Origin of the sequence: Caldicoprobacter faecalis (assembly GCF_900115765.1) — a bacterium.
GTDB classification, from domain to species: domain Bacteria; phylum Bacillota; class Clostridia; order Caldicoprobacterales; family Caldicoprobacteraceae; genus Caldicoprobacter; species Caldicoprobacter oshimai.
Map to the genome: position 1 here is coordinate 1 of NZ_FOXR01000005.1, position 57,671 is coordinate 57,671.

Here is a 57,671-nt window from a genome sequence, read left to right on the forward strand (position 1 = left end):
TGCTTAAGCCGCTGGACTTATATGCCTCAATCCTAGCTTCCCACTGTTGCTTACGCTCTTTGTGCGTCATAGATAATCCCTCCTCATCATTTCTATGGAGGAATTATCTCACATCTGATTACAAATTTTTAGGTGTGCTCTATTTGACGCTTACGGCTTAACAGCCAACTACGTTGCGCGAAACAGCATGTTTGCCAAGCAAACCGCACAATTGTGTGGTCATAGAAGTACAAAAAAGTCTCGTTTAGAGACTTTTTTGTACTCATGCATCTTATTTTAATACTCCACCTTCTATAACCACATCATGTTCCAGGTTCTATAACTATATCATCAGGATTTATTGAATCGCCATAAAACGGACGTAATGTCTCTTCAAAATTTTTGTGCATGAAGTTTTCCTCGCCGAGTTTTTCAAGTTCTTCGTTCAGCCAGTTTAAAAGCTCTGTATTACCTTTTTTAACCGCCGGAGCAATTGTATCTTGACCTCCTAAGGAAGTGATTCCAACGGTATATCCTTCATGTTCCCTGACCCAGGCAAAGAGCATTGTGTTATCATGGGCTAAGGCATGGCCACGCCCATCTAGCAATGCCTGGAAAGCCTCGGTGTTTTGGTCGTACTTCAGAAGTTCAATATCGGGATAATTTTTTGTGAAGAAAATATCGGCTGTCGTTCCTTTGTTTACAATGAGCTTCTTCCCTTTTAGCTGAGAAACATCAGTGATAACGTTGTCTTTGGGCGATACAACCCCAAGAGAAACCTTCATATATGGATGTGCAAAATCAACAAGTTTTTTCCTATCATCCGTTACTGTAAAGTTTGCAAGGATGATGTCCACTTTATCAGATTGCAAGTATTCAACCCTGTTGGCGGCCTCTACAAAGACAAATTCAACCTTTGATTCATCGCCCAGCAAATCTTTTGCAATTCGCCTTGCTAGATAAACGTCATACCCTTGAACTTCTCCATTTGAATCCACATAACCAAAAGGAGGCTTATCGCTGAAAACGCCAATCCTTACTTTGCCATATTCCTTTATTCTGTCAATGGATGATTTAGTATTGGATGATTGTGAAGCGCAGGCTGTTAAAGCCCCTATTATGAGTACTAGAGCAATAGCCAATGGGACAAACTTGTTAAATTTTTTCATTATTATCTACTCCTTTCTTATACTCTTTGAAATTAAATATATTTAAAAAATTTTTTGCCCTTTCTGTTTTGGGTTGTGTGAAAAACTCCTGTGCCTCCGCCACTTCGGTTATTTCTCCTCCATCAATGAATATGATTCTGTCCGCTACTGCCTTTGCAAACTCCATTTCATGAGTAACAATAATCATCGTCATACCTTCTTTAGCAAGTTCCAGCATAACATCCAAAACCTCTCTTACCATTTCAGGATCCAGCGAAGCTGTCACCTCGTCAAATAACATGATCTCGGGATTCATACATAAAGCCCTGACTATTGCAACTCTTTGCCTTTGACCCCCTGACAGCTGCCTGGGATAAAAATTTTTTCGATCCAATAGACCGACTCGGTCAAGCAACTCTTCAGCTTGCCTGGCCACTTCTTTTTTATCTCTTTTTTGTGCCTTCAGCGGCCCAAGCAGTATATTTTCGTAAACAGTCATATGCGGAAACAGGTCATAGCTTTGAAATACCATTCCGATTTTTTGCCTTATCAAGTGCCATTTCGTGCTGTCTTCATTGATCACCTCCCCGTTTAACTTTATTTGTCCGGACTGTATTTCCTCCAGCCCATTAATACACCTGAGCAAAGTGCTTTTGCCGCTTCCCGACGGGCCCAGTATGACGACTACTTCTCCTTTTTTAACAGAAAAACTTATATCTTTAAGGACATGAAAGCCATCAAAATATTTATTTAGGCCAATAACCTCCAACAAAGCCATATTAATTCGTCACTCCTTCCAGCGTAATTCCAGTTTTTTTGAAAAAATCGATATGGGATAGCATATGATGAAATATAGAAAGAAAATAAAGCCATACACCCAGAAACTTGCTGAAGGACTTTGCAATACAAAGGACTCTATAACCTGCTGTCCCACCTTTAACACCTCAACTACTCCAATCAATACAACCAGCGAGGTCGTCTTTATCATCCGAGTCACCAGATTAATAGTAGCCGGAAGCAATCTTCTAACGGACTGAGGTATTATTATATAGCGATAGATTTGTACATTGGTCAATCCAATTGCCTTTCCGCTTTCTTTTTGATGTTTAGGCAGCGATGTTACTGCCCCCCGTACCAAATCCCCCATTTCAGCTGTCCCCCATATGGAAAATACAATGACTGAAACAACATCCCCCGCTAAATGAATCCCAGTAAGCTTTGGTACACCGAAATAAAATATGAAAAGCCAAACCATCACCGGAATAATTCTGACAGCTTCCAAGTATGCCCGGCACACGAGCCTTAATAACTTGTTTTTTGATGTCATAACTATTCCAAAGGGTATTCCGAATATGATGGATATGATGACTGAAATAAGGGCTATCTTTACGGTTACCAGCAGTCCACCCATTAATCTATACAGGTTGTTGCCCTCTATAAGCACCCTAATTCCCAAATCCTGCATATCTCAGCCTTCTTTCTACGTAAGTTAGCAATAATGACAACGGCAGTAGAATAATCAAATACGCCACAACCAGCATAAGCAACGCCTCATTGGTCTTATAGTAAATGCCTATGATATCCTTTGTGACAAACATTAAATCCTTTAGCGATATGGCACTAACAATGGAGGTCTCCTTGATAATAAATATTGCATTTGCCCCTATGCTGGGAATTGAAACAGCCAATGCCTGAGGGAAGATTATATATCTGGTCACCTGTGCTTTAGTTAGCCCAAGGCTCAATCCCGCCTCTATTTGAGCCTTACTGACAGCCTCTAACCCCCCTCTAAACGCTTCTGCCATATAACTGCCTCCGAGGAATGCTAAACCTATAACAGCACAGGTGAATGCTCCTAGCTTAATGCCTACTTTCGGCAAGCCGTAATACAAAAAGAATAGCTGTATAAGCAATGGTGTATTCCTTGAAAGCTCTATATACCAATTGACAATTTTTTTCAAAAATTTTACCTTATAGTAATTTACCAGGCTGCAGAAAATTCCAATAAGTAACGATAGTATAATACCTATAAAAGCTAGTTTTAAGGTAAACTTCCCTGCTTCAAGATATAAAGATGATATTTCCAATATAAAATCAATATCCAAGGAATAATTTTCCCCCCCCTTAATCCTATTTCCTATAATTCCTATATGTTTACTATGTTTTATCGTGTTTTTTATTATTATATGCTCAGTTTTTAAAAGTGTCAATATATCCCTCTAGAAAATTTTGAAATAGTTCCCACTACCAAGCCCCCAACCAATTTCCACCTCCTAGTTATCGCCCATGCCGGACACGCAATAAATAGGTAGTCGGTTTTGGAACTACCGACTACCTATTTGTAAATACACCAATCACTATATGATTTATTTACCTAAATTTTGTACAAACAGAACCTTGGCAAATGGTTAAATAAGGAAACTTAACTGGACATGCTTTGTCTTTGAAATGCTTCTATGAGCATCCTGGCTAGTTTAGTAAGTTGAGGAAATTCATATACCCAGACACCATCATTAAATTGTGTATAAGCACTAGACAGCTCACTCTTTGCAATGTTAGCAGCAGTTTTTGTGGAATAACCTTTGACTATAAATTTATCTAATTCACAAAATATTCACATTCACCTGATATAATAAACAATGTGGATAATATCGCTGTATTATTGTCTTCGGTATGAGCTGTGTATATAGTACAATAGTTATGGAAGGGTGGTGCATAACATGCTTAAATGGATTAGAAAATTTCTTGAAAAACTAGCCAAAGAAAACAATGAGGCATTCCATGGTCAAAGGCTGGACTGCTGTGATTTAAACCGGCAAAACAACGAACGAAAGAGCATAAGAAATAACAAAAATCATGTCAGATGATAAAGCAGACTGGTCAGCTCTACTGTAAACTCAAAACAAGCCCTGCCCACAGCGAACCTTCGCCGTCAGGCAAACCTATAATACATCGCTAAGTTATCGTCCATGCACTGCATATAAAAAACGGCCCTTTGGACCGCTTCTCATCTAATTCAGCACTCTTCGTGCACCAACATATCGCCTGGTATATGTCGAAGAACTCAAGTTGTCTATACATATGGCTTTCCTAGAACCTGAGGAAGCATGTATGAATTGCCCCCCGCCTATATAAATCCCCACATGATTGGGTCTGGAAAACAGCACCAGATCCCCAGGAGCCAAATCCTGCCTGGATACCGGCACGCCCACGCTGCGCTGCCCGTAAGCCGTTCTGGGAAGGTAGATTCCAAAATGCCGGTAGACATAATGGGTGAATCCCGAACAATCAAAGGCATTGGGCCCTTCGGCGCCGTACACATATGGCCTGCCCAGATACTGCATGGCAAATGCCACCACATCGCCGCCCCGCGCCGACCCCCGGCCTGACTCCGACGAGGGCACAGCAGGCTGAGGATAAACCGGCGTGACAACCCTTGGACGTACCTTGGTGCCCTTTGCCACTATCCTCTTGACAGGCTCTTTTATGACCTTTTCCTCAAGCACCTCACGCTTGACCTCTTCACCGTTTTCCTTGGTAATCAGTACATAAACCTCTTTTTGGCCCTTTTCTCCCTCTTTGATAACCTTTGTTTTACCCTTTTCCAGGGTATTATCCATCTGTATCTCGGTTTCAAAAGGAATCTCCTCGACATTCTTCTGCCTTTCCTTCGTTACCACCGTGACCAGTTGCCTTTCAAGCGTAAGCTTGATCTTATCCCCTGGACGCAGATTATCTATATCCATACCGGCATTTGCCTGCTCTAAAACCGAAAACGGTATGCCGTGTGCCCTGGCAATTGACCAAAGCGTATCCCCTTCTTTTACCTCATACTCCTTAATCTCTTCGGTCCCCTGCTTGAGGATAGAGATAGCCTTATCCTTATCCACAATCTGATTAAATGGTACTATCTCTTCATGGTAGGATATGTCTTCTTTAAAGAAAGCTTCCTGCAGCTGGCTATTCCCGCTCTGCTGTATGGCCTGCACATAAGAACTCTTAATCTCTTCAAGGACATCTTGCGCAACCTTCGAATCCCTGACATAGCATACTTTTTGACCATTGATAACCACTGCATAGGCATTGGACTTGACGACTATGGCCTGCTCTATGGCCTGGGCCAATTCGTTTTCTGAACTAATTCTCACATTGCCCGTTACAGCTTCTTTAAAACGCACGCTGGCATCTACGAATACTCCATCGCCATAGCCTTGAAGAAGCTTTTCTACCACATCGTCGTATATTGCCAATCCCTTGGCTGCAGATTTTACGGTCCCCACTTCTTTCCCGTCCACCATCATTATAAATGAAGGCGTTGGAGTATAGCCTGCTACCGCAACCTCATCCTGTCCTATCCATACAAAACCCGTCAAGCAGACCACAACCCAAATGCCCAGCAGCATCACCGATGTAACTTTAAAATTTTTCATAAAAAATCCCTCATCTTTCAATAATACTCGTCCATTAAAAGTTTATCACAAATATTACAAAAATATTACAGAAATTTATATTCTATAAAAAATAAAAAATTCCTGCTTCCAAATGAAAATTTTTAAAAAAATTAAGCCCTTCACCTATCTTCCCTGCACAAAGCAAAAGAAGAAGGTGAAGGGCTTTTAAATTCTGATTGCAATAGCCTGAATAAGCCTTTACTTAATCATCTTAAATACCCTGTTTACTCCCGGAGAGAGACGCAGGGTTACCACCAATTTATCGCCCTGTCTTTGCCCCTCAATGACGCGGCCGGTTACCAGGTCTTCAAGAGCGAAATAGCCATTCCTCAGTTCTATGCGTACCTCATCATACCATGGTTGGAACGAATGCAGTATGAAGCAGTCATTATCGTACATGAAAAGCCCAACCTTTGAAAAAGCATCCAGCAACACAGGGCTTTGCTTGCTGAAGGCCTGACGTATGGGCAGAAGTATTTTCCGTGGATAATTGTATAGATCCCCGTAGTCCTCGGGTATTGTGAGCACATAAAGCCTACCTTTGCCGTACAGCGTCTTGGTCAATACGGGAAAGTTGTTGTCCTCGCCCAATCCTGCAATCAGCTCCCAGGTATCGTTGGTCTGAAACTCCAGCTGAGGAATCAATACCGGTTTTGCAGCCTCTTCACAGCCGCCAAAGGTTATTCCCCCATCGTTGGAATAGGCATATCGGTTCACCATGGCCTTGCGGTCAGTCACCCTTATGTTGGCAAACACTCTCTGGAAGCCCATATGCGTAGCAGCCTTCAGAAAACCTGAGGTGATGATCACATCGGCTCCATTCATCAGGCTATCCTTGACCTTCAAAAGAATACCGGGATCCTTTGCCGCACTCTCGGTGAGGAACACCGTCAACGCACCCTCGGGATAATACGGATAAGGTTCAAGCGCTATCCCCAGCATTCCGATGTAGTTGTGCAGGTAGTCCTCCCCGTGGCTGTGATACGGCAGGTAGCAAGCAACACCTGTGGGATTACCCAATTCGCCCAAATACTTATCCACGTCCTCAAACAGCTGCCCATTTATGGGTATACACAGGGAATACTCGGGATTTAGGAGGGACCCCAGCGAAAACATCATCACTTCCCTGGCCTTTGCAAACAAGGTCAAATATGCCTGCTGGGCATAGGAAGTCAGATTATATGTGCACTCATACGGGTCATACCATCCCCCCAGGTTTCGTCCTGGAGCCACATTCTCCAGATAGCGCATGTTGAAGTAGCTCAGATACTTAGGCAGATGCTGCTGGGTATAAGTGGGGTTGCGCGTCTCAGTCCCCGTATAGACAGCATCGAATATTCGCGGCTCGTCCTCCAGGTTATACCCCGTATCCTGATAGTGCTCATACCAGTTGGGATACTTTATTATGACCCTCACATTGGGATTTACCTTTTTGGCAGGGCCGACTATTATCTTTTCTGAAACCTCCCGCATCAGATCTAGACGGAATTCGGCCCAAGTCCTGTCCTTTTTAGCCTCTATACAGGAGGGGCACCTGCAGTTGGTAAAATAGAAATCGTCCAGTATGAATTCATCAAATAGCGACGCCGTCATTTCGGCCACCTCTTTTAACAGCTTAAGGGTGGCAGGATTGGTATAGCACAGAGGGTCAAAGCCGCCTTCACCGTCAGGCGGTCCATCGGTGGTGATGCCCCCCGAAGTCTCGATGCCTCTACTTCTGAAGAAATCCCTGATCCTCTCGATTTGCTGGCGTTCAATCACCACGCCGTGCCTGTGGGTCTCCAGATATACCTTCCCCACCTTGACGTGCTTTTCGATCCACTCAAAGCGCTTTGCAAACTCATCCAAATCGGTAATGCGAATCAAATCGCCCACCGGACAATAAATGGCTGCTATAAAATTTTTGTATCTCTGCATAAATATACCTCCTAATTGCTATTGTGAGTGTTATGCTCAAGATCAGCAAAGCTATATTCTAAAATCGACCTGACCACCCTGCCTTAAGAACAGGGGTATTACATCCAATGGCGCATCACAATCCACAGTGCACCCACCCTCATATATCTCACCGGTATGGGCATTTTTCCAGGTGCTGCCTTTGGGCAGATACACCGGTCGCCTGCGCATGTTCTCATACATCACGGGTGCTACCAGTACGTCAGGTCCAAACATCTGCTGGTCCTCCACTTCCCATGCCTGTGGATCGCCGGGATAATCATAGAACAGCGGCCTTATAACCGGCGTTCCCTTCTCGTGTGCTTCCTTCATAAGCGCCTTTATATACGGCCTGAGCTGCTCCCGCAGGAACATATACTTCTTGAGTATTTCATAGGCCTCTTCTCCAAAGCTCCAGACCTCGTTATCAGCGCCAGAGAAGAACGCCCCGCCACCGCTGGTCCCAATAGGTTTCCTGTGCGGCAATCGCTCTCCGTGAAGCCTAAACACCGGGCAGAACACGCCATACTGGAACCAGCGAATCAAGCACTCGCGAAAATGCGGGTCATCAGGATTGCCCCTCAAAAATCCTCCAATGTCAGTGGTCCACCACGAAATCCCTACCAATCCCATATTGAGACCGGCTGTAAACTGCTCGCGCAATCCTCTAAAGCTGGAATCGACATCGCCTGACCAGACCAATACTCCATACTTCTGGCTTCCCGCCCACGCACAGCGCACCAAATTAATTATGTCTTTCTCACCTTGCTCCTTCAACCCATCATAAAACGCCTTGGCAAAATAGCGCGGGTAGATGTTGCTGGTCTGGATGGCAGGGCCTATGTAATATCTATAAAGCGGAAAATCATATAGTCCGTATTCAGGCTCAGCCTCGTCCAGCCAGAACAGCTTAATACCCTTGTCATAATAGTTTTGCTTTACTTTTTCCCATATGAATTTCCTGGCTCCGGGATTTGTAGCATCAAAAAACACGGTATTGCCCATAAACTCCATATGAGTCGTGATGCCCATATCGTTCTTTACCAGATAATCCTTTTTTGCCATCTCCTCATAGTTCTCGCTGTTTTTCGCAACGGTAGGCCATATCGAGACCATAACCTCAACGCCCATGCTTTTAAGTTCACGAACCATGCCTTCAGGGTCCGGCCAGTACTGAGGGTCAAACTTCCAATCGCCTTGGTTGGTCCAATGGAAGAAATCAATCACTATTACGGATAGGGGAAGCCCTCTGCGCTTATACTCTCTGGCCACATTCAGCAGCTCCTCCTGCGTCTGATAGCGCAGCTTGGACTGCCAGAAACCCATCGCGAAATCCGGCATCATGGGCGGCCTGCCAACCACTTCAGTGAACTGCTCTACTATCTCAGCAGGTGTGTCGCCGGCGGTTATCCAGTAGTCCATTTGTTTTGTAGACACCGCATGCCATTCCGTCAGGTTTTTGCCAAATGAAACCCAGCCGATGGCAGGATTGTTCCAGAAAAACCCATACCCAAGGCTGGACAGCACAAAAGGGATCGAGACCTGAGTATTCCTCTGTTCCAGCGTCAAGCGGCAGTACTTTTGATTTAAAAACCCATGCTGATACTGGCCCATCCCATACAGTTTTTCGTTAGGGTCGGATTCAAACCTCACGGTGAGAGAATAATCATCTCCGCCTGGACGGGGCTTCCATTCCCTGGCAGGTATGTTGAGAGGGCTGCAATATCTGCTGAAGTCATTTCGATTTCTTATGTATTCCTGCAGGAGGACCTTGCCGTGCTGATTGTAAAACGTTATCATGCCGTCATCTCGAACAACCGCCCGTATCTTGCCGTTTTGGATGGTAGCTTGCTTGTCATCAATTTCGATTGCGCATTCGCCGGCATCAGCTGGCCTGGTGTCAAGTGCCCAATCCTCTTCAATGAAAGTATCCCCTTTTATACTTCTGACGCGCAAGCTATTCTTGCCCCACGGCTCAATGCACAGCTTTTCGCCATACATATAGCGGATCAAGCAATTCCCCTCTTTAATAAATGGCAAGCCCATATCTTTGACCTCCTTTTTCCATAATATTAATTTATATTCAATTAATATATGCTTATTGTAAACCACCTCACAACCTCGCACTTACCTGAAATTACAATAAATCGAGGGCTTTGTAAAACCCAAAGCCCTCAGCACAATAACAATCATTCGCCTGTAAAGGTTATTTTATTCTTCTATCAATTTCTTTACTTCATTTTCCAGAGAAGCCCTTTTCTCTGCCTGCTCTTTCTGGAACTCGACACACTGCTGATATCCGTACTCGTTGGCCTTCTGTATCATCTCTTCTACGATAGCATCGAACTCGGCATCGCTTTTTGCATAGATAGCTTTCCATGAGTAAGTCTTGATGGTCTCGGCCACCTGATTCCATACAACCAGCAGCTCATCGCTCTTGGGCGGTTCAGAGTAGGTTGTACCCAGTGCAACTGAAACATGCCCCTTCTTTTCCAGGTACTCGTTGAGGTCCAAAGCCCCTACCCTGTCTCTCCAATCCTGTTCAATTTCGCTTACCGGGCGGGAAAGCCTGGTCTCCCAGCGCAGATAGTTATAGGTGTCGCCGTTGGAAGCCTCGGGATTGACAGCGTCCTTCGACCATGTGGTATTGTTTATCTGGTTGGCTCCATCAGCAAAGGTTCCGCTGTAGCCGCCAGTCATCTGCGTGTTGCCGTCAGCCATGCAGGCCTCGCCGAGTTCGGTCAGATACGGCCTACCCTGGTCATCATAATCCCAGGTTACACCCTTGGGCCCGTAGAAGCTGGTCATGGTTCCCTCAGGGGTTGCCAGCCAGTTGATTATGGCCATGCACAGCTCAGGATAGTTGGTCTTGGCTCCAATGGTCCAGACGCGATTGCCGCCATAGACATTGAGCCCGTAAGCCAGGTTTTTCTGATCTTTTGCGGCCAAAGGCAGCATCGCTTTGCCCTGCTCCAAATGCTTGGGCGTATTATACGCACCCATTGACATCCAGTCAAATATATTGAAGAATGCAGCACCGGTCTGATACTTCTCTATCATAGCATCATAGGGCTGTGTCATGGAGTCAGGGTCAAGCAGGCCTTTCTGATATAGCTGGTTATAGAACTTCAATGCTCTCAGATACATACCATCTTTCTTAAGAGCATCTTCATATTCTTGTGTGTTTACATTGTAAAGCCCAAATCCAAATTCATCATAACCATAAAGTGCACCGGTGGCTTTCACCATCATGACCATATTTCCATCCCAATCCGGGAACATGGATACGCCATATGTCTTGGCACCTGTATCAGAAGTTGGCTCCAGGCGCACCATTTCCTCCAAAAGTCCCACAAAGTCTTCCAAGGTATTTACCTCAGGGTAACCGAGCTTCTTGTAGAGGTCCCATCTGATAAACGGCCCATAGAAAAACGCCTCGTGCTCTTCTGGGCTGGTCCCTACGTTGTGCCCAAACCCGTAAAGCTTTCCATCTGGAGAAATCTTCTTATTCTTCTCCAGAGCCGGCTGCATGTGTTCCCAGATATAGGGACCGTATTCCTGAACCAGGTTGTCCTCTTCCCAGTCAAGCAACAGCCCTGCCTTGATTGCCTGGATATACTCGTCGCTGTCGTTTCCAAACACAACTATATCTCCAAGGTTCCCTGCGGCCATACGGGTTGCAAAAGTGCCGTCACCTTCGTTTATGATGTTCAGTTTAACATTGAATTTTTCCTTCATGACCTGAGCAAACCAACCAATCTGTTCACCCGAGTAGTTTGCCAGCTGAGTGTAAACATCCAAGGTGACCGTCTCTTCAGGTATTATATCAGCCAGATCACCAGCTGTCCCCTCACCGGCACCTTCATCTGTCCCGGAAGGCTGCTCCTCTCCTTTTTCTTTTTGTGCGGTGTTGCTGCAAGCAGCCATTGCAAACACCATGCCTAAAACCAGCAAAATAGCCATCAGCTTGGTCAGTTTTTTCATTGAAAATATACCTCCTTTAAATTTCTGTATTTTGTTGTATATTTTGCATTTTCACCTTGTGTAATGGAATGGAGCGCCTAAAGAATCTTCAGAAAGCCCAATCCCACCTCCAAGGTGAAAAATTGTAAGCATTGTTCATCAACCTTTGACCGCTCCAAGCATGATACCCTTTACAAAGTACCTCTGCATAAATGGATAAACCAGAAGTATAGGAATGATTGTAACCATGGCAACCGTCAGCTTTACCGTTCTAATGTTGAGCAGCGAATTTAAAACCTGCGGGTTTATAGAACCACCTGAATTCATAAGGGCTGACAGGTTGGACGTACTGGTCAAGTATATATACAGCCTGTACTGAAGGGTATAAAGCTGCGGTTTACCCGACATCAGTATCATGGAATCCACAAAGCTATTCCAATGTCCTACGGCGCCAAATATGGCAATGGTGGCTAAAATGGGTTTGCTGAGCGGCCAGATAAGCCGGGTAAATATCGTGAAATACCCTGCTCCATCGATAAAAGCGCTCTCTTCCAGCTCTGCTGGAATCGACTCTATATAAGTCTTTACCAGTATTATATTAAAGGGCGAAACAATTCCCGGAATTATATACCCCCAAAAGTTATTTGTAAGCCCCAGCATTGACATATTCAAATACCAGGGTATAAGGCCGGCATTGAAATACATGGTGACAATCAAAAATCGGTAGATAAACCTGCGTCCCCACATCTCCTTCTTTGTAACCAGATATCCAACAAATGCCGAAGCCACCACCATAAAAGCCGTGCCTATAACCGTCCTTGCTACAGTTACCAGGGCAGATGTCCCCAGGTTGTTCACGTTAGCCAATGCCAGATAGTTGTTGAAATGGATTCCCACGGGATACCACTTTATCTGACCGGTTCGTACCAGTTCGTTATCGCTTATGGTATTAATAAACAGGTAGTAAAAAGGGAATACACAAGCAAAGGTAAACAATATATAGAATGTATAGTTGAGTATATTAAATACCACATCGCCCGCCGATATTTTGTGCCTGCGCTTCGTATAGCTCCCAAGTGCCGTTTGCTTCTTGACTACAGCATCCATGCTTTGACCTCCTTTATATTATGCTCTCACCGCGGATTAGTTTGGAAACCTTGTTGGCGCCAAACAGCAACGTAATGCTTATAAGCGATTTAAGCATCCCAACAACGGTGGCAAGCGGAATGTTGCCAGAACCGCCACTGCCAAGGCCCAAGGTATATACATACAAATCCAGAACTTCTATGGTTTCCTTGTTGGCTGCATTCTTAAACACGAAGTACTGATCCATACCGTTGGACAGTATATTGGCTATCGACAAAAGTAGCAATACGAAGAAAGTGGGCATCAATCCAGGCACTGTTATATACCACATTCTCTTGAAACGACCAGCACCGTCAATAGTAGCGGCCTCATACAACTGCTGATCTATACTCGAGATTCCAGCTATATATATGATTGCGCTCCAGCCAAGGCCTTTCCATGTCCCCCAGGCCCACATCTTCAGCCATATATGCTCGCCACTCATCAGATAGTTGGTTCCGTTTTCAATAATCCCCAAATCGATCAATATAGCATTTACAAACCCTTCGGTAGAAAACATTGCAAACGCAACGCTGTAAACCAAAACCCAGCTTATAAAATTGGGAATCGTAGTGCATGTCTGCACTATTTTACGGAATTTGCTTGCCCTTATCTCGGCAAGAAAGATGGCAAAAGCCATGGGCAGCCATGAAGTTGCAATGCCCAATCCACTCATGACCAGCGTATTCCTGAGTACCCTTGCTATATCAGCCCGGGTGGCCGGATTCTCAAACAAGTAAGTAAACCATTTAAAGCCAACAAAACTCTCACGTGTCAGGCTAGCCCCAGGCCTGTAATCATAAAATGCATAACGCCATCCCCAAAGCGGCAGATATGAGAACACAAAGCACAGTATCACAAAAGGCAATATCATCAAAAACAGCTTATATTTGTTTTCCATTTCATATCCGTCTTCGGCAGTAGGTTTTGGAATTCTCATTATGTTAATAAGGCCAAGGACAAACGTAACTATAAACAGGCTCAGAAAAATCCAAAACCCTCCTGCAAACATCGGTTCAACTCGATCCGGATTGCTTGTCTGAGAGATCTGGGAATAAGCTGGTAGCAACAGCAAAAGCGCAAGAGTGCCAAGCAGTGAAGCTATGGCAATAAGCTTGGCTCCCAGCCGCTGCAAGCGCTTTTTACCCAGCGTAATACAACACCCTACAGCCACAACGGCAATGCTAATGCACACAAACAAGGATGAGATGTAAAGCATTTGAAGAGCGCTTTCTGCCACCCATCCCCTATTCAATGCCCTCGTAAATCCTGACACAATGGATGAGTAGGAAAGTGCCATGGTAATCAAGGCGGAACTTTTATTGATCAAACCACTCATCCGAGCAGGGTTTATCGACGGAATAACAGCAGAAATTAAGAGCACAATGACCACTGCTCTTAAGAGAATCATAAATATATCGCTGTGCAGTGACTGATTCTTCGCCATTTTAATCCTCCTTTGTCAATAAAAGCTTGTTACACCAATCCTACAGACTGATTGGTGAGTAGCTCCCCCTTGACTATAATCGGTTCCAATTTGGGATTTTGCGGATGCTCTATGTTGTAAATAAGCAATTTTGCTGCTTCCCTTCCTATTTTATCGGTATCCTGGCGAACGGTAGTCAATCTCGGAGAAATAAGGCGGGAATATATGACGCCATCATATCCGGCTATAGAGATATCGTCAGGGATTTTCAAGCCCGCCTCTTGAATGGCTTCTATAGCACCAAAGGCCGATACGTCGTCAGGAAGCAAAATACATGTAGGTCTGTCCTCCAGCTGTAACAGTTTTTCGGTAGCTTTTTTAGTGGTGTAGGGATTTGTATATAAGCTCTCCAGCATGTATTCCTGTCTCACTTCCAACCCCAGTTCCCTTAAAGTGCTTACATATCCTTCTATGCGCTGCTGCGTGACATAAGAATCTGTGCCATGAATAAAAGCAATCTTTCTGTGTCCCATAGAGTACACGTAGCGAACTAGTTCGGCCATATCATTCCTGTTGTCGGACAACACGCACCCGCATCCAGGAAATATATAATCTATGCTAACAACGGGCACATCGCTCTTGGCAAGCTCCTGCACTTCGGGGTCATTGGGCTCCACACAGGCAATACAGACACCCTCAATGCCTCTAAACTTACAGTTCTGCAACAGGGTTATAATCTGCTTACCCCATCGCTTGTGGATAAACGTAATGTTATAACCATTTTCCTCCGCTTCACTTTTAAAACTGTTGAGCACATGAGAAAAGTACAAATGAGTAAGCCCATTATTCTGGTCGTCCACAAACAAGATACCCAGAGTAAAAGTACGATTGGTTTTGAGGGCACGGGCATGGGCATTGGGAACATATCCCAGTTCCTTTGCAGTTTTTAACACTAAACGGCGAGTTTCTTCACTAACGTCTTTGTATCCATTCAACGCTTTGCTCACAGTGGATACAGACACGCCGCATTTTATAGATATATCGCGAATACTCACCATACTTAACCCATCCCCATCCCAGCATTATAAAACCATACAACAATTTTTACTGATACACTGCATTCTGCCAGTTTGCTACATATCTGTAGTTTTATCCCATAAAATAAACATAAAAATAAATTGTTCGAAAACGTTTTATCATTTTTATTAACTATTTAAAGAATAACATATAATTATTGTATTTGTCAATATATTTTTGAGAACGTTCCTCGAATAGGTGTATCTCAGATACTATGCATTGTCTTACTTTGGTTTTTGTCAAAGTTAAATTGTAAACTCTTGTTATTTTTATACGGGCATGTTAAAATTTAAGCAAATCGTAAGGAGTATTAAATGCAGGCAGTAATTATTAAATTAAAATTTACACGAAGTAAAGGCTGACGTGTTTGTTGGAATCCACCGGGTAAAGTATGTAAATGTGTTAGCTTACTATTAAACAAATTCCAAAGAAGGGATTAGTTATGGCACTCAGACTGCCTCGATTGATAAGCGACGGCATGGTATTGCAGAGGGACAAAAAGATAAAGATTTGGGGCTGGGCTTTGCCGGATGAAACTGTAACGGTGAACTTTATGGGCAAATCGTATAGTACCGCGGCTGACGCCGAAGGAAAATGGGAGGTACTGCTGCCCAAATTACCAGCAGGTGGGCCCTATTCAATGGAAATAACAGCCTCCCAGCAACGTATTATCATAAAAAACGTATTGATTGGGGATGTTTGGATCTGTTCAGGGCAGTCAAACATGGTTATACCCATGGAGAGGGTAAAAGATGTTTATGAGGATGAGATAGCCAATTGCGATAATCCTTTTATAAGGCAGTTTACAGTTCCAGACAGATACGATTTTAAGGGCCCCAGAGAAGATCTGGATGATGGCAGCTGGGAGCCGTTAAATGCAGATACCGTCCTGAGATTTTCGGCAGTGGGGTATTTCTTTGCAAAAGCGTTGTTTGCAAAGTACGGCGTTCCTATAGGTTTGATAAAAGCCTGCGTTGGCGGAACGCCAATAGAAGCGTGGATGAGCGAGGAAGCTGTAAGACAGTTTCCCGGGAATATGGAAGTGGTTGAACAGCTAAGGGTTGACGGTTATATAGACAGCATAAAGAAAATGGAGGAAGCCAAAGTAAGTGCCTGGTTTGAAAACGTAAACAAAAACGATAGAGGTATCCAAAAAGGCCAACTGCCGTGGTTCGACCCGGGATATGATGCCTCGAACTGGCAAACGGTGAAACTACCGGCTTCATGGAAAGAAATGGGACTGGATTCTGTAAAGGGAGCGGTATGGTTCAGAAAGGAAATCGATGTGCCTGCTTTTATGGCTGGCAAACCGGCAAAGCTTTATATGGGTACGATAGTGGACAGCGATTGGACGTACATTAACGGCGTTTTAGTAGGTTCTACCTCATATCGTTATCCTCCGCGGAAATACGAGGTTCCCGCAGGCCTTCTCAAAGCAGGTAAAAATGTAATTGCCTTAAGGGTTATAAGCAACGACGGTAACGGCGAATTTGTTAAGGGCAAGATATACAGGCTTTTCAGCGATGGTCAGGAAATTAACCTGGAAGGAGAATGGCAGTGCAGGGTGGGAGCGGCAGTGAACGAACCGTTGCCGCCTGTAACCTTCTTTCAGTATAAGCCAACAGGTTTGTTTAATGGCATGATCGCGCCGCTTTTAAACTACGGCATCAAAGGTGTTATATGGTACCAGGGCGAATCCAACACCGATAATCCAAAAGGATACAGCAAGAAGTTTTCTGCCATGATAGCGGACTGGAGGAAGAAATGGGGGCAGGGCGATTTTCCCTTCCTCTATGTGCAGCTGGCAAACTTCATGGAGGCAAAAGATCAGCCTTCCGAAAGCCAATGGGCCCAGCTGAGAGAAGAACAGCGAAGGGCGCTGTGCCTTCCCAATACGGGTATGGCCGTGGCCATTGACCTTGGAGAATGGAATGACCTGCATCCGTTAAACAAAAAAGATGTGGGAGAAAGGCTTGCCCTACTTGCCCGAAAGCTGGCATACGGCGAAAAAGACCTGGTGGCCTCAGGCCCACTTTATAAATCCATGAGGGTAGAAGGTAACAAAGCTATAATCGAGTTTTCCAATATAGGCAGCGGATTGATGGTAAAAGGCGGTGGTCAGCTAAAGCACTTTGCAATAGCCGGCCGAGATAAAAAGTTCGTATGGGCAAAGGCCATCATAGAAGATGATCGCGTAGTAGTTTGGCACGATGATATTCCAAATCCCGTTGCAGTACGGTATGCATGGGCCGATAACCCGGAGGGAGCTAACCTTTACAACAGGGAAGGCTTGCCCGCTTCGCCCTTTACAACTGAAGAATAAAATGCTGTTTAACGAGGTGATAACGATGAACATCAAATTCGATCTGTTCCCTCACGGAAAAACAAAAGCCTTGACCATGAGCTACGATGATGGACAGATATTTGACAGAAGGTTGGTTGAAATTTTTAACAGGTACGGAATAAAGGGGACTTTCCATTTAAACTCTGGGAATCTGGGGAAGGAGCCTTTTGTTTCGCCAGATGAGGTAGCGCAGCTATACCATGGCCACGAGGTATCAGTTCACACAAGAACCCATCCATTTTTAGATTGTATACCCGTTGAAGCAGTAGTGGAAGAAATAATGGAGGACAGAAAGGCCCTGGAGTCCTTAGTTGGATACCCCGTAAAAGGAATGTCCTATCCCTTTGGGGTCTACAACCAAAAGATTGTAGACATGCTGCCCGGCCTGGGCATTGAATACGCAAGGACCGTTACATCCCATAAAGATTTTCGTATACCCGATAACTTTTTAACCTGGTCGCCAACTTGCCACCATAACGATAATTTAATGGAGATGGGACGAAGGTTTCTGGAGTATAAATATGAAGGAAAGCTAAAGCTTATGTATGTATGGGGACACAGCTTCGAATTTGAAAGGCAGAATAACTGGCAGCTTATAGAAGATTTTTGTAAGCTTATGTCAGGCAGGGAGGATATCTGGTACGCTACCAATATCGAGATAGTAAGATACATAAAAGCGCTAAGAGCCCTTGAATTCTCGGCAAAAGGGGATGTAATATATAACCCCTCGGCCATATCCGTTTGGTTGAAAGTAGACAATCAGCCCGTTGAGATAAAAAGCGGTCAAACCGTAAGGCTGTAAAGCGGCCGTACAGTTCGAAAATATCATAAAAGCCGTTGGTGAAGGGCTTTATATGCCCTTCATTTTATTATGGGCAGTTATCCAGGATAAGAGCCAGTATAGATAGACTGTGGTGATACCATTATTGTACAATTAATATCGAGTATGAAATGTCGCGATTATCTGTTATTGACTTTAGCAGGCTTTTTAGCTTCTCGATCGATTTTCTGTCGTTGTTCAGTATTTCGCCTACAACGTCCCTCGACCTGTCGTCTAGGTCGCCCCTTAGGACTTTCTCGGCCATGTTGACCCCTTGAGTTTCCCCTTCAATGGCCTTTTCTATGATCTTGGCCGTATCCGGGTGAGACCCCAAATCCATATTGATTTTTATTTCCCCCACCTTTCTCTTCAGCCCCAGATTCTCCTCCGGCTTTCCCCCGATATCCTGAATATAACTTGCCAATCTACTTATGTTTTCCCTGTGCTGTTTCTGTACTTCTTTGAAAACCTGCCTGACATTCTCTTCATCCAACCTGGATAAAAAGTTGTTAAAGCTCTCAACTGCCATATATTCTCCCTGTAATAGCTGGTTTAGGGATTTTATGGCCTCACCGTTGTGCATCCTTTATCCTCCTTGTCATAACCTTATTCTAACCATTATTTTTTACTTAAAGAAAAAATTTAATGCGAAAATTTAGCTTCGAACACACGGCTTAACCCCGCCCTTCTTTTCTTTCCAACATAAGCAAAGCCTATAAAAGGGGTAACCGAATTGGCCTGCATAATTCAATACATAACCCTTAAACCAGCTATCAAACGCCTGAAGTAAATATGAGTGATGCCGTTTTAGAGGCGATAAAAAATTTACCGGTTAAAGAAAATACCGATGGTCCTTGGGCACTTGCCGGCGTATTGCAATATGGAATTTTCATATAATTTTCGATAAGAGCAACGTAAAATACAATGTATACCAGTATAGTAATTAATAGTACAGGTTATGGCTAATTCAGAAAAAGCGGTAGGGATCTACTAAAAACCCGTTAGCAATTTAATACCTGGGAGGGTGGCATCCATAAAAAGCATTAAAGCGCCATTGCTATCGATATTCAAAAAGGCGCCTTTCCCGGCCATAATAACGATAATCTCCTTCGTTCTATTTACGGGGTATATGCCCTTGTAATCATGGAAACAGTGGAACCGTACTATCTCGAAGGCTTAATATTCGCCGTACCCTTTATAGCCTTTGGACTGGTCACCTTTTTTACCGTAAACGAAAAGTTAAAAATGGGCATTTCATCTGCCATAACAGCCGTATTGATCGTCGTTTTGGGCTTTACATCGTTATTGGCGTTTATATATATAGCTGTTGATGTGGCGACCACTACAATTAACGATACAGATAAGTACCAAAGAGTATTAAAGGTGACAGGCTATCCAGATAATCCCTTAATTCAACACTTCACCGAAAAAATCCCCGGTGATGCGAAAAATATCGTATTTCAATACTATCCCGGATTTTTACAAGGCGGTACATTGTGGGGTTTAAGATTCCAAGCCGATCCAAATTCCATAGAGAATTATATTTACAGATTATCGAAAATGGCAAAGTGTATAGGTAAACCGAAAGACAGCCAAGCTCAATCAAACGGCATATTCTCAGGTACATTCACAAGCCTGGGCTATTTTGATTTGCCGGAAGATTTCATAATCTTTGTCATTTACAGCAAGTCTTACAAACCCGATGATTGGAACCACGGCCAATTAAGTCTGGCCGCTGTTAGCCAGCAGAGAAACGAGGTCATATTTCTTGCAGAAGACTGGTAACGAGAACTTTAGCACATATTCGTGAACCTTTTGAACGTATCCAAGGTAAAAGACCTATATACCACCCATTGGCCGGAAGCTGTCCCGCAGTTCCGCAAAGATGATAAAATAAGCAGTTATACTTATATCCACCAAAACGCTCATGAACTATATACAGGAATTTTCCGAGAAGTTAATGATGAGCACTTCCCATAATCCCTCAACTATTTTACTATAGTTTAAAACAAAGCGCTAACCTGCGAAAAAGTTTTTTCAAAATCACTCATTATTATCCATGCAAACAATTTTTGCAGCATACACGAAACAATATAAGCTGATTCAAACTGTTTATACAAAAATCCCATCAAAGCTGGGTTCTACCTCAATACGGATATACTCTATTTCGTCTTCAGTTAAGCCCTCAGCAGCAAATTCGCTACCATAATGCTCCGATGAAAAAACAAATTTGTCTCCATCCATCAGAAAGATGCTAAACCACTTTATCTTGTCTTCCTCATCAAAAGGGTTGTACATCAATTCAAATATGAATTCCTCGGTAATTTCTCCAACAAAAACCTTCATGTTAGTTATATCGGTCTCAAGCGTCTCGCCAAAAACCTTTGCGCTATTTATTGCCACTTCTTCGTCATTCCAGCAGTCAATTCTAAAATGAGTACATTTTTTTATAAAATAAGATATCAATGGTTCCCAAAAATCATAATTAGCGGGAATAATAGTCCCGCGCTTTGTTACGCGCCCTTGCACTACCTCAAAATGTGTAGAATATTTTTTAATCCCTTATCCCTCCATTACGCTATAAGATAGCAGATATTAAAACGCACTATTTTTACAGTTTTACGAAATTTTTACTGGTATCATTTTAACATAGAGGAAGTTTAAGTCAAATTTATTATGTAAATTCCTTCTAGCTAGTTCTTATTAAAAAGTCAAAATTTTTTATTTTATTAAAATTTATTAAACCAAAAAAATTCCCTATTGGATGTCCAATTATAAAAAACAATAAAACCAGGGTTGACGTCCAACGGAAATAATAATATATTCGACTTCCCGTTGGAAAAATCCTGACAGGAGGTTAAAAAATGTTAAGATTCGATATTTGGATTGCCACGGGTATTACGGCTCATAATCTATGGACACTGGCTCAATTATGATATATAAGAGGCAAAAGGGATGTATAAATCGTAATATTGGCAACAATATAACCTGTGTAACCACACTATTGTTCCGCTTCACTACAATGAATCAAGTGTAACATCTTGAAGTACGACTTTTTCATATGGAAACTAACTAGAAGGAGTGGGGATGGCTCAACCCCTTTTTAACCAATTATATGGACTTAACTTTGAAGGACGTATATAATAGTCTCCTTAACGCCAATGGAAATGATAAAGCCCTTTGTCCTGGCAGTCAAGTGTAAAGGCTAAAGCCCGTGCTATGCACGCCCTTGACAACCAACCCGCAGGACCTTTGGTATTCGTTAAGGGGTTAAGGGTAATGTACAAGGATAAGATCACCATGTAATATTTTACCTCCGTTGGAATTTAATTAAAAAATTTGACAAAGTAAGTTTTTGGGTGTTGAAATATATTTGGTTACTAACATAGGAGGAAAATCAGTTTACACAAAAATATTTAACAGAGCCTTTTTATTTTAACGCTTTGGCTATTACGTATTTCAAAAATCTTTAAAATTTAATTACTCTCGGCTCCTCGGTAAAAGAATAAAAAGTAGCCGTAGCATCCTCAAAGTACAAGACTTCTGTGTTATCATCATATGGCGAATACATCGATTGAAGCTCAGGGTAATTGTCAAGCAGATGCTTTTTGGCCTCAACCCTATCATCCCTGATGAGCTTACCTGTTACTCTTAGCCACTTTCCATCAGCATAAGCGCATATCTCTGCTTTGGGATTTGCCTGAAGTTGTTTAGATACCGCTTTGGCTTTACCAGTCTGGATATAAAGCTTACCTTCAAAAATGTCCACTGTACCGAAAGGCCTTACCCTAGGTTGGTCTCCTTCTACTGTGGCCAGATAATAAGTCCCACATTTCTTTAAAAACTGATAGACTTCTTGAAGTCCGTCCATACTCCTTTTCCTCCCTCTCCATTTAATGAAAGCTTCCATTTATCATTTTGTTAAATAGTTGATCAAATCAAATTAAATCAACATCAATATCTTGCATTTAAGTTGTTTATTCTTTCACAAATATTTGCGATTAGAACAGCTTTTATTAAAATTCATCATATTGCTTTTACCATTTGATTATGCCTTTAACTTCTTTCATACATCTAAAAACAGACCCTTTCTTTCACATTCCCCTAACATCAATGCCTTATCATGTCAAATTCATAGTGTACTATGATGTTTGTAAATTGTCAATATGCGTACTATAGAACAAGTTATAGTATTTTACTGTTTTAACAAATTTTGTTAATTTAATAACGATTATAGCAGATCATTATCTCCTTTGCACCTTTACCACTTTATAAGGGCCCTATAATAGCTTAGCCATCAGATGTTAATTTAAAAAAACCTTTCCCTTTCCCTCTCCTCAAACCTGCACGAATTCTACATGGGATTTTTCGACTCAAGAAAAAAGAGATAAGGAGCTTAAACTCAAATCTCTTTTTTCGCATGCGGAAAAAGGTTTTTTGATAATATACACCATCGCTTTCATTTAAAGTTTGTATGCTTTTACGTAGGCACCTGCAAAGGCTCCATCAATAAAATCTAAGTCTATTTTGCTATAGACATCGCCTAAATTATTCTGTTCTGCAATGCCTTCTATAATTTCTTTGGTATATATATTTACTGGTGTAATTTCAATATCTTTGAACCCAACTTTTTTGAGTATTTCTTCATACTCTTTAACTGGTAACGCTCCTGCAATACAGCCAACCCACATTTCTACGCTTTGTTTTATATGCTCTGGTAAATCTTTAAGAACGACAATATCAGCGATTGCCAGCCTTCCACCCTTCTTTAACACTCTGTATGCTTCTCTTAGTGCATCTTCCTTATTCTCACAGAGATTTATAACGCAATTAGATATAATAACGTCTACCGTTTCATCATCCAGAGGAATATCTTCGATATATCCTTTTATGAATTCTACGTTTTTAATTCCCATTTTTTCTTTATTCTTATTTGCTAATTGCAGCATTTCATCGGTCATGTCAAGACCGTATACTTTTCCGCTATCACCGACATATTTAGACGAAATAAATACGTCTATTCCACCACCACTTCCCAAGTCCAACACAACTTCACCCTCACGTAGATTCGCAAGCGCAACAGGGTTTGCACATCCCAATGATGCATTAACGACTTCCTCTGGCAATCCATCTATGAAATCATTTGTATAGAAATATGAACTACAACATGCTACATCACCACAACAGGAAGTATCACATCCACATGAACTTTTTGAGTCAGCACTCATTTTCTTTGCTATTTCTCCATAATATGCCCTAACTTCTTCTCTAATATTATTTTTCATTTTTGGCAATCCTCCCTACAACGTTTATTTTTATTTACAGCTTCAATTAGCAACTTCAAACTATCAAGAACTTGCTCCCTTTTTTCTTCTGGGACAGAATTAAAAATCGCTTTATAATATCGATCCATACTTTCTTCAATGTTCTTAAATATTTTTATTCCTTTATCAGTCAGTTTTATTTTTGCGTATCTTCTATCTTCTGGATCTAATTCTCTAATTACTAACCCATCCTCAACAAGATTATTTATTGTCCTGCTCATCGTACTTTTATCCAATGCAAGTAATTCAGCAAGCTCATTTAATGAAACTTCCCCTGACCTCCCGATCTCTACAATCGCATGACATTGGGAAATAGTGACCCCGCAGCAACTTGCGTTACTCTTTTCCAATATACCTAAGTTTCTTACCAATACTCGAATTAATTCACGTAAATATTTACTTGCCTGGTTTTCCATGTAATCACCTCAAATTAATTGTATTATGAAACTGTTGCATTTGTCAAGTAAAAGTCTAAGAAATTATTTTACATTTTTCTAGTTAAAGAAGAAAAAGGTGCATGAAGTTTTTCTCTCCACTGCACCCTTTTTGTTTATATTTATCAAAGCTGGTTATTTTTTATCCTCTTTATTAAATCCTTTACTTTCTCTTTAATAATATCCCTTGTTTTTCTATAGTCTTCTATCGAACCACCTGACGGATCAGCAATCCCCCAATCCTCCCTATGCTTGCACGGTACATAAGGGCAGTCTACATTACAACCCATAGTTATTAATATATCCACTTCTGCTGGAATATCGCTTAATAGCTTTGGATAATGGGTGCTCATATCTACTCCTGCTTCTTCCATTACCTGCACCGCCAATGGGTTCACTTCAGGATACCTCTCTGTCCCCGCAGAATATGCTTCCAGTACATCACTTCCCAGTTTCTTGGCCCAGCCTTCTGCCATCTGAGAACGGCAGGAATTATGGACACATACAAATGCCACCTTCTTTTTCATGTGCTGTACACTCGCCCCTTTCATTAATTCATTTAAACCAATGTTTCATACTATTAGCTATCTTAACGAGGGTTAGTTCCCCCCTCTCAAACCCGCATGAATTTTACATGGGACTTTCTGGAACGTATTTATACGTCTATTATAACATTTTAAAATATTTGGTAAACAATAAAACACAGATCATAATCTATTCTTGCTCTAACCTTATAATTCTTTATTAACAATATGTAGGCACTTATAAACTTCTCTCTGCACTTCTATCTAAGGGATACAGGAGAAACTCAACATGTATTCACATAAGTGTGAAGAGTAATATAATCCCTCTAAAACACTTCCGGAGAATATAGATCATATTATATATAGTGAAATATACGAAAGGAGGGAAAACAACATGTACAACAACCGCAACTACTATTGGAGCCCCTACTATCCCAACAAGCCAATATACACCCCATACGATTATCCTTACTGGGCTCACATGCCAATGTACAATCCAGACTACTGGAGAAAGGCCATTCCATTGAAGGATTATGGACCTGAGCCTTTTGTAGTCAATATAAAACAGGCCACACTACAAAATGATAATTTCCGTACTGCCTTATGGACGGGGAAATATCTGCAGCTCACGTTGATGACCATCAATGTGGGAGAAGATATAGGTCTGGAAATGCATCCCGACGTCGATCAATTCATACGCATCGAACAGGGGCAAGGGCTTGTTATGATGGGAGACGACAAAGACAACCTGAGCTACAGGCAAAGGGTATACGAAGATTATGCAATCTTCATACCTGCAGGCAAATGGCATAATGTAATAAATACGGGCCGCGTACCACTAAAGTTATACTCTATATATGCACCCCCTGAACATCCTCGTGGTACAGTTCATAAAACAAAAAAGGATGCTCAACAGCATCATAAGTAACCAAATATCAGGTCAGATTTTTATGCTAAATTACTGCAGGGAAATTTCCCTGTGGTAATTTTTATGTTTGAATATCTATTATTTGATACTAATCGTGCCAAGCTTATCTCTTCTCTTTCTATTTGTCTATAAATTGCCATCACGGTATATTCCCAACATTATCTTAGGAGCTATTTCAATGCATTCCTCTTTAAAAAATTCAGCCGCAAAACTTTCCTCAAAAATTTTTTTAATAACCAGCCCCAACTCATAATAATTGCTAACCTTGGGAAGTACACTAAGTATTCGACTGATTTCGGGTTCATATTCATATGGGGGTGCATCAGGAAATAGATAATATGGATCCCATTCGTTTATTATATTTGTGATTTTTGTCTTTATGATTTTTGATTTCAAAATAAAAAAGGACTGTGCTTACATCTTTTGCAACAGTCCTCTATCTTTAATCCACTTGTTGTCTTAATATTTCAACAGGCATGACTTTTGCTATTTTTGCCCTTACTAAAAATCTTGAAAGCAGAAATACAACAAGGAGTATTATAAATGTTGATAGGACGCTATTTATGCTCAAATCAAGACTCATGGCAAAATCAATGTCCTTTGTCACCGCATTCATGAAGCTATCCATCGTTAATTTTGAAAGAGGAATTCCTGTTATAAATCCAACCAAAAATGAGATATAATTAAAACCAAGGACCATCTTAAAGATGCTGTTCTCCTTATATCCCAACATTTTCAAAATCCCTATGTTCTTTTTGTTCTCATTGATAGTTAAAGTAGACAGAACATACACAATCAAAAGAGCAAGAATTGCCGCGATAAGCGCCATGACCCCTATAGTTTTCGACAGGTCTTCAGCTGACGCCTTTATTGTAGTGAGAAGCTCGGATTTTGTATATCTTTCGAAAATCAAATTTTCTGGTATGTTCATTTTTTCTTTCGAAAATATTCCAACGTATTCACCGCTGTCATACCCAAAAAGCCTGTTAAAACTTTCAAGCTCCATATATCCATTATTGCCAACAGGAAGATCAGCCACTTTGTATACTTTTAAAGTATATTCCTGGCCTGTAAACTTGTTCTTTATTTTAATCTCATCTCCCTCATTTACCCCAAGCTTGTTTGCAAAAGGTTTTGATATGATAAGCTGGTCTGAAATAGAAATTTCCTTTCCTTTTTCATCATACAGCTTTATCATATCGGAATTGCTTTTAATGCCGTAAATCATAATGCTTGCTTTTGTGCCCTCAACATCAAAAGCCAAAAGATTGTAAGGCTCTGCAGAGTCTTGCAGATTAATTTCAGGATGTTTGGACGCAGAATTCAGCATATAAAGGTAGTTATATCTGAAATTCTCATTATAAGCTTTTTCAATTGCTACGATAATAGAGTCTTTTGCTGTCATTCCATACATCATAAGTATTGTTGCAAAAATTATACCCACTATTAAAATCAATTCTCTTGCAAAATGTCTCCATCCATACTTTAGCATTATCCTTGTTTTAAATTCAAACCTATCGAAAAACTTCATTGTGGGAAGCTTGCCAAACTTTATTTCATCAATTCCATGAAGCACCTGAACAATTGTCAGCTTGAGAAAGTTTCTAAGAGCAAAGTATCCTGAAAGAAATATGAATATTGCTGGAAGCAGTAATGCAACAAATACATGCTGCCATGGAAAGAAACTTGTCAGCTTTGGCAGAGTAAAGTATGACCTGTAAAACTCTGCAAAGGGGTACGCCCCAAAATATCCAAGCAAAATACCAATAACCGAACCAAAAAACCAAATATAGAGCGGAAATCTCATGAAAACTTTAAAAACATCTTTTTGCGTATATCCCATTGAATAGAGTGTGCCGATCTCTGCGTGCATGGTGTTTATTACCCTTCGCATGACAATAAAAAGTATAAACGATGATACAATAATTATAAAAAGGCTGATAGGCAGAATAATTTTCTTTGCGTTTTCAACCTTCATCTCTGTGTAGATTATCCTTGGATTTTGATCCCTTTCAACAAATTTTAAAAGTCCCCAGTTAGAGTTTATAAAACCCTTGAAATCCTCAATATTATCAACTTCCCCTTTATAGCTATAATAATGCACATGAGGAGCAGGAAACAGCTTTTGAACATCGCTTTTTAGCATCATAACCACGCCGAAGTGCTCGGGGTCTGGAAGCAAGTCTTGGTCGTTTTTGATAATGTAAATATAGTCAGGAAGGTACCCAATTCCGCTCACTTTGAACTTTTGACCCGAAATGGTTATCTCGTCATTTGTTTGATACTGATGAGCTTTGAAAAAGCTCGGGTCGAGCAAGACTTCGCCCTCTTCTGGCATCTTTCCTACTCCTATATAGGGCTTGTTTATTTTGTCTGAAATTGAAAATATTCTCAAAGTAATCCCATCTTGCTGAGTCTCGTAAAAAAGCCTTTCTTCAAGGTCGATTTCAAACTTGTCTTTCAAAAGTCTTTCATCTACCTCTTGGGATGTGATAAAATACCCATCTTCCTGGACATAGTCTCGTTTAAACATTTCGTAATTCTTGCTTATATCATCCATTGACACAGCAAACAGGGTATACGTCATTGATGCAATTGCCACAAGCATTATAATAGAAAAAAATTGCAAAAAATCTCTTTTTATAGTCCTTAAAGGAATTTTTTTAATTACCATCACCAGGTCACCTCCTGGGCAGAGATTTTCTGAGAATTTTCAGAAAATTCAACAAGCCTGCCCGACCTCAATCTCAGTGTCGCATCAGCCATTCTTGAAATGGCAAGGTTGTGGGTGATGATTAAAATAGTTGTGCCAAATTGCCTGTTGACATCTTCCAAAAGCTTTAATACAAGTTTGCTGCTTTCATAGTCGAGTGCGCCTGTTGGTTCATCGCACAGAATTAGCGCAGGATTTTTGACAACAGCCCTTGCAATTGCTACTCTTTGCTGCTGGCCGCCAGACAATTCAAATGGAAATTTGTCTTTTTCAGAGTATACGTCCATCATCTTCAACACCGTGTCAACATCCAAAGGATTTTTGCTCAAAGCCGCACTTGCCAGCACATTCTCATATACCGTAAGGCCATTTATGAGGTTATAAAACTGAAATACAAATCCAACATAATCCCGCCGATAGTCAGCAAGCCTTTTTTGGTCCATTGCTGTTATCTCTTTGTTATCCACAAAAATTTTACCCTCTTCTGCCCTATCAAGCCCTCCAAGAATGTTAAAAAGCGTTGTTTTGCCCGAGCCTGAGGGACCGATCACAGTATAGATTTTCCCCCTTTCGAGCTCAAAACTGACTTCGTTTAATGCCCTGGTTTCATTCTTGCCCAATCTATAGATTTTTGAAACCTTTTCGGCTTTTATAAACATGGATTTTCATCTCCCTTAATTTTAATTCTATTATAATATTATTATGACTAATCAGTCATATGACTGTCAAGTCATACTTAATGCTCATCTTTTGCCAATTCCTTCTTTTAAAAGTTTTACAAACTGAGAAAGGGCATCCCTAAAATAGCTTATATCAAGGTCGAGGGTAGTTGATGATTGGCTCAGAGCCTGTTCGATTATAAACTTCTTCATATAAAAACTTGCGCCTTCCAGAAATATTCCTATTAGTAGCGGTGGTACGTCATCCCTTATATAACCTTTTTCTTGATTGTATTTAATCATTTCGAGCAGAAAATCCCTTGACTGTTTTAAGAACTTTTCGTTTATTTCATCCTTAAAAGGTGAGTCATGTGAAAAAAATGCCCTTTCAAGAAGCATGAACTCGTTCCTCAATTCCTTTATTGCAAGCCATACACCTTTTAATGAGTTTTCATAATAGTCTAATATGTTGGTGTGCACTATATCTAGCTTTTCAAGCAGTTTCAAAAACCTATCATAGGCAACCTCCAGAGCATAAAAGTACATTTCCTTTTTGTTCTCAAAGTACTGATACATACTCCCTTTTGCAGCATTGCTCTCTTTAGCAACCTCGGATATATCGACATTATAATAAGGTTTTTGTGAAAAGTGCTTTATAAGAGTATCTGTGATACGCTGTCTTTTTTCATCTGGAAGATTAAAAAAAGTCTGCTTTGGCATCGATATCACCTCAAGATTATTATGACTTATTGGTCATGAGATGTAAAGAAGGTTCGTTGTAAAATTAAATGCAACACCCAAAAAATTATAGAACCTAAGGGGTGGAATTTCTGAAAGCAGTAACTTTGAAAAAGGTGCACTCATTCCAAATAATGCTGCAGCAAGTATAGCCTGACCAATCGCAATATAATTGTTACTCTTTGACCTCACATAGCAACCTCCTTTACAAGAACAAATATAAAGCAAATAAATACACTGAACATCAGTCTTGCTATAATTATAAACTTAACAAAAACGCATAATTAAAAAAGCAACTTGAATTCCTGTCATCATTATACACTAAATTACATTTACAAAAATATCTTTATTTTAATGTCAGTCTTTACATTCTCTAAAAGCATTTATGCTAACAACTATTATAAAACTTCATTCTCATTTTATAGAACTTTAACGTTTATGAAACAACCTTTCTTATACCTTAATCCTTTAAATGCATTATATCAAACGAAAGAAGACCTGATAGGAAGCTATCGGATCTTTTGGATTTTCACCCCTTGTTTATTTTAACGTTGCACCATGTTATCATGCTCATTCCATAAACCATAGCTCATTATCATATGCCTATATTAACACTTGAACGATTATTCATATTTGTATTGACATATTTAAATTTGCATCATATAATTAAAATACGATATATGAATGTTTATTCAATTGTTCAGACAACGCATATGAAAGGAGGTGAAAAAATGAAGGAAAGAGACGAACTGGATAGATGCGATTGCAACGTTATCCATGAGGATGTTGTAAATGCCGTAAGGGAAAAAATGCCGTCTGAAGAAAATCTTTACGACCTTGCCGAGCTTTTTAAAGTATTTGGTGATACTACAAGGATAAAGATACTTTGGGCATTGGCAGAGTCGGAAATGTGTGTCTGTGACATTGCTGTACTGTTAAATATGACACAATCGGCAATATCCCATCAATTACGGATATTAAGGCAGGCAAGATTGGTAAAATATAGGAAAGAAGGTAAAATCGTATATTACTCGCTGGACGATGAACACGTTAAGCATATATTCGACCAGGGGTTAATCCATATAAACGAAAAGTATTGAAAGGAAGGGCTCTAAAATGAGTAAAAAAACAACAAAGGAAAGAAATATTACACGCTCAACCGAAAAAACACTTATACTAATGGGGTTAGACTGCGTAAACTGCGCAGGAAAGATTGAAGCTGAAACGAGAAAAATTGCAGGGGTAAAGTCGGCAAGCCTTGATTTTATATCTAAAAAACTGCGATTGGAAGTTGAAAACAAGGATGAGTTAGACAGCATTATAAGCCAGATAAAAAGGCTTGTCAAAGAAATTGAGCCAGAGGTTGAGGTTGTAGACAGCGAGGAACAGGACGTAAAGTGTGCTTGTGAGGATGATAGCAGTAATACAGCTTCAGACCTTGAAGCAAAAAACAGAAAGAAGGCCATACGATTGGGAATATCGAGCGCATTCTTTGCCGTCGCCCTTCTGTTTGAGTTTCCTTACTGGATAGAATTTTCGCTCTTTTTAATCAGCTATATCCTATCAGGTGGCGAAGTAGTGCTAAAAGCTGTTAAGAACATTACAAGAGGTCAGGTGTTCGACGAAAATTTCTTAATGACCATTGCTACGATAGGTGCATTTATCATTCAGGAATTCCCCGAAGGTGTAGCTGTTATGCTGTTCTACCAGGTGGGTGAGTTCTTACAGAATATAGCTGTAAATCGTTCTAGAAAGTCTATTGTAGCGCTTTTGGATATTCGTCCCGATTTTGCTAACCTAAAGGTGGGGGACGAAATTAAGAAAGTATCGCCCAAAGATGTTAAAGTTGGCGATATTATCGTGGTTAAACCTGGTGAAAAAATACCTCTGGACGGTAAAATCATTGATGGAAAGTCAATGGTAGATACCTCCGCATTAACTGGCGAGTCTGTACCAAGAGAGGTCGAGGTCGGAAATGACGTTTTAGCTGGCTTTATCAACATAAACGGTCTTTTAACGATTGAAGTTTCCAAAGAGTTTGGTGAGTCTACCGTTTCCAAAATACTTGATTTGGTACAGAACGCAAGCAGCAGGAAAGCCCCGACCGAAAACTTCATTACTAAATTTGCAAGGCGTTATACTCCTGTTGTAACAATAGCAGCAGCACTTATCGCTATCGTCCCTCCTCTTACTGTACCAGGGGCTACCTTTACAGATTGGTTTTACAGGGCAATGGTATTTTTAGTAATCTCCTGCCCTTGTGCGTTGGTCGTTTCAATCCCGTTGGGCTTCTTTGGCGGTATTGGCGGAGCATCTAAAAACGGTGTACTTGTAAAGGGCAGTAATTATCTTGAAGCGTTAAATGATGTAGATACGGTTGTATTTGATAAAACTGGTACTTTGACCAAAGGTGTGTTTAAGGTAACACAGATAAGCCCGCAAGGCAATGTTTCAAAGGATGAACTATTGGAATACGCCGCTTTTGCCGAGAGCTATTCAAACCACCCAATCGCCCTTTCGATCTTGAATGCTTATGGTAAGGAAGTAGCTAAAAACGAGGTTGAAAATTATGAGGAAATTTCAGGCCACGGAATAAAGGTAAAGGTAAGAGGAAGGACAGTCCTTGCAGGAAATGCAAAACTTATGGAAAAGGAAAATATCGCTTATGACAATACTGACGCTGTAGGCACAATCGTACACGTAGCGATAGACGGCGTATATGCTGGATTTATAGTAATATCCGATGAAGTAAAAGAGGACTCTGCCAACGCCTTGAAAGCCTTAAAAAGTATCGGTATAAGAAAGCTTGTAATGCTTACGGGTGACAGTAAAGCAGTAGCAGAAAAGATTGGCAAGCAGTTAGGACTTGATGAAGTCCATGCCGAACTTCTCCCAGACCAAAAGGTGGAAAAACTTGAAATGCTAGATAAGCAAAAGTCACCTAAAGGAAAGCTTGTATTCGTTGGAGACGGTATCAATGACGCTCCCGTGTTAGCCCGTGCGGATGTTGGCGTAGCAATGGGCGGTTTAGGCTCTGACGCAGCAATTGAGGCTGCCGACGTTGTAATAATGACCGACGAACCTTCAAAACTTGTAAGTGCTATAAAGATTGCCAAAAGGACACGCCGTATTGTATGGCAGAATATTATACTTTCAGTGGGTGTAAAGATTATCGTACTGGCGTTAGGTGCTGGTGGTATAGCGACCATGTGGGAAGCGGTATTTGCCGATGTAGGTGTTGCACTTATAGCAATAGTAAACGCAATGCGGGTTATGAAGGTAAATAGAGTTTGATATATTCTTACGTGTATAGGAGGATGATAACTAATGGAAAACAATATGAATCATTGCTGCTGTAGTGAAAACCAAATTGAAAATAAGAGCTATAAAAAAGGCAATTGTCCCGCATGCGGTAAAGAAGGAAATCTTGTAAAAAATTATACGGTCAAACACATTGTAGTAGAAGAACTGACTGAAGAAGTTGGCAGTTCGGATTATTACTTATGCATGAACGAGGACTGTGATGTCGTATATTACAGTTCCGATTCCAGCACCATATTTAATAAACAGCAGGTCAAAGTCCCCATATGGTTTAAAAAGGATGCCAATCCTAAATACGCCTGCTACTGCAGTCAGGTAACAGAAGAGCAGGTCATCAAAGCCGTAATCGAAAAAGGTGCAAAAAGCATGGCAGAGGCCTTAGAAATTACTGGAGCAATGAAAAACCCTCAATGCCGAGAGAAAAACCCTTTAGGCAAATGCTGCCATCAGATAATTCAAAATGCAATAGAAAAAGCCTTCAAAATTAAATCTGGAAGTTGAAGAAACGTTTAATATGGAAAGACTTTTTTCACTGAAAAACGTTAACCAAAAACAGTTTCCAAAGGTGCAGGATCAGGTTCAAGGAAAAAAGGGATAAGTGGTGTAAATCTCGTATTTTTCTTATAACTCCTACTTATCCCTTTTCCCTCCCAAATAGGATCACTTTTTCGCATGGGTGAGAGAAATAAATGGAAAATACATCCATAGCTTTCATTTAAAGTTTGTATGCTTTTACATAGGCACCTGCAAAGGCTCCATCAATAAAATCTATGTCTATTTTGCTATATACATCGCCTAAATTATTCTGTTTTGCAATGCCTTCTATAACTTCTTTGGTATATATATTTACTGGTGTTATTTCAATATCTTTAAACCCAACTTTTTTGAGTATTTCTTCATACTCTTTAACTGGTAATGCTCCTGCAATACAGCCAACCCACATTTCTACGCTCTGTTTTATATGCTCTGGTAAATCTTTAAGAAGGACAATATCAGCGATCGCCAGTCTTCCACCCTTCTTTAACACTCGGTATGCTTCTCTTAGTGCATCTTCCTTATTCTCACAGAGATTTATAACGCAATTAGATATAACAACGTCTACCGTTTCATCATCCAGAGGAATATCTTCGATATATCCTTTTATGAATTCTACGTTTTTAACTCCCATTTTTTCTTTATTCTTATTTGCTAATTGCAGCATTTCGTCGGTCATGTCAAGACCGTATACTTTTCCCCTATCGCCAACATATTTAGATGAAATAAATACGTCTATTCCGCCACCACTTCCCAAGTCCAAAACAACTTCACCCTCACGTAGATTCGCAAGCGCAACAGGGTTTGCACATCCCAATGATGCATTAACAACTTCCTCTGGCAATCCATCTACGAAATCATCTGTATAGAGATATGAACTACAACATGCTACATCACCGCAGCATGAAGTGTCACATCCGCATGAACTTTTTAAGCCAGCACTTATCTTCTTCGCTATGTCTCCATAATACGCCTTAACTTGTTCTCTAATATTATTTTTCATTTTGAAACTCCTCCCTACAACATTTATTTTTATTTACAGCTTCAATTAGCAACTTTAAACTATCAAGAACTTGCTCCCTTTTTTCTTCTGGGACAGAATTAAAAATCGCTTTATAATATCGATCCATACTTTCTTCAATATTCTTAAATACTTTCATTCCTTTATCAGTCAGTTTTATTTTTACATATCTTCTATCTTCTGGATGTAATTCTCTAATTACTAACCCGTCCTCAACAAGATTATTTATTGTCCTGCTCATCGTACTTTTATCTAATGCAAGTAATTCAGCAAGTTCACTTAATGAAACTTCTCCTGATCTCCCAATCTCTACAATGGCATGGCATTGAGAAATCGTAACCCCGCAGCAGTTTGCATCATTCTTTTCCAATATACCTAAGTTTCTTACCAATACTCGAATTAATTCATGCAAATAATCACTTGCCCGGTTTTCCATGTAATCACCTCAAATTAATTGTAATATGAAACTGTTGCATTTGTCAAGTAAAAGTCTAAGAAATTATTCTACGTTTTCTCTAGTTAAAAAAGAAAAGGGTGCATGAAGTTTCCTCTTCACTGCACCCTTTCTGTTCACTGCACCCTTTCTGTTTATTCTGTCAAATCTGGTTATTTTTTATCCTCTGTATCAAATCCTCTACTTTCTCTTTAATAATATCCCTTGTTCTTCTATAGTCTTCTATCGATCCACCTGACGGGTCAGCAATCCCCCAATCCTCCCTGTGCTTGCATGGTACATAAGGGCATTCTACATTACAACCCATAGTTATTAATATATCTACCTCTGCTGGAATATCACTTAATAGCTTTGGATAATGGCTGCTCATATCTACTCCTGCCTCTTCCATTACCTGCACCGCCAACGGTTTCACTTCAGGGTACTTTTCTGTTCCTGCAGAATATGCTTCCAATACATCACTTCCCAATTTCTTTGCCCAGCCTTCTGCCATTTGAGAACGGCAGGAATTATGGGTACATACGAACGCCACCTTCTTTTTCATCTGCTATACCCCTACTCCCTTCATTAATTTATTTAAAAATTCATTTAAACCAATGCCTCGTGCTGTTGGCTATCTTAACAAGGGTTAGCATAATGGGGACTTCCGTTAATACACCTACTATTGTAGCCAGTGCCGCACCTGATTGCAAGCCAAAAAGTGAAATTGCAACCGCAACGGCTAGCTCAAAAAAGTTACTTGCACCAATCATAGCTGCTGGTGCTGCAATGCTATGGGGCAATTTCCATGCCTTTGCCCATCCATATGCAATACCGAATATGAGAAAAGTCTGTATGGTCAATGGTACTGCTATAAGCAATATGTGTACTGGGTTATTTATAATTATTTCTCCTTGGAAAGAGAAAATAATAATCAAAGTAAGAAGTAATCCTACCATAGTAGTATTGTCAAACTTTTTCAAAAACTGGTTTTCAAAATTAATACATTAATTCTCTGGGAGGTAATAATGTTTTTCCGTATTTCTGCAATAATTTCACTATATTTTCCCAAATAAAACTCTAATCTGTGTGAAAAAAGTCTTTCCAAAATGGCGGCATCAAGGTTCAAGGAAAAAAGGGATAAGCGGCTTATTTCTCGTATTTTTAGAAGCCTCACCACTTATCCCTTCTATTTTTTGCTCCCTTATTCCTTAATCCTTTTCCCTTATCCCTTCTCTATCGGAATCACTTTTTTCGCATGGGGAAAAGGTTTAAATGAAATATACAACATTGTTAATTTAAAAAAAACCCTTTCCATTTCCCTCTCCTCAAACCCGCATGAATTCTACATGGGATTTTTTGGGAGGTAATAAAGTTTTTCTGGAATCTAACAAGTAATTCACTAGAATCTTCCAAATGCAATTCAATTTTGTGTCAATAAAGTTTTGCCAAAAACCTAGTACCAAGACTCAAGAAAAAAGGGATAAGGGGCTTAAATTCAGCATTTTTCTCAATTCTTACCCACTTATCCCTTCTCTATTTTTGAACTTGAGCCTTAATCCTTTTCCCTTCTCCTTTCTCTATCGGAATCCCTTTTTTCGCATGCGGAAAAGGTTTTTTGATAATATACACCAATCGGAATCACTTTTTTCGCATCTACTCAACCGTGACGCTCTTGGCAAGGTTCCTGGGCTTATCCACGTCACAGCCTTTGGCCACAGCCACATAGTACGCATACAGTTGAAGGGGTATGACCACCAAAACAGGCGCCAGAATATCATATACCCTGGGTATATATATTACCCTATCTGCTTCCTTTTCTATCTCGGTATCACCTTCCATGGCCACGGCTATGACAAACGCACCCCTTGCCTTCACTTCCTTTATATTGCTCAATGTCTTTTCAAACAATCCCTTTTGGGTGGCCAGGGCAACCACAGGTGTACCCTCTTCTATTAACGCTATAGTACCGTGCTTCAATTCCCCTGCAGCATAAGCTTCTGAATGGATATACGAGATTTCCTTCAGCTTGAGGGAACCTTCCATAGCCACAGCATAGTCCAGTCCCCTGCCCATATAGAATATGCTGCTGGCGTTGAATGTCTCATCCGCGCATCTCTGAATAATCTCTTTATCATCGAGTATCTCCTGAGCCAGCTCCGGCAATTTCCTGATCTCCTCAATTATCCGCTGGTATTCATCTGCTGATATTCTCCCCATCTTATCGGCAAAATCCAGCGCCATCATATACATGCATAAAAGCTGAGTGGTATATGCCTTTGTGGAAGCCACGGCAATCTCGGGCCCCGCCCATGTGTACACCACATGGTCAGCCTCCCTGGACACCGTGCTTCCCACCACGTTGGTGATAGCTATAACCTTGGCACCCACCTTTTTGCACATCCTCATGGCAGCCAGAGTATCGGCCGTCTCACCCGACTGGCTTATGATGATCACTATGTTGTCCTCATTTATCAATGGGTCCTTGTATCTGAACTCCGAAGCGATTTCGACGTCCACCGGTATCCTTGCCAACTTCTCAATTACATACTTGCCCACAACACCCGCGTGATATGCCGTTCCACAGGCGATGATTATAATCTTACCGGCCTTTTCAAGCTGCTCCCTCGTGACGTTCAAGTCGCTTAAGTTAACCTTCCCATCCACAATACGAGAAGCCATTGTATCCCTTAATGCCTTTGGTTCCTCATGTATCTCCTTTATCATAAAATGCTGGTATCCGCCTTTTTCAGCCGACTCCACATCCCACGTGACTTCAAACACTTCCTTTTGTACCTTTTTGCCATACTGATCTATGATTTCTACTGCATCCCTGCGGATTAAAGCTATCTCCCTGTATTCCAGCAGGTACACCCTTCTGGTATACTTCAATATAGCTGGTATATCCGAAGCTATATAGTTTTCACCATCCCCCAGGCCTATCACCAGCGGGCTGTCCTTGCGCGCAACCACCATACAATCGGGATGATCCTTAGCAATAACGCCCAGTGCATAAGAGCCCTCTATCTTGTCCAGCGTATTTCTAACCGCCTCTACAAGGTCTCCACGGTAATAATAATTGATGAGATGTGCAACCACTTCAGTATCGGTTTCCGATACAAAGACATATCCTTCCTTCTGAAGCCAATCTTTAAGCTTCATGTAATTCTCTATGATGCCGTTGTGGACTATTGCGATCTCCCCGGACTGATTGGTATGGGGATGTGAGTTGATATCGGAAGGTTCGCCATGGGTAGCCCATCTGGTATGGCCTATTCCCAGCGTCCCCTGAAGCTGGTTGGGGTCTATCCTTTGCTCCAGTACCGTCAGCCTTCCCTTTGTCTTGCTGATATTTATACAATGGCCGTTATGGACCGCCACTCCAGCCGAGTCATAACCTCTGTATTCAAGCCTCTTCAAGCCTTCAATTAGAATGGGCAAAGCCTGCTTATCTCCTATATATCCAACAATACCACACACCATGTATTCCTCCCATCACTACCAGTTAAAGGTTATTATATCGCACGATGAAAACCCTTGCTTAACAGCAAAAATCCACTTTCATTCAGCCTGCGTATTTAAATCATACAATGTATATGTTATCATAGGATACGGCCTAATACAATTTCCGAATTTAATTTTTAATGTCGCCTTCTCCCAATATGGCTCATAGAGTTATTGCCTTTCGGAACAGAAACTAAAAACTAATTATAAAAATTCCATATAATAAAACCTTAACCCCATCCCAAAATAAAAGCTTGAAGGCACATTTGATGCCTTCAAGCACTTCTTACTTGATGCATATATCAGCATTACACCACACCTTGAGCCATCATGGCTTCAGCCACCTTGATAAACCCAGCTACATTGGCTCCCACAACGAGGTTGCCCTCGTGTCCGTATTCTCTGGCAGCTGCGCTGATGTTCCTGTAAATATTGGTCATTATCTGTTTCAGCTTTGCATCTACCTCTTCAAAGGTCCAGGAATACCTCATGCTGTTCTGGGTCATCTCAAGAGCCGATGTAGCCACCCCGCCTGCATTGGCGGCTTTTCCCGGAGCAAACAGCACATTGTTACTTAAGAAGGTGTCTACTGCTTCAGGGGTGCACGGCATATTAGCTCCCTCTGCCACCGCAAAACAGCCATTGGCGACCAGCGTCTTTGCAGCCTTGCCATCCAGCTCATTCTGGGTAGCGCAGGGCAGGGCAATATCGCATGGAATTTCCCAAATGCCCGCAGGCCCCTCATGGTACTCCGCTCGGGGATGGATGTCTGCATACTCCCGAATCCGCTTTCTCTCCACTTCTTTCAGCTGCTTGACGGTATCCAGTTTGATGCCATCGGGATCAAACACATAACCATTGGAATCGCTCATCGCGATAACCTTGCCACCCATCTGCATCACTTTTTCAGCGGCATAAATGGCTACATTACCAGAACCGGATATCACCACTCTTGCTCCCTCAATGGACTTGCCCTTTTCTCTTACCATCTGGTCAGTGAGGTACACCAAACCGTATCCAGTAGCCTCTTTTCTCACAAGGCTGCCCCCATAGGTCAAACCCTTACCGGTGAGCACCCCTTCAAACGCATTTCTCAACCTCTTGTACTGTCCGAACATGTACCCGATCTCGCGAGCTCCCACGCCTATATCACCGGCCGGCACGTCGGTATCAGGGCCAATATGGCGGAAAAGCTCGGTCATGAAGCTCTGACAAAAGCGCATGATCTCACCTTCAGATTTGCCCTTGGGGTCAAAGTCGCTACCGCCTTTGCCACCGCCTATGGGCATGCCCGTCAGCGAATTTTTGAATACCTGCTCAAAGGCCAGGAACTTTATGATGCCAAGATATACCGAAGGATGGAAACGAATGCCTCCCTTGTAGGGGCCGATAGCGCTGTTGAACTGTACCCTAAATCCCCTATTTACGCGCACCCTTCCCTGATCATCCACCCAGGGTACCCTAAAGATGATTTGACGCTCGGGCTCCACCAACCTTTCAAGTATGCCCGCCTTAATATACTCCGGATGCCTGTCTAATACCACCTCTAGCGACTCCAGCACCTCGGTTACGGCCTGATGGAATTCCGGCTCACCGGGGTTTCGCTCGATCACTTGCTGTATTATTTCCTGCACATAAGACATATTCTGACCCTTCCTTTCCATTGCAAATATGTATACCACCTTGCAAGAAGGTGGATTTATACCGTCACCAAACCCGCATTGCCATAACGCAATAAAATGAACAGAATCTTGCATCAATAAAAAGGCTTTGCATTTTTAAACTCTTATCATTTCACTATATTATTCTAACTTATTCTAAAAATCATCAAAAATTATAGCACACAGGCTCTAATTTTTGCAAGCATTTCTTCCCGAATTTGCATTATTCCCGGTAGCCATCGCTGATAGATTTATCGATTTTTTACTTTATCAAGCTACATTTTAAGCAAATTAAGTTTGCAGCCAAACGGGTTTTAAAATGCAGAGATACAACCGTCTTCATAAAGATGATTTATCTACCGTAAACGATCTCGCCAAAGTGCTTGCTCAAAATATCCACCACCTCGCCATCTATCCGGTTATTTTTCACCTGCTCCCACATTATATCCATGGTCTCCTTCTCGCCGTAACCCGCCCGGTAAGGCCTATCTTCAGTTATGGCTCCAACCATATCGGCCACGGCCATCACCCTGGCCCCCAGGTCCAGGTCGCCAGCAGTCAGGTGAAAAGGATAACCGCTTCCGTCCAGGCGCTCATGATGAAACGCAGCCCAGTCCCGCACCTTGTCCATCACGTTCAGCCGGTCAATCAGGCAGTAAGTATAATATGAATGCTGTTTAATTACGCGGTACTCCCCGTCAGTCAGTCTCCCCTGCTTGTGCAGTATGGTATCGGGCACGGCCAGTTTACCCAGGTCATGCAGCAGACCTGCTATTTCCATAAAAAACAGGTCCTGTCCCCTCATGCCGCAAAACTCTGCCAGCCTTACGGCTATTGAGGCTATGCGCTGGGAATGCTGTGCCGTAAAGGGGCTCTTTCTGTCTACAATTCTTGCACACAGATACGAAAACTGCCGTATATCGCTTGCATCCATCTTGATATCCATTGAGGGAAAGCAGATGTGCTCCACCACCGGTTGATATTCATTCACGATATCCAGCCAAAACGATTCCTTTGTAGATAAATCTAGAAAGGCCTCAACCAACTCGGGATTAAACATAGAACCTTTATAATTTAAAATGGTATTCACGATGTCCTCTACCTGTTCCAGCACAAGCCTGTTTGGCCTGATCAGCACTTCAATTCTATCAGCCAAATGAATGATTTGAGCCTCCAAAGGAACATCTGGCAAACTGCTATGTATCTCACAATAGTCGGTGTGGTGATAAAGTATGAAAGGTTTGATGCCTTTAAGCAGATCCACGGTTTCAACCAAATCAGCGCCGTCACGGCAATGGGGCCATAAAATCTCTTTGTCCAAGCGAAATTCCCTTGCCTTTTCCTTTACCCTGAAAGACTCTATGCCTATATCGTGCAAGTATGATGCAATCACAAGGTCAGTAGGGTCATGACCCGGCCTTACCTGTTCAAACAGACGAAAAGCGATATATGCCACCCTCTGCCCATGGTGGTGCGAACCCCTCTCCATGAGGTCAACGGCACAGGCAAGCATCTCGGCAAAATCTAGAAGGTTAGCTGTAAATTCCAAAAAACTCACCCCATCCATTTTTATCTGACGCTCTTTAACAGCGTATCAAGCTGCTCTTTGGCCTGTTCCAGAGTGGTAGGTACTGTTATATTATAGCCCTTTTCTTTAAGGTGTGTAAATAGGTCAACCAGGATAGGCGGTTCAAGATGTGCCGCCTCCAATATATCCCTCTGGATAAACACCTCATAAGGACTTCCCTTGGTGACTATCTTGCCATCGTATATCACGTACACCGTATCGGCTATATAAGGTACCAGGTTTACATCGTGAGTGGTAACGATCAGCGTAGTGCCATTTTCCCGGTTTAGCTGATTCAGTAGGTCCATCATCTCCCTCTTGGAAGCAGGGTCCAGACCGTCAAACGGCTCATCGAGTATCAAAAGCTTCGGCGACATGGCTATCGCGCCTGCCAGGGCTACCTTTTTCTTCTGCCCACCACTCAGGTAATGGGGTATCTTGTGCAGTATATCCTGGATCCCAATCCTCTTTGCGACCGCCATCACGCGCCTTTCTACCTCTTCCCTGCCCAGCCTCTCATTCCTTGGCGTGAACGCAATATCATCGTACACCGTTGGCCCTATTATCTGCTCATCGACGTTTTGGAAAACCACCCCTATATTTCGCCGCACCTGTCGGAAGTGCTTATGCGGTTGCAGCCCCATCACCTTTACCGAGCCCTCAACCGGCGCGAGCAGCCCCAGTATATGGGAAAGCAATGTGGTCTTGCCGGCACCGTTGGGGCCCAAGATGACCACCCTCTCGCCAGAATGCACCACAAAATCCAGACCGCACAGTGCCACCTGCGTGTTATCCGGATAGATGTGCTTTATGCATCTTACTTCTACCAAAGCCCCCACCTTATCACCGCCCCAACTACGATAAATGCAGAGAGGATAATGACCACCCCGTCAGGGTAGCCCAGTTTCCACCATCTTCGCGTTATCGGAATGCCACCATCATATCCCCTGAGCAGATATATCTTGTACATCCTTTCGCTCATCTCAAATGAATGCAATAAAATCAGCCCAACTGCCGCCGCCATATTTTTGAGGTTCATGGCCAGGCTAAAAGGATGGTATCCGCCCTTCATCTTTATGCTGCGTAACAGGCTGTCCACCTGGTCAATCAAAATAAAAAAAGAACGGTATGTAAATAAAAATATGTCCACCAGCAATCCAGGCAAATACGCCGACAAAAATGCAAAAATCTCCACCCAGGGCGTGGTTGCCAGCAAAAACAAGGTCACAAGAGCAGCCCCCGTCCCTTTAAATACCACTAAAAGCCCCGATGCCCATGACTCCTGGAATTTAAGCAGAGCAAAAAGCAGGCTGAAAAAAACCGGATAAAACAGCAGGTGCACTATTTCCTTAAATCTCACCCTGGCCATCAGATGCAAAATCAGCAGAATTACCATCAGCACTCCCAACGCAAGGACATCGCTGCTGCCAATGACCGCGCCGAGCAGGCACAGCATCATCAATAGCTTTGAGGGCACGCCTGCACGGTGAAATACGCTGGTACCGCTGCTGGCCATCTGATCTATTGCTGCCAAATGCACCCCTATCCCTCCTCTACCTATCCTTATCGGGTACAGGGTTTATTATATCGGGCCGCACCTTCATAAAGAAGCTTACCACCAAAGCGGTTACTACGCTTTCCAGTATAATGCCTAAAAACAGCACGGCCATCACGGCAGCCCATCCTGCTAAAGCTACTCCTCCAAAGATATATTCCGTATCGTGCCGGTGCGGTTTCTCCGCCTCATGGCCGTCAACACCATCCTCTGCGTGGTACCCTCCATGCAAAATGCCTCCCCCTGACTGTATATCTACCACTCCAATTGAGCTTAAAAACAGGATCATGAGGGCAGTGGACAGCAAAAGGGCTACTGCCGTTGATATGATGGCTGAGGGCACGCTGCCAAATTTACCCCTCAGCAACCTGAAGGCAGCGCCACCGACCAGCGCTTCAACCCCTATGATCAACGTATTTAAGCCCATCACAGTGATTCCCCCGTGTCCCAAAAGAGCCAGAATAAAATTGACCACGAAGACCACTACGAATCCCAATCCGGGGCCCATCAGCATGCCGGCCAGAGCGGCAAAGTTCATATGAAAGGGTATAAACCCCAGAGGTACCGACATGGTGATGAGCATAACCGCTGCCATCATGGCCATTTCGGGTATTTTGCCTCGCACCTTTTCCATGTTCAGCCTTTTCAGCACGGCAAACACCACTATCAGGCTAATCAGGTATCCAGCTGCCCACCAGATAGCGGGAACGACCCCATCGGGCAAATGAACATGGCTCATACAGCGCCCTCCCGTACTTGGAATTCCCTTACTACCCCTCTAAAGGCTAATTGCAAATAATTTGCATTTGCTTTACCATTATATGCCTCGTCTTTTAGTTTGTCAAGTACGGCGTAGATTATAACCAGAAAGTTCAATCAGTACAAATTACACAAAAATTTCGCTTATTTTTATCAAATCTTGCTGTATATAAAAATTCGCCAAAATTGTATAATTAATATATGATTTTATAGTATGTGTACAATAGATAACAAAAGAAAATTTTCAAGATATGATGCTACTATTAGTGTTGGCTGAAAGGAGAGTTGTGCCAGTGCAAGTACTAAATTACCAACAAAAAGAGGTATTAGATGACATTGAAGAAGTATTGTCCATATTAAGACGGAAAAACAGGTCGGTACGTCCCCGTGCGTTTTTGTGGAGCAAAGTAAGCGACGAGGTACACCGGCAAATCCTTTACATGGTAGCACAGGAGCTCAATCTTCCCAGCCCTCGATTCATCGCTTCAAAGGACCTTGAAAAACATAGATTCAAATTTCTGGATAATCAGCCATTGAATGGATTGTATTCATATTATAAAAACAGGGTACCCAGAAAAGAGGGAGTTCACGTTATCACCAACATATGTGACCAGCTGGGCATTCCGCCGGTATCCGAGGACGAATGGATTAGTTATGTCAGCACGCACAACATCTTCTCCTGGGGTAACATCCCCAAGGAGGCAAAGAGGAAAATATTGCTTATGGCCTGTCAAGAGCTGGGGTACCCCCATCCCATTTACATCAAAAACGATGATTTTTCGCATAAGTTCAAGTTTTTAAACGGCAAAACCCTCACGGGGTTCTATAACTACTTCAAAAGCATCTCGCAGGACATAAGGGGCAGCGTCATAAAGAACATGTGCGACATGCTGGATATCGAGATCACTGAGCAGGACTGGATAACCTACATCACCGACCAGTCAATAAGCGTGTTTTGGGACGTCATCCCCCATAAAGTCATAAGGGATTTGCTGTTTAAGGCGGCACGAAAACTCGGCTACTCCAACCCCAGGATGATGTCGTCTGATGATTTGAAGGTGGGTCTGGACTTTTTAAACGGCATGTCGCTGTACAGTTTTGCCTCCAGGTTTTTCGGCTTAAACAGAGGCGGTATGCGCAGCATCGACTTCATATGTGACGTCTACGGGGTGCCCGAGCTGACCTTTGAAGAATGGCTGCACTTTATCTCCCATCAAAAGAATTTCAAATGGGAAGCGGTGCCCAAGCCCTACCTGGCAAAGATACTGTTTATGAAAGCCAAGGAGGAAGGCAAATCCAACCCACGGATGCTGAAAGCCGAAGATTTTTCCAAGCCCGCGGCTTTTTTAAACAACAAAACCCTGACCAGCCTATACACCTACTACAGCATCCTTGCCTTCAACAGCGGGAAAGACACCATAACCTTTATGTGCGATGACCTGGATATCCCGCCACTGAACATCGAAGAGTGGGTATCCCAGATCGGCGAACCAAATTCCAAAGTTACATGGGAATCGGTCCCAAAGGAAATCGCCAGGGAGATACTGTACAGGTGTGCGCAGGAGCTGGGGTTTAAGAATCCCCGTCTTATGGGTTATCGGGATTTTTGCTTGACGCGTTTTGAATGCCTAAATGGCAAGACGCTATCAGGGCTTTATTCATACTACAGCTTAAGGGTGCCTTCTGACGAAACCCCGGTTGTACAGTATATATGCGATTCGCTGGGAGTAGAAAAACTGACGGTAAACGAGTGGATCAACCTGATAGCCAACTCCAACATGTGCAGGTGGGAAAGCGTTCCCTTGAAGGTACAGAGGGAAATAGTGATGCGGGCAGCCATTGAAATGCAGGTGTTCCATCCCCGGCTCATGGGTACAAAGGAGTTTGACTCGGTGGAGCTCAAATTTTTGAACAACAAAACTTTGAGCGGCCTATATTACCACTATGCCGCCAAGCTCAATGACCCTGAGCAGCAGGTCACCGAGTTTATATTCAACACCCTGAATATACCGAGAATAGATATCAACCCCAAGACCGGAAGGCTGGCCACCACCGATAACATGTCCCACCGAAAATATTTTGACAGCTTGGCCAACATAAAGGCAGTTGTCAACGAATACTTAAAGAGATTTGACCTTAAAAGCCTTTGTAGGAAACATACTTTTATCAATAACGCCAAGAAAGCCGGGATCTACAAAAAAGGGTTGGTCACCGTACTGGCCCCCATGAATCGAAAGCAGTATATCGATTTTCTTTACGAAATATTAAAAGCCGTACCCAGGGACTGGCTGGGCCTTAGAAAACCTCGTAAAGGGGACTACAGGCTGCTGAAATCTGACCTTTACAAGCTGGCGGGTATCGAAGGACCGACAGAGGAATCGGTAAATAAGATAAACTTCGCAAAACCTGAACTGGTACAGCTTAAAGACAAAAAAACCGTCATTGAAGAGCTAAACGTCTACAAGAGAATCCTGGATATAAAAATAAGGAAATTCCACGACATGAAGTGCATCTTCCTGGTAGAATTTGGGAACTCGTTCATATTCCAGATAGAGACAGCACTTTTCCCCGGTGAGGTACTCACCTCAAATACTGGATACGAGTTCGAAGTGGTTGAATGCCGAGAGCACAAGACCAACGAGGGCTATATCATAGAGCTAAAACCTTTGGAGCCCGTCACCGAAGACGAAGTAGCACAAATCAAGACTTTTACCAGAAGCTCCAACGACGCCATACTCCTAAACTACCTTGAAAACTTAACGCGCCAGATAGAGGATGGTACGCTCTCCCCTCTTATGGCAGTGGTATTGGGGCTTGAGAAGGAAGCGCCCCTGTCATGGGAGGATATAGACACGCTTCCCGACCACGCCTACCACAACAAAAGCCTGCTGTCCAATCAGGCTCAAAAGCAGGCAGTGGCTCTAGCATGCGCTTTGGACGGCGTCAACCACGTGCTTGAAATAGTGCAGGGTCCGCCAGGTACAGGCAAAACCACGTTGATAAAGGAGATTGCACTGCAGTACTACCATGCCGGCAAAAACGTGCTCATACTTGCCAAGACCAACGTGGCCGTGGACAACATACTTGAAAAATTGATAGAGGACAAGGTGCGGGTGCTGCGAACCGGGAACAACATAGAGTTCAAATCCACCCTGCCGTATGCCCCCACCGTCTCAACCTCCAATCCGGCTTATATGGCCAGGCTCAAGGGCACCAACAAGATCGTATTGGGTACACCCCTGGGCTTTTACCTTGACAGAAACATGGAACCTGAAAATTACGATATAGTGATCATAGACGAGGCTTCACAGATGGACGTGCCCGAGACGCTGTTCAGCCTGGGATTTGCAAACAAGGGCGTGATAATCGGGGACCACATGCAGATACCGCCCTTCCCCATCCAGAACGAGGTTCTGCTGGAGTACGACCCCCATATGGACCTTTATACCAGCGAGGAGCTGCAGAAAAGCCTATTTGAAAAGCTGATAACCGATAAACACCGGTTTAACTCCGTGTTCCTGGATATAAACTATCGAACCGAAAACCCAAAAATGGTGTCCTTTATTTCAGAGCTGATATACGATGGAAAGCTTTATCCCAATACCGACTCGCTGTACTACAAAATACCCCAGCAGAAAAGAGACCAGCTATTTCCCGACAACCCTATAGAAATCATCGATACCTCGGAGTTTTTGGATCCTCAAACCCGAGCTGAAACTGAAGAAAACTCGACTTATTACAACATGAGCGAGGCCATGCTGTCGGTCAAAAAAGTGCTGGATCTGCTAAAATCCGGGGAAAGGCTGGAGGACATATGCATCATTACGCCCTATAAGGCCCAAACCGAAAAGCTGAAAGAGGTATTTAAAGCAAATTCAAAGTATTTTTCCAGCTTTAACTGTTCGCTGGAGGATTTCGTTGAGCACAACATCTACACCATCGACTCCTTCCAAGGCCGAGAGCAGGAAAACGTCATAATCAACTGGGTCCGAAGCAATTATAGCGGGCCCGGCACATATACCCGTACAGGATTTTTGAGGGATTACCGCAGAATAAACGTCGCGCTATCCCGTGCAAAAAAGCGGCTCGTACTGATAGGCGACTTTGCCACGCTGACCAAATCCGAAAACATGAGGGTTCAGTATATATTCTCAAAAATAAAGAGCATAAACAGAGAGGAAAAAATAGTACTATAATTTCGAATTTTGGGGAATACTAGAAGGAGAGATTCTGATACTAAAGGAGTTGATGGAATGGACCGTTTAGCCCTTATCCTGGTCATAATCGGGGCCCTGAACTGGGGACTTGTCGGTCTCTTCCAGTTCGATCTGGTGGCAACCCTATTTGGTGGGCGCGACGCTCTGCTCAGCAGAATCGTATACACCATAGTAGGCGTTGCAGGGGCGTATTGCATAAGCTTTCTTTTCCGCGAAAGAGAAAAAACAGCGCAGAGATAAGACACACAAAAAGCAGGGCAAAGAGCTTGCCCTGCTTCTTAATTTATAGCTCGTTATTGTTGACCGGCCATTTGTCTTTGCTGCTGCTCAATCATCTTCTTTACCATATTACCGCCAATTCTGCCTGCATCCTTGGCAGAAATGTTGCCATTGTAACCCTGCTGGAGGTTTATACCCAACTGACCGGCTATCTCGAACTTCATCTGGTCCAAAGCCTGCTTAGCTTCAGGAACCAGCTTCCTGTTCCTGTTGGTTCCGGTATTGTTGTTGCGGTTCTGGAATTGCTGTATCATCTAATTTCACCTCCCGTCTACCCTTAGTATTCCACGGGACCATTAAAAATAAACGGCTTTCTCTTTATTGCATTATATTTACTGGCCTGGAAGGTTCAGAGATCTCGCTTAGAGCCTCGCCGGCTTCTTCTACAAAACGGTATCTGGTGGCAAGATCTCCAATTGAAACCATGCCTACCAGCCTGTCGTTTTGCACAACCGGCAGCCTGCGAATCTTGTGCTGGGCCATCAACTCTGCTGCCTCTTCCACTTCCATAGAGGGATTTGCACAAATGACATCCTTGGTCATCACTGTCCTTACAGGAGTGGTCTTTGGATCTCCCCCGTTGGCAATATTTCTAACCACGATATCCCTGTCAGTCACGATACCTACAACCTTGCCATCGTGCTGGCAAACGGGAAGAGCCCCTACGTTATGAATCTGCATAAGCTTACAGGCATCCAATACCGTATTATCCGGCCCCACAACCGCAACCTGTGTGGTCATTATATCCTGCAGCTCCATAATCTACCTCCTGTTCCTAAAATTAATTTATTCCGATCCATCCTTTTTAGTTTCCCACGCACCCATACAATTATTCTGCCCAAATCTTCAAAATAGTTGAATTTGCGATCAAAGCTTTGAATTCCTGACATATTACGCACTTTCGTATTTAAGAAGCTGCAAATCCTTTCACGTTAAAAATCAAAATATCGACAATAAAGAATATAATGATTTTTCTGAAATATTCACATTATCCACAGAGTTATCAACAGCCCTTGTCCACCAGCTCTGGCCATTTCCACACGATGTTCACATTATCCACATACTTCTTGGCCACATTATCCACATTGGGTACGGCTGCTCACAATGTTAGAAAAGCTAGGCTCCACTGTCAGCGACAGATCATGAATTTTACCCTTCATGAGGCTGTAATAAGCCGCGCAGGCTATCATAGCGGCGTTATCGGTACACAACACCGGTGAAGGATAATAAAGCTCAAAGCCGCATTCCTGCGCTTTCTGCTTCATACACTCCCTCAAAGAAGAATTGGCGGCCACACCACCCGCCATGGCAATCCTGGTCACCCCTATCTTTTGAGCAGCTTTGATGGTCTTGGTCACCAAAACATCGACCACGGCCTGCTGAAAGCTGGCTGCGATATCGGCAACATTATAGCTTTCGTTGCGCTGCTTTAGGCTGTTGAGATAGTTAAGTACCGCTGTCTTAAGCCCGCTGAAGCTAAAATCGAAATTGTCCTCCTCCATATAGGCCCGTGGAAACTGCACCGCCTCTGCATTTCCATGCTTTGCTATAGAATCAATAGCCGGCCCGCCAGGATAATTCAATCCCAAAGCCCTGGCCACCTTATCGTAGGCCTCCCCTGCTGCATCATCACGTGTTTGCCCTATAAGGCTGTACTCCCCGTAGTCCTTAACCCACACCAGGTGCGTATGCCCCCCCGACACCACCAGGCAAAGGAAAGGCGGCTCAAGTTCGGGATGCGCAATATAATTTGCACTTATGTGCCCCTCGATGTGGTCCACACCCACAAGGGGCAGGCGAAGGGCATAGGCCAGCGCTTTGGCAATGGACATCCCCACCAGCAAAGCTCCCACCAGTCCTGGCCCGAATGTGACGGCAATGCAATCCAGCTGCTCAAACCCCATCCCCGCTTCCTCCAGCGCTTCGTCGATTATGGGGCTTATCATCTCGACGTGTTTCCGCGACGCTATCTCGGGCACCACGCCACCGTATCGCCTGTGAAGCTCGATCTGGGATGAAATCATATTGCTCAGCACGGTACGGCCGTTTTTTACAACCGCTGCCGAGGTCTCATCGCAGGAAGTCTCTATGGCTAGAATGATAATCTCATCTTTATGTCTTAATACTTCAACCCTTTTTCTCATATCATCAAAATACGCCATAATCGTATCCTCCTTAAAATTAAAACCTCCACTTTTTCTATTCTAAAATGTAACACTCTAACGAATCATACATAACATGATATTGAAGTTAATTAAAAGGAGTGATGATAGGTGGCCAATCTCTTAAGTTTCTTTGGCGGCGATAACAGTATACTTCTACTTATTTTATTGTTATTGCTCTTTAGCGACGGAGGGAAATTCTTCCACGACGATGACTCGCTGTTTTTAATCATTATACTAATCATTCTATTTTGCTTCTGCGGAGGCTTTAAGATTTTCAGCAATGAAGGTTGATAATCCCTAGAACCGCTATAAAACAAGCCCTCCCTACAAAAAGGGATGAATTCCCTGCTTATACGACCAAGGGATAGGACATGAACTTAGCCCTATCCCTGCTTCCATTTTAACCCTTCCAACCATACATAGATACCACCAAGTAAGACACCCACAGCCAGCATCCCTAAAATAAAATGCGTTATTATCCTGACAACAATATCATAGAAAAATTGTTCCGGCACTATCTGTATAAGAATGTCAGCCTGCGGATTAAGCTGCCAAAGGTCGTTATCAAAGAAAATATAATGAAAATAATTCCAGTAGGGCGTAAAATCTTCATTTATCAATCCCAGCAAAGCTCCACTTACCAAAGCTAAAAACACAAGTAAAAGCAAATGGGCTTTAAACAGCCATCTTATCATATCCGCTTTGGTCAATATATAAAGTATAATCAGGAAAAAAATAAATCCAATGATTAAAACTCTCCGCAATTGATATCCCTTCATGAACAATTCCCTGACATCGACCATATGAGCTATTTCACGCTCATTGAATACATATCTCTCCTGCCCCTTGATGACCGCCTTCACGTTCAAATCGGCCCTTTTGCCTCGTATATAATCCAAGAGCGCTTGAGTGACCTCCATGAGCTCCTGCTCGGAGATGCCGATGGCCTCAGGGCGCTTCAGCTTCTCATACTCGGCGCTGTAAAAATCGAGGTCAAAGGCAGAAAGTTCTATGCAAGTAAGCAGCATTATAAACGCCAGTAAAGCTACAGCCGCTAAAGAGACAAAAAATATCACTGTCCTTGATTTGCTCAACTCACCCATCACCACCTATTCCTCCCGTCTTAAACCCAGCGTGCGGCTTATGCTAAAATTCCACATGATGATGGCATCCTCATTGTTATCGCTGTAGTATCCCTTACGCACGCCCACCTCAACAAACCCCAGCTTTTTGTATAAGTTTTGAGCAGCTATATTGGAAGCTCTGACTTCAAGCGTCATCCTGTCTATCCCCATTCGACGGGCTTCCATCATCAAGGCCTTGAGTATGGCTTCGCCTACCCCCTTCCTTCGAAAAAGGGGATGCACAGCTATGTTGGTTATATGGGCTTCATCGACGATGAGCCACATCCCGCCATACCCGATCACAATCCCCAAATGCTCAGCCACTACATACCTGGCACATTTATTCTTTTCCACCTCAAGCACAAAGGATTGCCTTGACCAGGGAACCGAAAAGCACATCTTCTCTATATTCCATACCGCGTCGATATCAGCAGGTGTAATTGGGCGTATGATATACTCGTCCACTAACAGCCCGCCTCCCCATCCTGACGGCGGCTTTCAAACCTCTGTTCGGCCTGTGATTTGCGCAGGTAAAACGGCTGCAGTTCCCAGTAATTTTGGGTATCCCCTGCCAGTGCCCTTTCAAGAGCCAGCCACGCGATGGAAGAAGCCCTTTGCAGAGCATGGGTTGGGGGCGCAAAAACCGCCCGGCTACGCATTCTCTCCTCTATAACGCTTCTGTAAGCAAATATCCCATCGCCGCAAAAGTGGACAGGCTCATCCCACTTGTTGAGCACTTCTATCAATTTCTCAACAGACATAGCCGAATACTCTTCCAGCCTTTCAAGCGCGTTTCCGCTCCATCTATATACCGATGTATACACCTGTGCACGCCTGGCATCCATTATGGGGCAGATGAGCCCCCGGACATAAGCCAAATTAAACGCCAACCCGTCCAGGGTTGGAACCCCTACCACTGGCCTTTTCAACGCCTGAGCCAGCCCTTTGACGGTGGCCACGCCAATGCGCAACCCGGTAAACGAACCGGGACCATGCGCCACGGCAAAAACGTCTATGTCTTTAAGCGCCAGCGAAGCGTCCTCTAAAACCAGTTCCACTACCGGCATCAATTTCATGGAATGGTTTCTCTCCTGATTCAATATGTATTCTGCCAGCAGCCTCTGCTCGTCCACCACAGCCACCGAAATCACAGCAGAAGAAGTCTCCACCGCAAGCACCTTCATATATTTTTCAGCTCCTCTTCAAACCTCGAGTATCGGCCTCCCACCGCATCCACCGTGATCCTTCTTTTTTGGCCATCTCCGACAACTTCTATCTTTACACTCACGTGTTCCTCGGGGCAAAGGTATTCCAAACGTTCGGGCCACTCCACTATGGACACGCCATCGCCGTAGAAAAACTCCTCATACCCCAGGTCCAGCACCTCATCGGGCCCTTTCAACCGGTACAGGTCAAAGTGATAAACCGGTACCCTGCCTTCATACCTGTGCATCAATGTATAAGTAGGGCTTGTAACTACGTCCTTGGCGTCCAATCCCAGAGCAATACCCCTAGTCAACACCGTTTTGCCTGCACCCAAGTTGCCATACAAAAGCACAATATCCCCTGCTTCAAGCAGCTTGCCCATCTTTATGCCCAGTTCCATCGTTTCCTGCTCTGAATGCGTTATAAACACTGCCATAAGACACCATTCCCTGCAAAAATATTATCATGTCTTTATATTATAACCTCAAAAGGGTTATATAACAAGAACAGGGCAAAACAAAAAAATTATCCCTCGCTTATAATGCCGAGGGATAATTGCAACAGGGGATTTAAATCTACATGTGAAGAATAGGCGACACCTTTTTGTATATGAGGAGGGTAATTATGGATACTACTACCGCCTTTAGTATATTAAAAGGTATAACAGCATACACTATATACGTTTTTAAGTCAACTATTGCCTTATTCGCCTGGGACATCATGTTCAATATGGCATCCATGGAATACACCTTTGCATAAAGGGGGATTAAGACGTAATAGTTAGCCAGTGAAGCCAGCAGGGTCATGGTCACGGTGCCCACTGCCATCCCTATGACCGCTCCCTTTTTGGTCTTATTCACCGAATACACTACAGCGGCAGGAACCACAAACCCAATCCCCACGATGAAGTTTGCTAGGTTGCCAACCCCGCCGGTCTCGCTCTTAAAAAAGAAGTGAAGCAGGTTTTTGATAAACTCGATTATAATTCCTGTCACAGGCCCCATGGCGAACCCACCTATGAGGGCAGGCAGATCGCTCAAACCGAACTTAAGAAACGATGGAAAAAGCGGCAGCGGAAACTCGGCAAACACCATAAGCAGAAAGGCAATGGCTGAAAGCAATGAGATTTTGGTAATGTCCCTAACTTTAAAGTTTAACTTTGCACTGCTGTTACATTTTGTCTTGATCATAGGCCATTCTCCTCCTCTATTGGAATTTATAAACTCAATTAAAAAAGCTCCCGAACTATCATCGGGAGCTTTTTGCATACGCAGGAACAATAATACTATCTTCTCCCATCCAGACTGTAACTGTCGGCTCCGGAGTTTCACCGGATCAATCCCTCACTGAGGGACTCGCGGGCTTTACCGCCGGTCGGGAATTTCACCCTGCCCCGAAGATAGTCGACCATTAACTTCATATTCAATTTGTAATAATTATAGTTGATAACCGAAAATTTAGCAAGTACTTTTTGAAGTCAGAGGTTTTTCTAAATTGCATCATAGTAAACTTCATGTTTTCCAGTTCTACAAAATCTGCTTGCAGGCTGGGTGCTTCTGCGTGTGTCATACCCGCTTATTGTAGCAGCAGCATGATCAAGGGGATTGTAACGACAGAAAGCATGGTCGATATCCCAACAAACCTTGACGCCAATTCTGCATCCCCGCCATATTTTTCAGCAAATATTACAGTATTAACTGCGGCAGGCATGGCTGTCAATATTACGCACGTACGCAGTATATCATCGGGAAGCGCAAAAAACCTCAATACTGCCAGAACCAGCACAGGGAGAAAAATCAAACGTACAACGCTGCCATAATAAACCGGGAAACCCAGAAACATTTTCTTAATTGGCATATTTGCAAGCAAAGCACCCACTATCAGCATCGATAAAGGCGAAGTCATAGAACCTACCATGGATGCTGCATTATACAAAGGTGCCGGAAGCCTCAACTGCAGAAGAAATAAAATCATTCCTACAGCAACCGAAATAATAACAGGATGAATCAGTATTTTTTTAAGCGTATCCTTATTGTTTTTACCGGTAAAAACCATAACACCGTATGACAGGGTTAGAATGTTAAAAGGTATAACATATATGGAACCGTAAAAAACACCAATGCTTCCGAAGATGCTTTCCAGCACGGGGAATCCCATGAAGCCACAATTAGAAAATACCGTCACATATTTGAGCACGCTTTTAATCTTGTAGGGATACCTGAAATATAAAAGCCAGCCTACCATCATGGAAAACATATGGATGCCCGATGACAGTAAAAAGATCAACCCCACATTACGAAGCATTTCTTTTGACAAATCAAAATTAAAAGAGGTTATGATTAAAAGTGGCTGAGTAACCTGTAATATGAGTTCGGATAACTTCTTGGTCATATCTCCTGATATAATATTTCTTTTCCTGGCAAAAAACCCGAAAACTATAATCAAAAACAATACAGCTATCTGAGATATAATAACATTGGTCTCCATAAATTTACCCATTTGCTTACAATCCTTTGCTCATTCACTACTTTATATAGTACAGCACATACAGAACGTCCATCTCGGACATATTGCTAAATGCAGGTTTGTATCGATCATTATAGATGCTCAATCTCCGAAAATTCCACCATTCTCTCCTCTCTGTAGGATATATATGCCGCTTCCATAAGTTCAGTCAGTTGTACCCCATCCTCAACCCCAAAGTGAATTTCTGAGCCCCTTAAAATGCCATTTACCCATTGTTGTATAGGGCTGGGTAACGGCTCGGGAAGTTGGGATGGCATCATCCATCCAGAGATTTTGGTTGCAAGCTCGTCAGATATAAGCTTTACCCTGTTTTCTGACCCTCCCACAAAAAGGCTTCCTTTTGTGCCGTAAAGCTCCAACGAAAAAGGACTGCTCTTGGATACAAAACTCGTCTCAACAACGGCTATTGCACCATTTTCAAATTCTATAACGCACACCGCGTTGTCCTCTACCGGCCTATTGGTAAAGCTGTTAAACATAGACGTTATGCGTAAGGGTTTCCCTAATATCCATCTGCAAAGGTACATGGGATGAGCTCCCAAATCGATCATCGCCCCTCCGCCACATTGCACGGGGTCATAGAAATACTGCGGCAACCAATTGCTAGAAGCGCCATCATGGGCATTGCGTACTCTCATCAGCGTAATATCACCCAGCAGCTTCTCATCCACCACTTTTTTTGCAAAAAGGTTGGCAGGCCTTGTCCTGTGAGGAAATGAGATACAAAATTTGACCCCCGCATCCTTCACGGCCTTTGCAATTCTTTCTGCTTCTTTTGTCGTAATAGCCATAACTTTTTCGGTAAAGATGTGTTTTCCTGCTTTGGCAGCTGCAATCATAATTTCCGGATGCATGTTTGTGGGGGCGTTTACACATACCGCATCCACATCTTCCCTAGCAAGAAGGGTATCAAGATCAGCTACAAACTCTGCTCCTAGCTCTTCTGCCCATTGTTTCCCCCTGGTTTGGTCTTCATCCCACACCGCAGTGATAACCACATCGGGCAAGGACCTTAATTCGTTGGCATACCCAGTTGCGTGTACATGCCAACGGCTGAGCATCGCCACCCTCAACATATTTTATACCCCCAATACAATCAATTGTTTAATATTGGTATAATGGCCTTATGCACAACAGCCTCATTATGCTCTTGGGGCTTATTCCCTCTTAAACACCAGATTGCCATCGATGAATACCCACTGCGTCTTGGAGCGCACATCCAGCGGATGGCCATCGAAGATTACCACATCGGCATCCTTGCCTTCCTCCAGGCTTCCTACCCTGTCATCCAGGCCAGTTATCTGAGCGGGGTATATAGTTATGGCCTTTAAAGCTTCCATCTCATCCATCCCTTCCCGCACTGCTATGGAAGCGCAAACCGGTAGATACTGAATAGGGATTACCGGATGGTCGGTCATAATGGCCACCTTAAGCCCTGCTTTAGATAGAATAGCAGGCGCTTTAAATGTGAGGCTCTTAAGCTCCACCTTGCTTCGGTCAGCAAGCAATGGCCCCACAATCACCTTGGCTTTCTCTTCCAGCAAGAAGTCAACTATTCTGTGGCCTTCGGTACAATGGTCCAGCGTAAAATCTACATTGAACTCTTTTGCAATCCTTATAGCAGTAAATATATCATCGGCTCGATGAGCGTGGATCTTAAGCGGTATTTCACGATTTAAAACCTTGACCAGTATCTCCATCTTCAGGTCTCTATCTGGCATTTTATCAGGGTTCTTTTGCCCCAGCTCCAGCTTGCGCTTGTACTCCTGCGCTTGAATGAAAGCCTGCCTCAATATGGCAGCGGTGGCCATCCTGGTAGAAGGCGCCTTATGCTGCCCGCCGTATACCCGTTTGGGATTCTCACCAAAGGCCACCTTTAGCGCCAATGGTGCCTTGATCACCATATCATCCACCCTGCGCCCGTAGGTTTTAAGGGCTGCAAACTGCCCGCCTATGACGTTGGCGCTTCCCGGGCCGGTAACCACAGTAGTAATCCCATGCTCTCTGGCCTCACGAAAACTGTTATCTTCCGGATTTATGCCATCGATAGCTCTAAGATGTGGGGTGACCGGATCTGTCATCTCGTTTCCGTCTGCACCTTCAGACCCTATTCCATCCTCCCACATTCCTATATGGCAATGGGCATCCACTATTCCCGGCATAACCCACATTCCCTGTGCATCAATTACCTCGAAATTTTCGGGAGGATCT

General features: G+C 42.9%; 53 protein-coding genes, 1 pseudogene and 1 riboswitch (1 of these 55 running past the window's edge). Of the genes and pseudogenes, 11 read left to right on the forward strand and 43 right to left on the reverse strand.

The genetic code is table 11. From position 1 onward, the window contains the following. Positions 1-302 precede the first annotated feature (302 nt). From BM241_RS03135 to BM241_RS03150, 4 genes are read right to left on the reverse strand one after another with little or no spacing between them, the layout of a single operon-like run. A complete protein-coding gene (locus tag BM241_RS03135; RefSeq protein ID WP_025748332.1) occupies positions 303-1,148 on the reverse strand; it encodes a cysteine ABC transporter substrate-binding protein in 846 nt (281 codons plus the stop codon). Further along, positions 1,135-1,905, reverse strand: coding sequence for an amino acid ABC transporter ATP-binding protein (locus tag BM241_RS03140; protein WP_092282017.1), 771 nt, complete (start codon positions 1,903-1,905; stop codon positions 1,135-1,137). Before BM241_RS03140 ends, BM241_RS03135 begins: the two co-directional genes overlap by 14 nt. A 9-nt stretch (positions 1,906-1,914) precedes the next feature. Then, positions 1,915-2,592 carry an amino acid ABC transporter permease gene (locus BM241_RS03145; protein WP_092282018.1) on the reverse strand — a complete coding sequence of 226 codons (678 nt, stop codon included), beginning with the start codon at positions 2,590-2,592 and terminating at the stop codon, positions 1,915-1,917. Continuing rightward, positions 2,573-3,232: an amino acid ABC transporter permease gene (locus tag BM241_RS03150; RefSeq protein ID WP_025748335.1), complete on the reverse strand. Its 660-nt coding sequence runs from the start codon at positions 3,230-3,232 to the stop codon at positions 2,573-2,575. Before BM241_RS03150 ends, BM241_RS03145 begins: the two co-directional genes overlap by 20 nt. 615 nt (positions 3,233-3,847) lie before the next feature. Here BM241_RS03150 and BM241_RS13090 point away from each other — a divergent pair. Beyond that, a complete protein-coding gene (locus BM241_RS13090; protein ID WP_169729764.1) occupies positions 3,848-3,994 on the forward strand; it encodes an LDCC motif putative metal-binding protein in 147 nt (48 codons plus the stop codon). Positions 3,995-4,138: 144 nt separating this feature from the next. Here BM241_RS13090 and BM241_RS03155 read toward each other — a convergent pair whose 3' ends face one another. The 7 genes from BM241_RS03155 to BM241_RS03185 form a co-directional block, all read right to left on the reverse strand. Next, a complete protein-coding gene (locus BM241_RS03155) occupies positions 4,139-5,557 on the reverse strand; it encodes an NlpC/P60 family protein (RefSeq protein WP_092282019.1) in 1,419 nt (472 codons plus the stop codon). A 219-nt stretch (positions 5,558-5,776) separates the two neighbouring features. Further along, positions 5,777-7,495 (reverse strand): hypothetical protein, encoded by a 1,719-nt coding sequence (locus BM241_RS03160; RefSeq protein ID WP_092282020.1) that lies wholly within the window; start codon positions 7,493-7,495, stop codon positions 5,777-5,779. A 51-nt stretch (positions 7,496-7,546) separates the two neighbouring features. Continuing rightward, entirely contained in the window at positions 7,547-9,559 is a 2,013-nt protein-coding gene (locus tag BM241_RS03165) for a glycoside hydrolase family 31 protein (RefSeq protein ID WP_025748338.1), read from the reverse strand. A 165-nt stretch (positions 9,560-9,724) separates the two neighbouring features. Continuing rightward, positions 9,725-11,497, reverse strand: coding sequence for a type 2 periplasmic-binding domain-containing protein (locus BM241_RS03170; protein WP_092282021.1), 1,773 nt, complete (start codon positions 11,495-11,497; stop codon positions 9,725-9,727). A gap of 138 nt (positions 11,498-11,635) precedes the next feature. After that, a complete protein-coding gene (locus BM241_RS03175; RefSeq protein WP_025748340.1) occupies positions 11,636-12,583 on the reverse strand; it encodes a carbohydrate ABC transporter permease in 948 nt (315 codons plus the stop codon). Between the two features lie 13 nt (positions 12,584-12,596). Then, positions 12,597-14,048, reverse strand: coding sequence for an ABC transporter permease (locus BM241_RS03180; protein WP_242948236.1), 1,452 nt, complete (start codon positions 14,046-14,048; stop codon positions 12,597-12,599). 29 nt (positions 14,049-14,077) lie between these two features. Then, a complete protein-coding gene (locus BM241_RS03185) occupies positions 14,078-15,085 on the reverse strand; it encodes a LacI family DNA-binding transcriptional regulator (RefSeq protein WP_025748342.1) in 1,008 nt (335 codons plus the stop codon). Between the two features lie 461 nt (positions 15,086-15,546). Here BM241_RS03185 and BM241_RS03190 point away from each other — a divergent pair, with 461 nt between their 5' ends. Continuing rightward, entirely contained in the window at positions 15,547-17,427 is a 1,881-nt protein-coding gene (locus BM241_RS03190; RefSeq protein ID WP_025748343.1) for a sialate O-acetylesterase, read from the forward strand. Between the two features lie 25 nt (positions 17,428-17,452). After that, positions 17,453-18,250 (forward strand): polysaccharide deacetylase family protein, encoded by a 798-nt coding sequence (locus tag BM241_RS03195; protein WP_025748344.1) that lies wholly within the window; start codon positions 17,453-17,455, stop codon positions 18,248-18,250. Between the two features lie 121 nt (positions 18,251-18,371). Here BM241_RS03195 and BM241_RS03200 read toward each other — a convergent pair whose 3' ends face one another. Beyond that, a complete protein-coding gene (locus BM241_RS03200) occupies positions 18,372-18,851 on the reverse strand; it encodes a DUF2383 domain-containing protein (RefSeq protein ID WP_025748345.1) in 480 nt (159 codons plus the stop codon). A gap of 560 nt (positions 18,852-19,411) precedes the next feature. Between BM241_RS03200 and BM241_RS03205 the strand changes: the two genes are divergently transcribed. After that, positions 19,412-20,053 carry a hypothetical protein gene (locus BM241_RS03205; RefSeq protein WP_207648960.1) on the forward strand — a complete coding sequence of 214 codons (642 nt, stop codon included), beginning with the start codon at positions 19,412-19,414 and terminating at the stop codon, positions 20,051-20,053. A gap of 327 nt (positions 20,054-20,380) precedes the next feature. On the opposite strand, the gene BM241_RS03210 is transcribed toward BM241_RS03205, so the two are convergent. The 5 genes from BM241_RS03210 to BM241_RS03230 all read right to left on the reverse strand — a co-directional run bounded on the left by BM241_RS03210 (position 20,381) and on the right by BM241_RS03230 (position 24,553). Beyond that, complete coding sequence (locus BM241_RS03210) at positions 20,381-20,671, reverse strand: hypothetical protein (RefSeq protein WP_143094042.1); 291 nt, start codon at positions 20,669-20,671, stop codon at positions 20,381-20,383. Positions 20,672-21,737: 1,066 nt separating this feature from the next. Next, complete coding sequence (locus BM241_RS03215) at positions 21,738-22,139, reverse strand: pyridoxamine 5'-phosphate oxidase family protein (protein ID WP_025748349.1); 402 nt, start codon at positions 22,137-22,139, stop codon at positions 21,738-21,740. 592 nt (positions 22,140-22,731) lie between these two features. Next, complete coding sequence (arsM, locus tag BM241_RS03220; RefSeq protein WP_092282023.1) at positions 22,732-23,553, reverse strand: arsenite methyltransferase; 822 nt, start codon at positions 23,551-23,553, stop codon at positions 22,732-22,734. Next, the gene (locus BM241_RS03225) at positions 23,550-24,008 is read right to left on the reverse strand and encodes a MarR family winged helix-turn-helix transcriptional regulator (protein ID WP_092282024.1); all 459 of its coding nucleotides are present in this window, start codon (positions 24,006-24,008) and stop codon (positions 23,550-23,552) included. Before BM241_RS03225 ends, arsM (BM241_RS03220) begins: the two co-directional genes overlap by 4 nt. Positions 24,009-24,151: 143 nt before the next feature. Further along, positions 24,152-24,553: an arsenate reductase ArsC gene (locus tag BM241_RS03230; RefSeq protein ID WP_092282025.1), complete on the reverse strand. Its 402-nt coding sequence runs from the start codon at positions 24,551-24,553 to the stop codon at positions 24,152-24,154. Positions 24,554-24,944: 391 nt separating this feature from the next. Between BM241_RS03230 and BM241_RS03235 the strand changes: the two genes are divergently transcribed. After that, a complete protein-coding gene (locus BM241_RS03235) occupies positions 24,945-25,478 on the forward strand; it encodes a cupin domain-containing protein (protein ID WP_092282026.1) in 534 nt (177 codons plus the stop codon). Between the two features lie 126 nt (positions 25,479-25,604). Here BM241_RS03235 and BM241_RS13095 read toward each other — a convergent pair whose 3' ends face one another. From BM241_RS13095 to BM241_RS12355, 5 genes are all read right to left on the reverse strand, one after another. After that, positions 25,605-25,874 carry a DUF1871 family protein gene (locus BM241_RS13095; RefSeq protein ID WP_177206077.1) on the reverse strand — a complete coding sequence of 90 codons (270 nt, stop codon included), beginning with the start codon at positions 25,872-25,874 and terminating at the stop codon, positions 25,605-25,607. Between the two features lie 46 nt (positions 25,875-25,920). Continuing rightward, positions 25,921-28,152: an ABC transporter permease gene (locus tag BM241_RS03245; protein ID WP_092282028.1), complete on the reverse strand. Its 2,232-nt coding sequence runs from the start codon at positions 28,150-28,152 to the stop codon at positions 25,921-25,923. Continuing rightward, the gene (locus BM241_RS03250; protein ID WP_092282029.1) at positions 28,152-28,850 is read right to left on the reverse strand and encodes an ABC transporter ATP-binding protein; all 699 of its coding nucleotides are present in this window, start codon (positions 28,848-28,850) and stop codon (positions 28,152-28,154) included. The genes BM241_RS03245 and BM241_RS03250 overlap by 1 nt, the downstream gene beginning before the upstream one ends. A gap of 84 nt (positions 28,851-28,934) precedes the next feature. Then, positions 28,935-29,570: a TetR/AcrR family transcriptional regulator gene (locus tag BM241_RS03255; RefSeq protein ID WP_092282030.1), complete on the reverse strand. Its 636-nt coding sequence runs from the start codon at positions 29,568-29,570 to the stop codon at positions 28,935-28,937. Between the two features lie 33 nt (positions 29,571-29,603). Next, a complete protein-coding gene (locus BM241_RS12355) occupies positions 29,604-29,780 on the reverse strand; it encodes a hypothetical protein (RefSeq protein ID WP_156925129.1) in 177 nt (58 codons plus the stop codon). Positions 29,781-30,319: 539 nt separating this feature from the next. Here BM241_RS12355 and BM241_RS03260 point away from each other — a divergent pair. Genes BM241_RS03260 through BM241_RS03270 form a run of 3 tightly spaced genes read left to right on the forward strand, consistent with a single transcriptional unit; the run spans position 30,320 to position 33,410 of the window. After that, positions 30,320-30,688 carry an ArsR/SmtB family transcription factor gene (locus BM241_RS03260; protein WP_025748357.1) on the forward strand — a complete coding sequence of 123 codons (369 nt, stop codon included), beginning with the start codon at positions 30,320-30,322 and terminating at the stop codon, positions 30,686-30,688. A gap of 16 nt (positions 30,689-30,704) precedes the next feature. Continuing rightward, positions 30,705-32,882 carry a heavy metal translocating P-type ATPase gene (locus tag BM241_RS03265; RefSeq protein WP_092282031.1) on the forward strand — a complete coding sequence of 726 codons (2,178 nt, stop codon included), beginning with the start codon at positions 30,705-30,707 and terminating at the stop codon, positions 32,880-32,882. Between the two features lie 33 nt (positions 32,883-32,915). Then, entirely contained in the window at positions 32,916-33,410 is a 495-nt protein-coding gene (locus BM241_RS03270) for a Csac_0668 family 2Fe-2S cluster-binding (seleno)protein (protein WP_242948237.1), read from the forward strand. A 214-nt stretch (positions 33,411-33,624) separates the two neighbouring features. Here the strand turns inward: BM241_RS03270 and arsM (BM241_RS03275) are convergent, their stop codons facing one another. The 4 genes and pseudogenes from arsM (BM241_RS03275) to BM241_RS12740 all read right to left on the reverse strand — a co-directional run. Next, positions 33,625-34,446: an arsenite methyltransferase gene (gene arsM, locus BM241_RS03275; protein ID WP_092282032.1), complete on the reverse strand. Its 822-nt coding sequence runs from the start codon at positions 34,444-34,446 to the stop codon at positions 33,625-33,627. Further along, entirely contained in the window at positions 34,436-34,900 is a 465-nt protein-coding gene (locus BM241_RS03280; protein WP_025748361.1) for a MarR family winged helix-turn-helix transcriptional regulator, read from the reverse strand. Before BM241_RS03280 ends, arsM (BM241_RS03275) begins: the two co-directional genes overlap by 11 nt. Positions 34,901-35,060: 160 nt before the next feature. Beyond that, entirely contained in the window at positions 35,061-35,462 is a 402-nt protein-coding gene (locus BM241_RS03285) for an arsenate reductase ArsC (protein WP_092282033.1), read from the reverse strand. A gap of 40 nt (positions 35,463-35,502) precedes the next feature. Beyond that, positions 35,503-35,895 (reverse strand): annotated as a pseudogene (locus BM241_RS12740) (arsenic resistance protein); the annotation flags it as partial. A gap of 111 nt (positions 35,896-36,006) precedes the next feature. Between BM241_RS12740 and BM241_RS12185 the strand changes: the two are divergent. Beyond that, positions 36,007-36,267 carry a hypothetical protein gene (locus BM241_RS12185; protein ID WP_143094043.1) on the forward strand — a complete coding sequence of 87 codons (261 nt, stop codon included), beginning with the start codon at positions 36,007-36,009 and terminating at the stop codon, positions 36,265-36,267. 286 nt (positions 36,268-36,553) lie between these two features. Here BM241_RS12185 and glmS read toward each other — a convergent pair whose 3' ends face one another. From glmS to BM241_RS03325, 6 genes are all read right to left on the reverse strand, one after another. Then, the gene (glmS, locus tag BM241_RS03300; protein ID WP_092282054.1) at positions 36,554-38,377 is read right to left on the reverse strand and encodes a glutamine--fructose-6-phosphate transaminase (isomerizing); all 1,824 of its coding nucleotides are present in this window, start codon (positions 38,375-38,377) and stop codon (positions 36,554-36,556) included. A gap of 332 nt (positions 38,378-38,709) precedes the next feature. After that, positions 38,710-40,044, reverse strand: coding sequence for an NADP-specific glutamate dehydrogenase (gdhA, locus tag BM241_RS03305; protein WP_025748366.1), 1,335 nt, complete (start codon positions 40,042-40,044; stop codon positions 38,710-38,712). A gap of 370 nt (positions 40,045-40,414) precedes the next feature. Continuing rightward, the gene (locus tag BM241_RS03310; RefSeq protein WP_177206079.1) at positions 40,415-41,611 is read right to left on the reverse strand and encodes an HD-GYP domain-containing protein; all 1,197 of its coding nucleotides are present in this window, start codon (positions 41,609-41,611) and stop codon (positions 40,415-40,417) included. A gap of 20 nt (positions 41,612-41,631) precedes the next feature. Then, positions 41,632-42,468 (reverse strand): energy-coupling factor ABC transporter ATP-binding protein, encoded by an 837-nt coding sequence (locus BM241_RS03315; protein WP_092282036.1) that lies wholly within the window; start codon positions 42,466-42,468, stop codon positions 41,632-41,634. After that, complete coding sequence (locus BM241_RS03320) at positions 42,453-43,169, reverse strand: energy-coupling factor transporter transmembrane component T family protein (RefSeq protein ID WP_092282037.1); 717 nt, start codon at positions 43,167-43,169, stop codon at positions 42,453-42,455. The genes BM241_RS03315 and BM241_RS03320 overlap by 16 nt, the downstream gene beginning before the upstream one ends. A 13-nt stretch (positions 43,170-43,182) precedes the next feature. Further along, positions 43,183-43,923, reverse strand: coding sequence for an energy-coupling factor ABC transporter permease (locus BM241_RS03325; protein ID WP_025748370.1), 741 nt, complete (start codon positions 43,921-43,923; stop codon positions 43,183-43,185). A 313-nt stretch (positions 43,924-44,236) separates the two neighbouring features. On the opposite strand from BM241_RS03325, the gene BM241_RS03330 reads away from it, so the two are divergent. Both BM241_RS03330 and BM241_RS03335 read left to right on the forward strand, forming a co-directional pair. Further along, positions 44,237-48,139, forward strand: a complete 3,903-nt coding sequence (locus tag BM241_RS03330; RefSeq protein WP_177206080.1) for a DEAD/DEAH box helicase — start codon at positions 44,237-44,239, stop codon at positions 48,137-48,139. 57 nt (positions 48,140-48,196) lie between these two features. After that, positions 48,197-48,400 (forward strand): DUF378 domain-containing protein, encoded by a 204-nt coding sequence (locus BM241_RS03335; RefSeq protein ID WP_092282039.1) that lies wholly within the window; start codon positions 48,197-48,199, stop codon positions 48,398-48,400. Positions 48,401-48,453: 53 nt separating this feature from the next. Here BM241_RS03335 and BM241_RS03340 read toward each other — a convergent pair whose 3' ends face one another. From BM241_RS03340 to BM241_RS03395, 11 genes are all read right to left on the reverse strand, one after another. Next, entirely contained in the window at positions 48,454-48,693 is a 240-nt protein-coding gene (locus tag BM241_RS03340) for an alpha/beta-type small acid-soluble spore protein (protein WP_025748373.1), read from the reverse strand. Positions 48,694-48,757: 64 nt separating this feature from the next. Then, positions 48,758-49,198 (reverse strand): CBS domain-containing protein, encoded by a 441-nt coding sequence (locus BM241_RS03345; RefSeq protein WP_025748374.1) that lies wholly within the window; start codon positions 49,196-49,198, stop codon positions 48,758-48,760. Between the two features lie 317 nt (positions 49,199-49,515). Further along, a complete protein-coding gene (gene tsaD, locus BM241_RS03350; protein ID WP_092282055.1) occupies positions 49,516-50,583 on the reverse strand; it encodes a tRNA (adenosine(37)-N6)-threonylcarbamoyltransferase complex transferase subunit TsaD in 1,068 nt (355 codons plus the stop codon). A gap of 404 nt (positions 50,584-50,987) precedes the next feature. After that, on the reverse strand, positions 50,988-51,707 hold the full coding sequence (locus tag BM241_RS03360; RefSeq protein WP_242948241.1) for a TIGR01906 family membrane protein: 720 nt from the start codon (positions 51,705-51,707) through the stop codon (positions 50,988-50,990). 6 nt (positions 51,708-51,713) lie between these two features. Continuing rightward, positions 51,714-52,193, reverse strand: a complete 480-nt coding sequence (gene rimI, locus BM241_RS03365) for a ribosomal protein S18-alanine N-acetyltransferase (protein ID WP_025748378.1) — start codon at positions 52,191-52,193, stop codon at positions 51,714-51,716. Continuing rightward, positions 52,193-52,912, reverse strand: coding sequence for a tRNA (adenosine(37)-N6)-threonylcarbamoyltransferase complex dimerization subunit type 1 TsaB (gene tsaB / locus BM241_RS03370; RefSeq protein WP_025748379.1), 720 nt, complete (start codon positions 52,910-52,912; stop codon positions 52,193-52,195). The genes rimI and tsaB overlap by 1 nt, the downstream gene beginning before the upstream one ends. Then, positions 52,909-53,370 carry a tRNA (adenosine(37)-N6)-threonylcarbamoyltransferase complex ATPase subunit type 1 TsaE gene (gene tsaE / locus BM241_RS03375; RefSeq protein ID WP_025748380.1) on the reverse strand — a complete coding sequence of 154 codons (462 nt, stop codon included), beginning with the start codon at positions 53,368-53,370 and terminating at the stop codon, positions 52,909-52,911. The genes tsaB and tsaE overlap by 4 nt, the downstream gene beginning before the upstream one ends. A 139-nt stretch (positions 53,371-53,509) precedes the next feature. After that, on the reverse strand, positions 53,510-54,124 hold the full coding sequence (locus BM241_RS03380) for an ECF transporter S component (RefSeq protein ID WP_092282056.1): 615 nt from the start codon (positions 54,122-54,124) through the stop codon (positions 53,510-53,512). 93 nt (positions 54,125-54,217) lie between these two features. Then, positions 54,218-54,339: riboswitch (FMN riboswitch) on the reverse strand. 170 nt (positions 54,340-54,509) lie between these two features. Continuing rightward, positions 54,510-55,433 carry an AEC family transporter gene (locus tag BM241_RS03385; RefSeq protein ID WP_051456400.1) on the reverse strand — a complete coding sequence of 308 codons (924 nt, stop codon included), beginning with the start codon at positions 55,431-55,433 and terminating at the stop codon, positions 54,510-54,512. Between the two features lie 98 nt (positions 55,434-55,531). Continuing rightward, on the reverse strand, positions 55,532-56,536 hold the full coding sequence (locus tag BM241_RS03390; RefSeq protein WP_025748383.1) for a Gfo/Idh/MocA family protein: 1,005 nt from the start codon (positions 56,534-56,536) through the stop codon (positions 55,532-55,534). A gap of 81 nt (positions 56,537-56,617) precedes the next feature. Further along, on the reverse strand, positions 56,618-57,671 hold the 3' portion of the coding sequence (locus BM241_RS03395) for an amidohydrolase (RefSeq protein ID WP_092282040.1). 110 nt of this gene lie beyond the right edge of the window; the window shows 1,054 of its 1,164 coding nt (coding positions 111-1,164); its start codon lies off the right edge, out of view; its stop codon occupies positions 56,618-56,620.

Bases quoted from the DNA above. Each gene is read 5' to 3' on its own strand.
- BM241_RS03135 (WP_025748332.1), bottom strand. From the start codon at position 1,148: ATGAAAAAATTTAACAAGTTTGTCCCATTGGCTATTGCTCTAGTACTC.
- BM241_RS03140 (WP_092282017.1), bottom strand. From the start codon at position 1,905: ATGGCTTTGTTGGAGGTTATTGGCCTAAATAAATATTTTGATGGCTTT.
- BM241_RS03145 (WP_092282018.1), bottom strand. From the start codon at position 2,592: ATGCAGGATTTGGGAATTAGGGTGCTTATAGAGGGCAACAACCTGTAT.
- BM241_RS13090 (WP_169729764.1), top strand. From the start codon at position 3,848: ATGCTTAAATGGATTAGAAAATTTCTTGAAAAACTAGCCAAAGAAAAC.
- BM241_RS03155 (WP_092282019.1), bottom strand. From the start codon at position 5,557: ATGAAAAATTTTAAAGTTACATCGGTGATGCTGCTGGGCATTTGGGTT.
- BM241_RS03160 (WP_092282020.1), bottom strand. From the start codon at position 7,495: ATGCAGAGATACAAAAATTTTATAGCAGCCATTTATTGTCCGGTGGGC.
- BM241_RS03165 (WP_025748338.1), bottom strand. From the start codon at position 9,559: ATGGGCTTGCCATTTATTAAAGAGGGGAATTGCTTGATCCGCTATATG.
- BM241_RS03170 (WP_092282021.1), bottom strand. From the start codon at position 11,497: ATGAAAAAACTGACCAAGCTGATGGCTATTTTGCTGGTTTTAGGCATG.
- BM241_RS03175 (WP_025748340.1), bottom strand. From the start codon at position 12,583: ATGGATGCTGTAGTCAAGAAGCAAACGGCACTTGGGAGCTATACGAAG.
- BM241_RS03180 (WP_242948236.1), bottom strand. From the start codon at position 14,048: ATGGCGAAGAATCAGTCACTGCACAGCGATATATTTATGATTCTCTTA.
- BM241_RS03185 (WP_025748342.1), bottom strand. From the start codon at position 15,085: ATGGTGAGTATTCGCGATATATCTATAAAATGCGGCGTGTCTGTATCC.
- BM241_RS03190 (WP_025748343.1), top strand. From the start codon at position 15,547: ATGGCACTCAGACTGCCTCGATTGATAAGCGACGGCATGGTATTGCAG.
- BM241_RS03195 (WP_025748344.1), top strand. From the start codon at position 17,453: ATGAACATCAAATTCGATCTGTTCCCTCACGGAAAAACAAAAGCCTTG.
- BM241_RS03200 (WP_025748345.1), bottom strand. From the start codon at position 18,851: ATGCACAACGGTGAGGCCATAAAATCCCTAAACCAGCTATTACAGGGA.
- BM241_RS03205 (WP_207648960.1), top strand. From the start codon at position 19,412: ATGGAAACAGTGGAACCGTACTATCTCGAAGGCTTAATATTCGCCGTA.
- BM241_RS03215 (WP_025748349.1), bottom strand. From the start codon at position 22,139: ATGGACGGACTTCAAGAAGTCTATCAGTTTTTAAAGAAATGTGGGACT.
- arsM (WP_092282023.1), bottom strand. From the start codon at position 23,553: ATGAAAAATAATATTAGAGAAGAAGTTAGGGCATATTATGGAGAAATA.
- BM241_RS03225 (WP_092282024.1), bottom strand. From the start codon at position 24,008: ATGGAAAACCAGGCAAGTAAATATTTACGTGAATTAATTCGAGTATTG.
- BM241_RS03230 (WP_092282025.1), bottom strand. From the start codon at position 24,553: ATGAAAAAGAAGGTGGCATTTGTATGTGTCCATAATTCCTGCCGTTCT.
- BM241_RS03235 (WP_092282026.1), top strand. From the start codon at position 24,945: ATGTACAACAACCGCAACTACTATTGGAGCCCCTACTATCCCAACAAG.
- BM241_RS03245 (WP_092282028.1), bottom strand. From the start codon at position 28,152: ATGGTAATTAAAAAAATTCCTTTAAGGACTATAAAAAGAGATTTTTTG.
- BM241_RS03250 (WP_092282029.1), bottom strand. From the start codon at position 28,850: ATGTTTATAAAAGCCGAAAAGGTTTCAAAAATCTATAGATTGGGCAAG.
- BM241_RS03255 (WP_092282030.1), bottom strand. From the start codon at position 29,570: ATGCCAAAGCAGACTTTTTTTAATCTTCCAGATGAAAAAAGACAGCGT.
- BM241_RS03260 (WP_025748357.1), top strand. From the start codon at position 30,320: ATGAAGGAAAGAGACGAACTGGATAGATGCGATTGCAACGTTATCCAT.
- BM241_RS03265 (WP_092282031.1), top strand. From the start codon at position 30,705: ATGAGTAAAAAAACAACAAAGGAAAGAAATATTACACGCTCAACCGAA.
- BM241_RS03270 (WP_242948237.1), top strand. From the start codon at position 32,916: ATGGAAAACAATATGAATCATTGCTGCTGTAGTGAAAACCAAATTGAA.
- arsM (WP_092282032.1), bottom strand. From the start codon at position 34,446: ATGAAAAATAATATTAGAGAACAAGTTAAGGCGTATTATGGAGACATA.
- BM241_RS03280 (WP_025748361.1), bottom strand. From the start codon at position 34,900: ATGGAAAACCGGGCAAGTGATTATTTGCATGAATTAATTCGAGTATTG.
- BM241_RS03285 (WP_092282033.1), bottom strand. From the start codon at position 35,462: ATGAAAAAGAAGGTGGCGTTCGTATGTACCCATAATTCCTGCCGTTCT.
- BM241_RS12185 (WP_143094043.1), top strand. From the start codon at position 36,007: ATGGCGGCATCAAGGTTCAAGGAAAAAAGGGATAAGCGGCTTATTTCT.
- gdhA (WP_025748366.1), bottom strand. From the start codon at position 40,044: ATGTCTTATGTGCAGGAAATAATACAGCAAGTGATCGAGCGAAACCCC.
- BM241_RS03325 (WP_025748370.1), bottom strand. From the start codon at position 43,923: ATGAGCCATGTTCATTTGCCCGATGGGGTCGTTCCCGCTATCTGGTGG.
- BM241_RS03335 (WP_092282039.1), top strand. From the start codon at position 48,197: ATGGACCGTTTAGCCCTTATCCTGGTCATAATCGGGGCCCTGAACTGG.
- BM241_RS03340 (WP_025748373.1), bottom strand. From the start codon at position 48,693: ATGATACAGCAATTCCAGAACCGCAACAACAATACCGGAACCAACAGG.
- BM241_RS03345 (WP_025748374.1), bottom strand. From the start codon at position 49,198: ATGGAGCTGCAGGATATAATGACCACACAGGTTGCGGTTGTGGGGCCG.
- tsaD (WP_092282055.1), bottom strand. From the start codon at position 50,583: ATGAGAAAAAGGGTTGAAGTATTAAGACATAAAGATGAGATTATCATT.
- BM241_RS03360 (WP_242948241.1), bottom strand. From the start codon at position 51,707: ATGGGTGAGTTGAGCAAATCAAGGACAGTGATATTTTTTGTCTCTTTA.
- tsaB (WP_025748379.1), bottom strand. From the start codon at position 52,912: ATGAAGGTGCTTGCGGTGGAGACTTCTTCTGCTGTGATTTCGGTGGCT.
- tsaE (WP_025748380.1), bottom strand. From the start codon at position 53,370: ATGGCAGTGTTTATAACGCATTCAGAGCAGGAAACGATGGAACTGGGC.
- BM241_RS03380 (WP_092282056.1), bottom strand. From the start codon at position 54,124: ATGATCAAGACAAAATGTAACAGCAGTGCAAAGTTAAACTTTAAAGTT.
- BM241_RS03385 (WP_051456400.1), bottom strand. From the start codon at position 55,433: ATGGGTAAATTTATGGAGACCAATGTTATTATATCTCAGATAGCTGTA.
- BM241_RS03390 (WP_025748383.1), bottom strand. From the start codon at position 56,536: ATGTTGAGGGTGGCGATGCTCAGCCGTTGGCATGTACACGCAACTGGG.